The sequence below is a fragment of the Streptosporangium sp. G11 genome (genome assembly GCF_051192615.1).
Classification (GTDB): domain Bacteria; phylum Actinomycetota; class Actinomycetes; order Streptosporangiales; family Streptosporangiaceae; genus Streptosporangium.
The window spans coordinates 337065-393306 of sequence record NZ_JBPJUQ010000001.1; the positions used below are offsets into that span (position 1 = coordinate 337065).

General features: G+C 70.8%; 55 protein-coding genes and 1 tRNA gene (2 of these 56 only partly in view). 25 read left to right on the plus strand and 31 right to left on the minus strand.

Annotation, left to right across the window (positions count from 1 at the left end):
- The 7 genes from ACSDR0_RS01610 to ACSDR0_RS01640 all read left to right on the plus strand — a co-directional run.
- Positions 1-173, plus strand: partial view of a CHRD domain-containing protein gene (locus tag ACSDR0_RS01610; RefSeq protein ID WP_435286881.1) — the 3' portion only. It extends 679 nt beyond the left edge of the window; the window shows 173 of its 852 coding nt (coding positions 680-852); its start codon lies off the left edge, out of view; it ends in the stop codon at positions 171-173.
- Positions 163-516: a hypothetical protein gene (locus ACSDR0_RS01615; protein ID WP_435286882.1), complete on the plus strand. Its 354-nt coding sequence runs from the start codon at positions 163-165 to the stop codon at positions 514-516. The genes ACSDR0_RS01610 and ACSDR0_RS01615 overlap by 11 nt, the downstream gene beginning before the upstream one ends.
- A gap of 116 nt (positions 517-632) precedes the next feature.
- Complete coding sequence (locus ACSDR0_RS01620) at positions 633-1130, plus strand: hypothetical protein (protein WP_435286883.1); 498 nt, start codon at positions 633-635, stop codon at positions 1128-1130.
- 56 nt (positions 1131-1186) lie between these two features.
- Positions 1187-1588: a hypothetical protein gene (locus tag ACSDR0_RS01625; RefSeq protein WP_435286884.1), complete on the plus strand. Its 402-nt coding sequence runs from the start codon at positions 1187-1189 to the stop codon at positions 1586-1588.
- Positions 1589-2159: 571 nt separating this feature from the next.
- Complete coding sequence (locus ACSDR0_RS01630) at positions 2160-2777, plus strand: TetR/AcrR family transcriptional regulator (protein ID WP_435286885.1); 618 nt, start codon at positions 2160-2162, stop codon at positions 2775-2777.
- 288 nt (positions 2778-3065) lie between these two features.
- Positions 3066-3437 carry a RidA family protein gene (locus ACSDR0_RS01635; RefSeq protein ID WP_435286886.1) on the plus strand — a complete coding sequence of 124 codons (372 nt, stop codon included), beginning with the start codon at positions 3066-3068 and terminating at the stop codon, positions 3435-3437.
- A 95-nt stretch (positions 3438-3532) separates the two neighbouring features.
- On the plus strand, positions 3533-3955 hold the full coding sequence (locus ACSDR0_RS01640; protein ID WP_435286977.1) for a hypothetical protein: 423 nt from the start codon (positions 3533-3535) through the stop codon (positions 3953-3955).
- Here ACSDR0_RS01640 and ACSDR0_RS01645 read toward each other — a convergent pair.
- Positions 3839-4255, minus strand: coding sequence for an ATP-binding protein (locus tag ACSDR0_RS01645; protein WP_435286887.1), 417 nt, complete (start codon positions 4253-4255; stop codon positions 3839-3841). The genes ACSDR0_RS01640 and ACSDR0_RS01645 overlap by 117 nt on opposite strands.
- A 189-nt stretch (positions 4256-4444) precedes the next feature.
- Between ACSDR0_RS01645 and ACSDR0_RS01650 the strand changes: the two genes are divergently transcribed.
- Positions 4445-5365 (plus strand): SGNH/GDSL hydrolase family protein, encoded by a 921-nt coding sequence (locus tag ACSDR0_RS01650; RefSeq protein WP_435286888.1) that lies wholly within the window; start codon positions 4445-4447, stop codon positions 5363-5365.
- Positions 5366-5566: 201 nt separating this feature from the next.
- Here ACSDR0_RS01650 and ACSDR0_RS01655 read toward each other — a convergent pair whose 3' ends face one another.
- Positions 5567-6010 carry an integrase core domain-containing protein gene (locus ACSDR0_RS01655; protein ID WP_435286889.1) on the minus strand — a complete coding sequence of 148 codons (444 nt, stop codon included), beginning with the start codon at positions 6008-6010 and terminating at the stop codon, positions 5567-5569.
- An 827-nt stretch (positions 6011-6837) separates the two neighbouring features.
- Positions 6838-6911 (minus strand) — tRNA-Lys (locus ACSDR0_RS01660).
- A gap of 136 nt (positions 6912-7047) precedes the next feature.
- Here ACSDR0_RS01660 and ACSDR0_RS01665 point away from each other — a divergent pair.
- Genes ACSDR0_RS01665 through ACSDR0_RS01675 form a run of 3 tightly spaced genes read left to right on the plus strand, consistent with a single transcriptional unit; the run spans position 7048 to position 9448 of the window.
- Positions 7048-7899 (plus strand): AAA family ATPase, encoded by an 852-nt coding sequence (locus ACSDR0_RS01665; protein WP_435286890.1) that lies wholly within the window; start codon positions 7048-7050, stop codon positions 7897-7899.
- A complete protein-coding gene (locus tag ACSDR0_RS01670; protein WP_435286891.1) occupies positions 7896-8081 on the plus strand; it encodes a hypothetical protein in 186 nt (61 codons plus the stop codon). Before ACSDR0_RS01665 ends, ACSDR0_RS01670 begins: the two co-directional genes overlap by 4 nt.
- Positions 8078-9448, plus strand: a complete 1371-nt coding sequence (locus ACSDR0_RS01675) for a vWA domain-containing protein (protein WP_435286892.1) — start codon at positions 8078-8080, stop codon at positions 9446-9448. The genes ACSDR0_RS01670 and ACSDR0_RS01675 overlap by 4 nt, the downstream gene beginning before the upstream one ends.
- A 162-nt stretch (positions 9449-9610) precedes the next feature.
- Here ACSDR0_RS01675 and ACSDR0_RS01680 read toward each other — a convergent pair whose 3' ends face one another.
- Positions 9611-10348: a nuclease-related domain-containing protein gene (locus ACSDR0_RS01680; protein ID WP_435286893.1), complete on the minus strand. Its 738-nt coding sequence runs from the start codon at positions 10346-10348 to the stop codon at positions 9611-9613.
- A gap of 220 nt (positions 10349-10568) precedes the next feature.
- On the opposite strand from ACSDR0_RS01680, the gene ACSDR0_RS01685 reads away from it, so the two are divergent.
- Positions 10569-11171: a TetR/AcrR family transcriptional regulator gene (locus ACSDR0_RS01685; RefSeq protein WP_435286894.1), complete on the plus strand. Its 603-nt coding sequence runs from the start codon at positions 10569-10571 to the stop codon at positions 11169-11171.
- On the opposite strand, the gene ACSDR0_RS01690 is transcribed toward ACSDR0_RS01685, so the two are convergent.
- Positions 11131-11928, minus strand: coding sequence for an SDR family NAD(P)-dependent oxidoreductase (locus ACSDR0_RS01690; RefSeq protein WP_435286895.1), 798 nt, complete (start codon positions 11926-11928; stop codon positions 11131-11133). The genes ACSDR0_RS01685 and ACSDR0_RS01690 overlap by 41 nt on opposite strands.
- 114 nt (positions 11929-12042) lie before the next feature.
- Between ACSDR0_RS01690 and ACSDR0_RS01695 the strand changes: the two genes are divergently transcribed.
- Positions 12043-12624 (plus strand): TetR/AcrR family transcriptional regulator, encoded by a 582-nt coding sequence (locus ACSDR0_RS01695; protein ID WP_435286896.1) that lies wholly within the window; start codon positions 12043-12045, stop codon positions 12622-12624.
- A 40-nt stretch (positions 12625-12664) separates the two neighbouring features.
- On the opposite strand, the gene ACSDR0_RS01700 is transcribed toward ACSDR0_RS01695, so the two are convergent.
- From ACSDR0_RS01700 to ACSDR0_RS01710, 3 genes are all read right to left on the minus strand, one after another.
- The gene (locus ACSDR0_RS01700; protein ID WP_435286897.1) at positions 12665-13765 is read right to left on the minus strand and encodes an acyl-CoA dehydrogenase family protein; all 1101 of its coding nucleotides are present in this window, start codon (positions 13763-13765) and stop codon (positions 12665-12667) included.
- Positions 13766-13849: 84 nt separating this feature from the next.
- On the minus strand, positions 13850-15025 hold the full coding sequence (locus ACSDR0_RS01705; protein ID WP_435286898.1) for an acyl-CoA dehydrogenase family protein: 1176 nt from the start codon (positions 15023-15025) through the stop codon (positions 13850-13852).
- A 140-nt stretch (positions 15026-15165) separates the two neighbouring features.
- Positions 15166-16368, minus strand: a complete 1203-nt coding sequence (locus tag ACSDR0_RS01710; protein ID WP_435286899.1) for an acyl-CoA dehydrogenase family protein — start codon at positions 16366-16368, stop codon at positions 15166-15168.
- A 75-nt stretch (positions 16369-16443) separates the two neighbouring features.
- Between ACSDR0_RS01710 and ACSDR0_RS01715 the strand changes: the two genes are divergently transcribed.
- Positions 16444-17040 carry a YdeI/OmpD-associated family protein gene (locus ACSDR0_RS01715; protein ID WP_435286900.1) on the plus strand — a complete coding sequence of 199 codons (597 nt, stop codon included), beginning with the start codon at positions 16444-16446 and terminating at the stop codon, positions 17038-17040.
- Between the two features lie 43 nt (positions 17041-17083).
- On the plus strand, positions 17084-17671 hold the full coding sequence (locus tag ACSDR0_RS01720) for a GNAT family N-acetyltransferase (protein ID WP_435286901.1): 588 nt from the start codon (positions 17084-17086) through the stop codon (positions 17669-17671).
- Positions 17672-17831: 160 nt separating this feature from the next.
- Here the strand turns inward: ACSDR0_RS01720 and ACSDR0_RS01725 are convergent, their stop codons facing one another.
- A complete protein-coding gene (locus ACSDR0_RS01725; RefSeq protein ID WP_435286902.1) occupies positions 17832-18410 on the minus strand; it encodes a TetR/AcrR family transcriptional regulator in 579 nt (192 codons plus the stop codon).
- Positions 18411-18483: 73 nt separating this feature from the next.
- Between ACSDR0_RS01725 and ACSDR0_RS01730 the strand changes: the two genes are divergently transcribed.
- Positions 18484-19659: an FAD-dependent oxidoreductase gene (locus ACSDR0_RS01730; protein ID WP_435286903.1), complete on the plus strand. Its 1176-nt coding sequence runs from the start codon at positions 18484-18486 to the stop codon at positions 19657-19659.
- Positions 19660-19758: 99 nt separating this feature from the next.
- On the opposite strand, the gene ACSDR0_RS01735 is transcribed toward ACSDR0_RS01730, so the two are convergent.
- The 3 genes from ACSDR0_RS01735 to ACSDR0_RS01745 form a co-directional block, all read right to left on the minus strand.
- Positions 19759-20616: a DMT family transporter gene (locus ACSDR0_RS01735; protein WP_435286904.1), complete on the minus strand. Its 858-nt coding sequence runs from the start codon at positions 20614-20616 to the stop codon at positions 19759-19761.
- A gap of 174 nt (positions 20617-20790) precedes the next feature.
- Positions 20791-22335 carry a pentapeptide repeat-containing protein gene (locus ACSDR0_RS01740; protein WP_435286905.1) on the minus strand — a complete coding sequence of 515 codons (1545 nt, stop codon included), beginning with the start codon at positions 22333-22335 and terminating at the stop codon, positions 20791-20793.
- Positions 22336-22661: 326 nt separating this feature from the next.
- Positions 22662-23027, minus strand: coding sequence for a VOC family protein (locus ACSDR0_RS01745; protein ID WP_435286906.1), 366 nt, complete (start codon positions 23025-23027; stop codon positions 22662-22664).
- Positions 23028-23373: 346 nt separating this feature from the next.
- On the opposite strand from ACSDR0_RS01745, the gene ACSDR0_RS01750 reads away from it, so the two are divergent.
- A complete protein-coding gene (locus ACSDR0_RS01750; protein WP_435286907.1) occupies positions 23374-24489 on the plus strand; it encodes a DMT family transporter in 1116 nt (371 codons plus the stop codon).
- Positions 24490-24650: 161 nt separating this feature from the next.
- Here ACSDR0_RS01750 and ACSDR0_RS01755 read toward each other — a convergent pair whose 3' ends face one another.
- Positions 24651-25442, minus strand: coding sequence for a class II aldolase/adducin family protein (locus tag ACSDR0_RS01755; protein ID WP_435286908.1), 792 nt, complete (start codon positions 25440-25442; stop codon positions 24651-24653).
- The gene (locus ACSDR0_RS01760) at positions 25439-26590 is read right to left on the minus strand and encodes a lactate 2-monooxygenase (protein ID WP_435286909.1); all 1152 of its coding nucleotides are present in this window, start codon (positions 26588-26590) and stop codon (positions 25439-25441) included. The genes ACSDR0_RS01755 and ACSDR0_RS01760 overlap by 4 nt, the downstream gene beginning before the upstream one ends.
- A 199-nt stretch (positions 26591-26789) precedes the next feature.
- On the opposite strand from ACSDR0_RS01760, the gene secA2 reads away from it, so the two are divergent.
- Positions 26790-29000, plus strand: coding sequence for an accessory Sec system translocase SecA2 (gene secA2 / locus ACSDR0_RS01765; RefSeq protein ID WP_435286910.1), 2211 nt, complete (start codon positions 26790-26792; stop codon positions 28998-29000).
- A gap of 13 nt (positions 29001-29013) precedes the next feature.
- Here the strand turns inward: secA2 and ACSDR0_RS01770 are convergent, their stop codons facing one another.
- Both ACSDR0_RS01770 and ACSDR0_RS01775 read right to left on the minus strand, forming a co-directional pair.
- A complete protein-coding gene (locus ACSDR0_RS01770; protein ID WP_435286911.1) occupies positions 29014-29289 on the minus strand; it encodes a type II toxin-antitoxin system RelE family toxin in 276 nt (91 codons plus the stop codon).
- On the minus strand, positions 29286-29564 hold the full coding sequence (locus ACSDR0_RS01775; protein ID WP_435286912.1) for a type II toxin-antitoxin system Phd/YefM family antitoxin: 279 nt from the start codon (positions 29562-29564) through the stop codon (positions 29286-29288). The genes ACSDR0_RS01770 and ACSDR0_RS01775 overlap by 4 nt, the downstream gene beginning before the upstream one ends.
- A 147-nt stretch (positions 29565-29711) precedes the next feature.
- On the opposite strand from ACSDR0_RS01775, the gene ACSDR0_RS01780 reads away from it, so the two are divergent.
- Entirely contained in the window at positions 29712-30515 is an 804-nt protein-coding gene (locus ACSDR0_RS01780; RefSeq protein ID WP_435286913.1) for a helix-turn-helix domain-containing protein, read from the plus strand.
- A gap of 124 nt (positions 30516-30639) precedes the next feature.
- Here the strand turns inward: ACSDR0_RS01780 and ACSDR0_RS01785 are convergent, their stop codons facing one another.
- From ACSDR0_RS01785 to ACSDR0_RS01830, 10 genes are all read right to left on the minus strand, one after another.
- On the minus strand, positions 30640-32151 hold the full coding sequence (locus tag ACSDR0_RS01785; protein WP_435286914.1) for a PepSY-associated TM helix domain-containing protein: 1512 nt from the start codon (positions 32149-32151) through the stop codon (positions 30640-30642).
- A gap of 323 nt (positions 32152-32474) precedes the next feature.
- The gene (locus ACSDR0_RS01790; RefSeq protein WP_435286915.1) at positions 32475-33017 is read right to left on the minus strand and encodes a hypothetical protein; all 543 of its coding nucleotides are present in this window, start codon (positions 33015-33017) and stop codon (positions 32475-32477) included.
- A gap of 166 nt (positions 33018-33183) precedes the next feature.
- Positions 33184-34251, minus strand: coding sequence for a CU044_5270 family protein (locus tag ACSDR0_RS01795; RefSeq protein ID WP_435286916.1), 1068 nt, complete (start codon positions 34249-34251; stop codon positions 33184-33186).
- Positions 34244-34984, minus strand: a complete 741-nt coding sequence (locus ACSDR0_RS01800; protein WP_435286917.1) for an RNA polymerase sigma factor — start codon at positions 34982-34984, stop codon at positions 34244-34246. Before ACSDR0_RS01800 ends, ACSDR0_RS01795 begins: the two co-directional genes overlap by 8 nt.
- 184 nt (positions 34985-35168) lie before the next feature.
- Positions 35169-36989, minus strand: coding sequence for a GH39 family glycosyl hydrolase (locus ACSDR0_RS01805; RefSeq protein WP_435286918.1), 1821 nt, complete (start codon positions 36987-36989; stop codon positions 35169-35171).
- Between the two features lie 51 nt (positions 36990-37040).
- Positions 37041-38666, minus strand: coding sequence for a glucoamylase family protein (locus tag ACSDR0_RS01810; RefSeq protein ID WP_435286919.1), 1626 nt, complete (start codon positions 38664-38666; stop codon positions 37041-37043).
- Between the two features lie 20 nt (positions 38667-38686).
- Positions 38687-39496, minus strand: coding sequence for a carbohydrate ABC transporter permease (locus ACSDR0_RS01815; RefSeq protein WP_435286920.1), 810 nt, complete (start codon positions 39494-39496; stop codon positions 38687-38689).
- Between the two features lie 86 nt (positions 39497-39582).
- Positions 39583-40530 carry a carbohydrate ABC transporter permease gene (locus ACSDR0_RS01820; RefSeq protein ID WP_435286921.1) on the minus strand — a complete coding sequence of 316 codons (948 nt, stop codon included), beginning with the start codon at positions 40528-40530 and terminating at the stop codon, positions 39583-39585.
- 2 nt (positions 40531-40532) lie between these two features.
- On the minus strand, positions 40533-41783 hold the full coding sequence (locus ACSDR0_RS01825; protein ID WP_435286922.1) for a sugar ABC transporter substrate-binding protein: 1251 nt from the start codon (positions 41781-41783) through the stop codon (positions 40533-40535).
- On the minus strand, positions 41780-42835 hold the full coding sequence (locus tag ACSDR0_RS01830) for a LacI family DNA-binding transcriptional regulator (protein ID WP_435286923.1): 1056 nt from the start codon (positions 42833-42835) through the stop codon (positions 41780-41782). The genes ACSDR0_RS01825 and ACSDR0_RS01830 overlap by 4 nt, the downstream gene beginning before the upstream one ends.
- 416 nt (positions 42836-43251) lie before the next feature.
- Here ACSDR0_RS01830 and ACSDR0_RS01835 point away from each other — a divergent pair, with 416 nt between their 5' ends.
- Positions 43252-46302: a BTAD domain-containing putative transcriptional regulator gene (locus ACSDR0_RS01835; RefSeq protein WP_435286924.1), complete on the plus strand. Its 3051-nt coding sequence runs from the start codon at positions 43252-43254 to the stop codon at positions 46300-46302.
- Between the two features lie 266 nt (positions 46303-46568).
- On the opposite strand, the gene ACSDR0_RS01840 is transcribed toward ACSDR0_RS01835, so the two are convergent.
- The 3 genes from ACSDR0_RS01840 to ACSDR0_RS01850 form a co-directional block, all read right to left on the minus strand.
- Positions 46569-46712, minus strand: a complete 144-nt coding sequence (locus ACSDR0_RS01840) for a hypothetical protein (RefSeq protein WP_435286925.1) — start codon at positions 46710-46712, stop codon at positions 46569-46571.
- A gap of 715 nt (positions 46713-47427) precedes the next feature.
- Positions 47428-48390: an NADP-dependent oxidoreductase gene (locus ACSDR0_RS01845; RefSeq protein ID WP_435286926.1), complete on the minus strand. Its 963-nt coding sequence runs from the start codon at positions 48388-48390 to the stop codon at positions 47428-47430.
- Between the two features lie 112 nt (positions 48391-48502).
- Positions 48503-49498, minus strand: a complete 996-nt coding sequence (locus ACSDR0_RS01850; RefSeq protein ID WP_435286927.1) for a zinc-binding dehydrogenase — start codon at positions 49496-49498, stop codon at positions 48503-48505.
- A gap of 85 nt (positions 49499-49583) precedes the next feature.
- Here ACSDR0_RS01850 and ACSDR0_RS01855 point away from each other — a divergent pair, with 85 nt between their 5' ends.
- Positions 49584-50801 carry an ADP-ribosylglycohydrolase family protein gene (locus ACSDR0_RS01855; RefSeq protein WP_435286928.1) on the plus strand — a complete coding sequence of 406 codons (1218 nt, stop codon included), beginning with the start codon at positions 49584-49586 and terminating at the stop codon, positions 50799-50801.
- Between the two features lie 301 nt (positions 50802-51102).
- Here ACSDR0_RS01855 and ACSDR0_RS01860 read toward each other — a convergent pair whose 3' ends face one another.
- Positions 51103-52461 (minus strand): sensor histidine kinase, encoded by a 1359-nt coding sequence (locus ACSDR0_RS01860; protein ID WP_435286929.1) that lies wholly within the window; start codon positions 52459-52461, stop codon positions 51103-51105.
- Positions 52458-53369 carry a hypothetical protein gene (locus ACSDR0_RS01865; RefSeq protein WP_435286930.1) on the minus strand — a complete coding sequence of 304 codons (912 nt, stop codon included), beginning with the start codon at positions 53367-53369 and terminating at the stop codon, positions 52458-52460. The genes ACSDR0_RS01860 and ACSDR0_RS01865 overlap by 4 nt, the downstream gene beginning before the upstream one ends.
- A gap of 268 nt (positions 53370-53637) precedes the next feature.
- On the opposite strand from ACSDR0_RS01865, the gene ACSDR0_RS01870 reads away from it, so the two are divergent.
- The 4 genes from ACSDR0_RS01870 to ACSDR0_RS01885 all read left to right on the plus strand — a co-directional run.
- On the plus strand, positions 53638-54483 hold the full coding sequence (locus ACSDR0_RS01870; protein WP_435286931.1) for a helix-turn-helix transcriptional regulator: 846 nt from the start codon (positions 53638-53640) through the stop codon (positions 54481-54483).
- Between the two features lie 8 nt (positions 54484-54491).
- Entirely contained in the window at positions 54492-54962 is a 471-nt protein-coding gene (locus ACSDR0_RS01875) for a hypothetical protein (protein ID WP_435286932.1), read from the plus strand.
- Positions 54963-55559: 597 nt separating this feature from the next.
- On the plus strand, positions 55560-55829 hold the full coding sequence (locus ACSDR0_RS01880; RefSeq protein ID WP_435286933.1) for a hypothetical protein: 270 nt from the start codon (positions 55560-55562) through the stop codon (positions 55827-55829).
- Positions 55822-56242, plus strand: partial view of a DUF6879 family protein gene (locus ACSDR0_RS01885; RefSeq protein WP_435286934.1) — the 5' portion only. It continues 224 nt past the right edge of the window; 421 of the gene's 645 nt are visible here — the first part of the coding sequence; it begins with the start codon at positions 55822-55824; the stop codon falls past the right edge of the window. The genes ACSDR0_RS01880 and ACSDR0_RS01885 overlap by 8 nt, the downstream gene beginning before the upstream one ends.

The window sequence follows — 56242 nt, forward strand, 5'->3', positions numbered from 1 at the left end:
CCGCGCCCGGCGGCCTGCCCAAGGGGATCACCGGCGCGTCGGGCGTCGCGAGCGCCTCGTCCTCGGTCGCCGAGGGCATCAAGAAGAACCCGAAGAACTGGTACACCAACCTGCACACCGCGGACTTTCCCGACGGCGCGGTGCGCGGTCAGCTCAGCAAGGGTGGTTGGTGACGTCAGGCACCCGGCCGTCGCCCGGCCCATCTCGTCCAGGCACTGCGCGGCCCAGGCCGACACGTTCCTCCGGCTCGTGCGGGCGGCGGGGCCGCCGTACTGGGGTGCGGTTCTCATCCCCATCTCTGTGGGCCAGGTCCTCTCGAACCTGACGATGTTCCAGGCCATGGCGGATGTGCCCAACATCGACGTCGTCTACTGGACCTTCTGGGCCGAGACGCGGTTCTACATTCTCATCCTGGCCCTGACCTGGATCGGCGTCATCCGGTCGCGCGTCGTGCCCGCCTGTACGGCCTCGCTGCCCGGTCACCGCAACCGGGCTCCGTCCGCGAGAACACGGTGAGCGTTGCTCCGGGATCCCGGCGAGAAGTGGACACAAAGTGATCTTGTTTCTGAGCAGTCGATCGTTGGAGCATGTGGGCCTCCCATCCGAGCCGACATTCTGGAAACCAACCGAAGATGAGAAAACTACTCGGCCTGTGCGCTGGCCTGGCCGTCACCGCCACGCTGACCCTCAACGCCGCGCCGGCGTCTGCTGAGTCGGGCTGGTACCTGCTGAAGAACACCAAGTCGGGTCTGTGTCTGGAGGCACAGACCACAACCGGCCGTCTGATGATGATGAAGTGCAACAAGAACGTCGCCAACCAGCACTGGGAGAACTACAACGACTTCCAGTACACGTTCCTGAAGAACAGGGCCAGCCTGAGCGGCGGATGCCTCGCGGCCTTGACGCCGAAGGATGTCCGCGTCCAGGCACCGTGCGTAAAAGGCGACCTGCGGTTCATGTGGGAGTGGGGCGGTGTCACCGGCCCTGGCTTCTTCTACCGCTACTGGCGCAGCCACGGATTCCCCGGTAAGGACCTCACCGCCTGGAACGACGGCACGGTCAGCCTGTCGGTGAGCTGCCCGCCCTGCACTGAGGCGTCGAAGATGGACTGGGACAGGCTCTGGGTATGATCGCCGCTCGGCGGCGGCCCTCGACTGATCAATCGTTGCAGCTTATGGAGAAGACTGTGCCAAGAATGCGTACCCTCGCCGTCAGTGCCGTTCTGGCGGGTTCCATGGCCGTCGGCCTGGCCACCGCGCCCGCCCAGGCGTCCTCGACCGTGGTGGCCAAAAGCTTCACGTATGGGTCGCCTAACAAGGAGGGCTATTTCAAGGGCCGCGTCTACAAGCAGGGCGGCCACTACTACTTCAAGGGTTTTCTGTGGGACGGCAAGCCCAAGCCGCAGGATTACACCTATGTGAGGTTCCGGTATTACGACGAGCTCGGCGACAAGCGCCAGGAGACCCACAAGGTCGTCAGCGGTAAGAAGCACTTCGGGCCCTTCCGCATCACGAAGGACTTCGATCTGCGTGTGTGCGATGCCGGCAAGCTCGGCAAGGACTGCGGCAGCGGGCACGACGTCTTGTGAGGAGACGGGCAGCCGCCGGGGCGGATCAAGAGCGCCGGCCCCGGCGGCGCCCGGGCACGGCACTGCCGGGCGATCGTTAAGTGGTCACCCGATGGTCTGTCGGCTGGTCAGCCGATGCCGCGACAGTAGCGGCGAAGCCCGGCTGGGGCAGTGCGATCGCGCCTGTCCGAGGAGACCGGGCATGGTCGAGGGGAGAACGACTGTGATAGCCGTGGTGGTTGGCCGGCTCGCGAGCGCCGTTCAGTACGCAACGACATACGTCGTGCTGAAACTCACTTGCACGACGCCGGCGGGCAAGGCCGGACCGCCCGCCGGCCCCCGGCATTGAGCCGGTGTCCACCGGCCGCCGTCGCGGGACGGGCTCAGCGCCCCGAGGGCAGGAAGCCGAGCAACAGCTCGTTGACCTTCTCCGGCTGGTTGAGCTGCATCCGATGACCCGCGTCCTCCAGGCGCTCCTAACGCCAGGACGCGGTGATTTGGGGGGGCGCTACTGATCATCGCCTCCTCGGTGGGGTAGACGTCGTCGCTGCTCCACGTCGCGTGCTGGAAGTGTTGTCAAGGGGATATGCGCATGGCCAGGAAAGCCGAAGTGGTGCAGGCGAACCTACGCGGTCGTGCGGGCGAGACTCGGGGCCTCGGCTCGCCGGCACGGCAACGCCTGCTACAGACGGCCACTCGCCTGTTTTATGCGGAGGGCATCCACATGGTCGGCGTAGACCGTCTGGCAGCTGAGGCGAAAGTGACGAAAGCGACCTTCTATCGGCACTTCCCAGCCAAAGACGACTTGGTTCGCGCCTACCTTGAGGAGCATGACCAGAGGATCCGCGTCACGGTGGACGCCTTGGCCGGACGCGCGGGCAGCGCCTCAGAGGTGCTCACCGCCCTCGTCACGGGGATCGAACAGCGAATACAGAGCCCTGGTTTTCGCGGATGTGCATTCCTCAACGCCGCGGCCGAATATCCTGACCATGATCATCCGGTCCGGCTTGTTGTTGCGGCGCACCGACGTTGGTTCCGCTTGTTCCTGACGCAGTTGCTGCGGAATAGTCGTCATCCGCGCCCAGAGCCCGCCGCGGCGACGCTCATGTTGCTCCTCGACGGCGCCATGAGTGCCGGTCACGTTGATGACCCGCCTGCGCGTTGGACGGCTTCAAGAGCGGGGTCAACATGGTGCTCGCCGACCTCCTGATCTGATCGCCGCCCGTAGCCGGCCTGCTTGATGAGCGGAGCGATGGGGCGCTCGGCAAAGCGGCGGACGAACCAGGCCGTCATGCACGTGGCCACCGCCAGCGCGAGGCAGCCCTGCCTCGACCAGCGCCGTCAGGGTCAGCCACCCCCCATAGGACGGTGAACACAAGGTCGTCGGCGAACCCCGCCCTCTGACCAGCGTCTCAGCGGCTCACTCTCGTCAGAATTTGGACGTTTCATCTAGACTCTGTACATTCCGTCTAAACGATCTACTGCTGGAGGGCCTCCGATGTCTCCCACCGATGAGCATCCATATTCGACGGCGTTCCGAAGCGGCGACCTCGTGGCGATCTCAGGACGGCTCGGCGTGAGCGAGCCCGGTGTGCTGGTGCCTGGCGGGTTCGATGCCGAGTGCGCGCAGGCGTTCGCCAATCTGGACGAGGCGTTGCGATCTGTCGGGGCCGCGCGTGGTGACGTGATCAAGGTGGTGGCCTACCTGACCGACATCACCGACCGGTCCCGGCTCAACGCCGCCTATGAGAGCTTCTTCGCCCGACCCCGCCCCGCCCGCAGCTGCGTCGGTGCCGCGTCGCTGCCCTATGGGGGCCTCATCGAGATCGAAGCCCTCGCTCGTGTACGGGAGCCCGCCCGTGAAGGGTGAGCAGGACGGCTCGCCCCCGTCGTCGAGGGGATCGTGCGACGCTGGGCTCGTTCTGTGAAGTGGTGGTGCATGACTTCCGCCGCCCGGAGAACTCCGTGGTCGCCATCGCCGGCACCGTCACCGGGCGCAGCGTCGGCGGGTCGATGAGCGAGATCGGCATGAGCCTGCTGGCCCGCGGCGATCATTGGGCGTCCAGCGCGAGCTCGTCTTGCTGTCCCGGACCGCCACCGCGGCGCCCAGCGAGAGGGCCAGCGGGTGACCGCCGGCGAAGGCCAGCAGCGGCTCGCGCAACTCGTCGCTCACGCCGCGTTCGTCCAGCAGCGCCGCCGCCTCTGTCGGCCCGAGGTCGCGCAGCGGCAGTACGCGCAGCGCGCCGGCCCAGGCCGGGTCGGCCTGCCACATCAGGTCCGGCGGCACGCGCCCGGCCACCACGACCACCGCGCCGACCGGCAACCGGGGCAGGAACCGCTCGCGCAGCCAGCCCTCCAGACCCTGGACGCGCTCGAAGGTGTCGATGAGCAGCACCGCGCTCTCATCACCGAGCACCGCCTCGGCCTCGGCCCGAAGGACGCCGGCACCGGATCCAGCGTGTGCCCGTCCACCGTCGTGACCGCTCGCCCGATCGCCGCCGCGTGCTCGGCGAAGCGGCGGAGCAGCGCGGACTTGCCGACGCCGCCGGGGCCGTACACGTACACGACGCTCCAGCCGCCCCCCAGCGCCGCGTCGAAGACGGCGAGCTCCTCCTCCCGCCCCACGAAAGCCCGCTCCCGCGCAGCCTGCAGGCGCCGTCCGAGAACCAGATCATTCCCCCCATGCATGAAGTAACTGAAGCTTTCCCCCTTTGCCCGTCGTGCCGGGTGACCGACGACTGAACAGAAAACGAACTAGTGAATGAGCAGTGGCCACCGCCAAGGTGCGGCGGTGGGTTCCGGCCCGCCGCCGTCCTCCGAGCGCGCGGCGACGGGCCAGGGCCCGCAATCCCGGTCATTTTCGTGATGGAGGCCCTCATGTCCCGAACTTCCCGCCTACGACCCGCCCGTCGTGCGACCGTGACGGCCACCGCCGTGCTCGGTGCCTGCGCCGCGCTCGTCACCGCAGGCCAGGGAACCGCCACGGCCGCCGCGAGCAGCGCGCCCGCCGTGCGCTACGTCGCACTTGGCGACTCCTACGCCTCCGGATACGGCACCCTTCCGGTCGACAGTGAAGCGTGCGGTCGCGGCAAGGTGAACTACCCCGCCGTCCTACAAGCCGTGGCCAAGCCGGCGAGCTACAAGAACGTCGCATGCGCAGGCGCCACCACCCGCAGCATCTGGAACGCGCAGAAGGGCCAGCCCGCGCAGATCAAGGCGCTCAAGGCCGACACCAACCTGATCACGGTGTCCATCGGCGGCAACGACATCGGCTTCAGTAAGATTGTCATGAACTGCGCCCTGCTCGGCTTGCAGAAGGCCACCGGTGACCCGTGCCGCCAGAGCTACAACAAGTCCGGCAAGGATGAGATCCTGGCCGCCATCGACTCCGTCAAGTCCCGCATCGGTGACGTGGTGATCGACGCCAAGCGGCACAGCCCACACGCCTCCATCGCGCTGGTCGGCTACCCGTCGCTGCTGCCCGACAGTGGTAAGAGCTGCCGCTCGGCCCAAGTGCCGTTCGCCGAGGGAGACTTCGCCTACCTGCGCAACATCACGGTACGGCTCAACAAGGCGATCGCCGAGCAGGCCAAGAGGACCGGCGCGATCTACGTCGACACCTACAAGCCCTCGATCGGGCACGACATGTGCGCGAGCAAGGACAGGCGGTGGATCGAGCCGCTGCGCGCCGAGGGGTCGGACGAGATTCTCCCGGCCGCGGCCCACCCGAATGCCCGCGGGATCATCAGCCTGGGCGGCACGATCTCCCGGACGCTGTCCCAGCACGTCGGCGGCTGACGCGAGGTTGTCACTTCGGGCTCTGTCGCAGATTCTGCGACAGAGCCGAGTCGGCCTTGAGCGCGGTACCGGGATTTCTCCCGGTCCGTATCTCCAGACCGCTCGCCAAACCCTGCTCCTGCCGGAATTCCGTCCATGCAGGTCAAGCGGCATGTGAGTATTCGTGAAGAATGCCGCCGAGCCGGTCTCGTCGGCGGATGTTCAGGTCGATGATGCGCCCGGGATCGGTGATCGGGTCCGGGCGGGACGCAGCGGGGCGGCTTGGTCCAGGGCTTGATGGGCCCGGTGCTGGTTGTAGAAGCGTTCGTACTCGCGCAGGACGTGCCGCAGGTGGCGTTCGTTCCATACGAGGCAGCGGTCGAGAAGCTCACGGCGGCAGGACTGCACCCACCGCTCCATGATCGCGATCGTACGCGGCATCCGAATACCGGTGAGCACTGTCTCGATGCCGACCTCGGCGAGAATCTCGTCCATGAACGCCGGGAACTTACCATTCCGATCGCGGAGCAGAAAGCGTGCCCGGCAGCCCGCATCGTCCAGGTCCATCACCAGGTTCCTTATTGCCTGGACGACCCAGCTCGCGCTCGGGTGCGCGGTGGTGCCGAGCACGCGGATGCGCCTAATGGCGTGCCCGATGACGGCCAAGATGTAGACGGTGCGATCTCGATGCCGAGCGTGGTGAGCTCGCCGTGAACCCGCCGGTAGCCCCAGCTGGGGTTCTCCCGGACCAGGCGCAGGATGAGAGCGCGGATGGAGCGGACCGTGGGCCGGGCGTCCTGGCCGCTTCGGCCGGCAGATACGGGCGTGACGCCGTCGCATCAGATCGCGATGCCAACGCAGGACGGTGTCCGGCCGGACGAGGAGCCGTAGCCGGCGCAGGACCTCCGCGCGGCAGTGGCACTTTGGTGTCAGCACCGAGTTGGCGTTCAAGGACGGTGATCTGGTGACGCAGAGCAAGTATCTCCATGTCCTTGTCCCGATCACTCGTGAGCAGCAACCGCAGCGCGGCGAAGGCGCTCGTGACAGTCAGGTAGGCCAAGCGAAGGAGCACAGCGCATCATCCTGCCGTACGCGCCTCCGTCTCCCGGGTGACCGAAGCTCGCGTACGCCATGCGAAGCCCTCACAGAGTCATGACCTGGGCGGACGTAATCATCGGCAGGCGCAGAGCAGGCCAACATCAGGAGCGCGCGTTACGGCCGATTTGATCATGTCTTGAGCTGGGAGCAAAGATAACTCGCCCCAACGCGCAGCCAAAGCCTTGCAGGCTGCCCTTGCCTGGATGTCCGCATGGGCCGGTGTTGACGATCGGGTCCATGCCGGGTGCCAGGACATCCTGTCGCGTGCCGGAACCGTGCCGAAGAGCAACCAGCGAGCAACCAATGGCGCGCCTCGGTCTGTCCAGAGGCGGGTGGAGGCCCTCCAAGAACCGAGAAACCCCAGCTCAGCGCACTGAGCCAGGGTTTCTGTGCGGTGCGCCGCCAGGGACTCGAACCCCGGACCCGCTGATTAAGAGTCAGCTGCTCTAACCAACTGAGCTAGCGGCGCTTGAAGCCCTTGAAGAATAGCGCACATCGGGCGGCGTCTCGAAACCGGCCGACGGCCGCCGGCCGACGGCGACCGCGAGGCGGGGACGATCACCGGCTAAGCTAGAACAACATTTGGTCCTGTACTGGGAGCACATATGTGGTTCGCCTCACCGAGCGACGCCGGCGAGCGGCTCGACGCCGTCGACTACCTCCCCGACGACTCCATCTCGACCTCGGTCTTCCTGGCGGGCGCGCTCGGCAAACCACTGCTCACCGAGGGCCCAGCGGGGGTGGGCAAGACCCAGCTCGCCAAGGCCGTGGCGGCGGCGACCGGGGCGCGGCTGGTCAGGTTGCAGTGCTACGAGGGGCTGGACGAGGCCAGGGCGTTGTACGAGTGGAACTACAAGAAGCAGCTCCTGCGCATCCAGGCCGGGCAGGGCGAGGACTGGGACGCCACCCACGACGACATCTTCACCGAGGAGTTCCTGCTGGAGCGGCCACTGCTCGCCGCGATCCGGTCGGAGACGCCGGTGGTCCTGCTGATCGACGAGATCGACAAGGCCGACGTCGAGGTGGAGGGGCTGCTGCTGGAGATCCTGTCCGACTACCAGGTCACGATCCCCGAGCTCGGCACGATCGCCGCCGTGCGGAAGCCGTACGTGGTGCTGACCTCCAACGCGACCCGCGAGCTCTCCGAGGCGCTGAAGCGGCGCTGCCTCTACCTGCACCTGGAGTATCCGACGCCGGAGCGCGAGCGCGACATCGTGCTGGCCCAGGTGCCCGCGATCGAGGCGAGCCTGGCCGAGCAGCTGGCCCGCACGGTCGCCACCATGCGCACCCTGGAGCTGAAGAAGTCGCCCTCGATCGCCGAGACGATCGACTGGGCCAACACCCTGCTGGCGCTGGGCAGGACCGAGCTGGACGAGGCGGCGATCGGAGCCACCCTCGGCGTCGTCCTCAAGCACGCCTCCGACCAGACGCGGGCCCGCAAGGAACTGGCCCTGTGACCGGCCCCCTGGCCGGCCTCCCGATCGGCCCCGCGAAGAGCACCGCGAACGACACCGGGAGAAGCACCGCGGACGGCACCGCGATGAGCACCGCCCGCACGGCCCTGGGAACCGGGAGGACCACGACCGGCGTTCCGGGCAACCCGGACGGACCGGGGCGCGGGACGGGAGGCCGGAGGTGAGCCTGCTCGACCGGCACGTGGGGTTCGTGCACGCGCTGCGCGAGGCCGGGCTGCCGGTGTCGCTGGCCGAGGGGCTGGACGCGGCCAGGGCGCTGGAAGTGATCGACCTGGCCGAGCGGGAGTCGCTACGGGCCGCGTACGCCGCGACGCTTGTCAAGCGGCCCTCGCACCGGCCCGGCTTCGACACGCTGTTCGACCTGTGGTTCCCCGCCTCGACGACCGGCCTGCAGGCGCCGCGCGCGGCCGGACCCGACCTGCCGGACCTGCCGGACCTGGAGACCGCCGAGGTTCCCGAGCTGCGCGACCGGCTGGCCGAGCTGCTGCTGGGCGCCGAGGGGATGAACGAGTTCGCGCGGGCGATGGTGGAGCGCTTCGGCCGCCAGCCCGCCGGCCCCGGCAGGCAGAACTGGTTCTCCTACCCGGTGATGCGGGCTCTCTCCCCGGAGACGCTCATGGCGCGGCTGCTCGCCGAGGTCCTCGCTGGCCGGGAGCGCGGCGGGCTGGCGGAGAAGGTCGCCCGGCAGCGGATCGACGAGAACACCAGGCGCTTCGAGGACGCCGTCTCCGGCGACGTGCGCCGCCGGATCGCCGAGGACTCCGGGATCGAGCGGATCGCCCGCTCCGCCGTACGCCCGCCGCTCGAACAGCTCGACTTCCTGCGGATCACCAAGGCCGACCTGGCCAGGCTTCGCCGGGAGGTCCACCCGCTCGCCCGCCGCCTCGCCGCCCGGCTGACCGTCAAGCACCGGCTCGGCCACCGTGGCCGCCTCGACTTCCGCAGGACCGTACGGGCCTCGCTGTCCAGCGGCGGGGTGCCGCTGACCACCTTCAACAGACCGCGCCGCCCGCACAAACCCGAGCTGGTCATCCTCTGCGACACCAGCGACTCGGTCGCCTCCTTCGCCCACTTCACCCTGCTGCTGACGTACGCGCTGCGCGAGCAGTTCACCAAGGTCCGCGCGTTCGGGTTCGTGGACACCGTGGACGAGATCACCCGGTTCTTCGTGCCGGGCGCGGACGTGGTGGAGGCGATGACCCGGCTGGCGCGGGAGGCCGACATGGTGCGGTTCGGCCGGACCAACTACGGTCACGCGCTGGAGAGGTTCGCCGAGCGGTACGGCGACGCGATCGGGCCGAAGACGTCCCTGCTGATCCTGGGCGACGCCCGGTCCAACTACCAGCCGCCCGCGCTGGAGACACTGAGGCGCCTGGCCGCCGGCGCCCGGCACGCCTACTGGCTCAACCCGGAGCCGACCGCCCAGTGGGACAGCGGCGACTCGCTGGCGACGGCGTACGGCGGGATCGTGCCGATGCATGAGTGCCGGAACGTCGTGCAGCTGGCGGCCTTCATCGAGGAGCTCGTCTGACGAACCGAGGAACTCGCCCGACGAACCGAGGAACTCGTCTCACGAACCGTCGGACCTCCCGGATCCCGCCGGGTGCGAGTACCCGCCGCCCACGTGGATCGGCCCGCCCGGGGACACCCCGGGCGGTAGGAATCAGGCGAACGGGCCGGGCACCGGGCGCGGTCAGCTCATGCGGCGCAGCACCCGGGCGGCGGTCCTGACGAGGACCTCCACCTGAGCCTCGTCGAAGTCGGCCCGGGGACCCTGCTGGATCCAGCGCGCGACCAGGCGGGGCTTGAGGAGGGTGAGCCCCTCCGCGGTGACCGACCGCCTGATCTCGCCGCCGTGCACGGCGATCAGCGGTTCGATGGTGACGGGGATGCCCGACTCGCGGGAGAGCACCTCGGCCAGCGACTCGGAGACCTCGACGAGCGCCTTGGCCACCTTCGTGCCGTACTTCTCGCCCAGGAACAGCCGGTCGCCGTACCGGGCGATCTCGGTGTCGGGGTCCCACGCCTCGTTGTCGACCACCCAGACGCCACCGGGACCGATGACGAGGTGGTCGACCGAGGCCTTGCCCGGCATGGCCCGGCCTTCGAGGATGTGGTAGCCGGCCCTGCGCAGCTTGCGGCGGAGCAGCTTGCCGGTGATGGTCTCGCCCCGGCGCCTGCCGCGCCAGACGGCGGTGGCGTCGTACTCCCGCCAGGTCAGGAACGCGTCCCCGGCGGCGACGAGCAGGCCGCACAGCAGCCCGAGGATCGGCGGGGACAGGTTGAACCGGTAGGCGAGCGCGACGCCCACGGCCAGGCCGACCGCCGCCTTGACCGCGCGCATCTTCCTGCGCTGGGCGACTTCCTTGATCCAGAACTGCTCGTACATGACCTGCGGCGACAGGCCGTGGACCTGGTCGACTGGCGTCACGTAGATAGATCCGCCCGGCATAGCGAACCCCCATGGCTAGAACGGTCGGCAAGGAAGGGGGGATCTGCCACGCTGAAGATCCTCAGGCTATGAAATACCCAATCGGGGGCTCCAGCTATCCCTGGATCGCGAAGGTGACGCAAGTAACACGTATTCGCCAGCCGCCAGCGGCACAACCGACCAGTCGGTATGCTTTCCCTCACCACAGCATGGGGGACGCATGACTCAGGACCAGGAGCCGGTACGACAACGCCTGCTCAGCGAGGCCACCCGCCTGTTCGCCGAGCGAGGCTTCGAGAGTACGTCAGTGCAGGAGGTGGTCTCGGCAGCCGGTGTCACCAAGGGCGCGATGTACCACTACTTCGACTCCAAGGACGACCTGCTCCACGAGATCTACGGGCGCGTGCTGCGCATGCAGATGGAGCGGCTGACCCACTTCGCCGACGGCCCCGGGACGGTGTCCGAGCGCCTGCACTCCGCCGCGGCGGACGTCGTGACGACCACGGTGGACAACCTGGACGACTCCAAGATCTTCTTCCGCTCGATGCACCTGCTCGCGCCCGACACCCGCAAGGTCGTCCGCGCCGAGCGGCGCAACTATCACGAGCGCTTCCGCGACCTGGTCACCGAGGGACAGCGCGAGGGCACCTTCAGGAGCGACGTCCCCGCGGACATCGTCGTCGACTTCTTCTTCGGCTCCGTCCACCACCTGGGCACCTGGTACAGCGCCGAGGGCGCGCTCTCCGGCGCCGAGCTGGGGGCGCACTTCGCCGACCTGCTGCTCACCTCGCTGCGACCGGATCGGCCAGCACTCCCCGTGTGACCCTTCGCCCGAGCAGGGCGACGAGCCGGCGCGGCAGCTTGGACAAGAACCGGGTCGAGACGGAGTTGCCCAGCCCGGGGATCACGTAACCCCGGTCACGGTCGAGCGCGCGCAGAGCGCTTCCGACAACGGCCTCCGGCGTCAGCTCCTGCGCGCCGATCTTCGCGTTGTCCGTGCCGAGCGCGTCGAAGAACCCCGTCTGGACCGGCCCCGGGCAGAGTGCCAGCACCTTCACCCCCCTGCCCCGGAACTCGCTCCACAGGGCCAGGCTGAAGGTGAGCACGAACGCCTTGGACCCGCCGTAGGTCGCGAAGTAGGGCGTGGGCTGGAAGCCCGCGGTGGATCCCACGTTGACGACCGCGCCCCCGCCGCGCTCGACCATGCCCGGGATGAACGCGTGCGTCAGACCAACCATGGACACGACGTTGACCATCAGCTGGTCCCGATCCCGCTCGGCGGGGATCTCGGCGAACCGGCCGGCCGTGCCGAAGCCGGCGTTGTTGACGAGCAGGTCGACGGTCATCCCCCGGGCGGCCACCTCCTCCACCACCCGCGACGCGGCGTCCGGCGCCGCGAGGTCCTGGCCGACCACTTCGGCCCGCACGCCGTACGAACTTCGCAGCTCGCCGGCGAGCCTCTCCAACCTGTCGACCGAACGGGCGACCAGCACGAGGTCGTCCCCACGGGCGGCGAGCCGCCGGGCGAACTCCGCGCCGAGTCCCGAGGAGGCACCGGTCACCAAGGCTGTCTTACTCATCGTGATCTCCCTTTCGACGTCCCAACACTCCTAGAAAGTAGCAGCTTGCCAGTTATCTGCAACACGAAAGTTCCACTAAATCTTCGAGCGAGACCATTGCTGTAACATCTGACCATGGAAACAAAGGGCCGCCCGCTGCGAGCGGACGCCGAGCGCAGCATCCGGGCGATCATGGAGGCGGCCGAGCAGCTCCTCGGCGAGAATCCGGGCGCGACGATGGAGCAGATCGCGGAGGCGGCCGGGGTGGCCAGGACCACCATCCACCGGCGGTTCGCCAGCCGGGAGGCCCTCGTCGAGATCATGACGACCGCCGCGTGGCGGGAGATCAGCGCGGCCGTCGAGGCGGCCAGGCCGCACACCGCTCCCCCGCTGGTCGCGCTGCACCAGGCCACCACGAACGTGCTCCACATCAAGTCCCGCTGGCGGTTCGCCCTCAGCCACGTCAACCCGCTCGGCGAGGAGGCCGCGGGCATCCAGGCCGAGACCATGGACCGGTGCGACGCGTTGTTCCTGCGCGCACGGGAGACCGGGCTGCTTCCCCCCGGCACCGATCTTCTCTGGACCCGCCAGGTCTACCTGGCCCTGCTCAACGAGATCGCGTGCGGCCCCGCCTGGGACGAGCCCGGCGGGCCCGATCCCGACGCGCTCGCCGCCCGGATCATCGACACCCTGCTCTACGGCGTGACAGCGCGATGACCCCCGGCTCCGAGCCGGGGGTCATCGCGTCGGCGTGCGGTCAGGCCGGTCCGGGCAGGTCCGTGAGGGCCGCCACGGCCTCCCGGTGGGCGCCGGGGGTGCCGAGCGCGATCTCGGTGGCCTTGGCGCGCTTGAGATAGAGGTGCACCGGGTGCTCCCAGGTCATCCCGATCCCTCCGTGGAGCTGGACGCTCTCCTCGGCGACGTGCACCGCCACCTCCGAGCACCACGACGCGGCCACCGCCGCCGCCAGCTCGCGGTCCCGGACCGCCTCCTCGTCATAGGACGCGCCCGAGTCCGTGGCCAGCAGGTCGGCCGCGTTCCTCGCGGCGGCGCGGGCCCGCACCACGTCCAGCCAGAGGTCGGCCATCCGGTGCTTGATCGCCTGGAAGGAGCCGACCGGCCGGGCGAACTGGTGACGCTCCTTGATGTAGGAGAGCGTCGTGCTCAGGCACCACTCGGCGACCCCGAGCTGCTCGGAGGCGAGCAGGCCGGCGCCGAAGTTCAGCACCCTCCGCACGTCGAGCCTGCCGATCGCCTCACCGGCGGGGGTGTCGGAGAAGGTGACGGTGGCGACCGGCCGCGTCAGGTCGAGCGACGGCACCACGTCGATCCGGACGTTTGCGACCTCCACCTGGTGGAGCGCCGTTCCGACAGGAACGAGCAGCACGTCCGCCACGTCCGCGCCCGCCACCGCCCGGATCTCCCCGTTCAGGACCCCGTCCGTGACGGTGACGGTCTCCGGCAGCGGACGGTACGGCGAGGCCGCCAGCGACACCGCGAGCGCCGCCGTCGTCTCCCCCGAGGCGAGTTCCTGGATCAGGTCCTCCTCGCCGACCTGCAGCAGGGCCTTGGTGGCGAGCACCGAGCTGGTGAAGAACGGCAGCGGCGCCACCGCCCGTCCCAGCTCCTCCAGCACCACCGCGACCTCCCGCGCCGACGCCCCCGCCCCGCCGTACGCCTCCGGCACGAGCAGGCCCGCCACCCCGATGTCCCGGGACAGCGTCTTCCACAGGTCCATGTCGTACGGCACCCCGGACTCGACACGCCTCAACACGGCGTCGGCCCCGCAGCGGTCCGAGAGAAGATCCCGCACGGAGGCGCGCAGCTCCTCCTCGACCTCGGTATACAACAGTGTCATCAGTCGCTCACCACTCCTCGCTCGCTACGCGGACCGCTCGTCCCTCGCGACCCACTCCGCTCACTGCGTCGGGTTCGCTCCGTGTCATCGCGGAAGGTCCTTCCAGGGCACGTCCTTGTCGACGCGGGGTTCCGAGGGGAGGCCGAGCACGCGCTCGGCGATGATGTTGCGCAGGATCTCCGAGGTGCCGCCCTCGATGGAGTTGCCCTTGGCTCGGAGGTAGCGATATCCGGGGCCCCGGCCGAAGAAGTCGACGGTGTCGGAGCGGCGGAAGGTCCAGTCGTCGTAGACCAGGCCCTCCTCGCCGCGCAGCTCCACGTCCAGCCCCGACAGGGCCTGGTTGAGGTCGGCGAAGGCGAGCTTCATACCGGAACCCTCGGGTCCCGGCTGCCCGGCGGAGAGCTGCTCGCGCAGGCGGGTCCCGGCCAGGCGGGTCACCTCCGCCTCCACCCACAGGCGCAGCAGCCGCTGGTGCAGGTCGTGGGTGCGCAGCTCGGGCCGGGAGCGCCAGGTGTCGGTAACCAGGCCGACCACGCCGCCGCCCCGCCGGACCGGCGCGCCGCCGATGGCGACCCGCTCGTTCATGAGCGTGGTCTGCGCGACCCGCCAGCCGTCGCCGACCTCCCCCAGCCGCAGGTCGTCACCGAGCCGTACGCCGGTGAGGAAGACCTCGTTGAACTCGGCCTCGCCGGTGATCTGCCGCAGCGGCCTGACCTCGACCCCGGGGGCGTGCATGTCGCAGACGAAGTACGTGAGCCCCCGGTGCTTGGGCACGTCCGCGTCGGTCCTGGCGACCAGGATCGCCCACCGGGAGTGGTGGGCGCCGGAGGTCCACACCTTCTGCCCGTCCACCACCCACTCGTCGCCGTCCCTCACCGCGCGGGTGCCGAGCGTGGCCAGGTCGGAACCGGCACCGGGCTCACTGAAGAGCTGGCACCAGATCTCCTCGCCGGTCCACAGCGGGCGCAGGAACCGCTTCCGCTGCTCGTCGGTGCCGAACGTCAGGATCGTGGGCGCCGCCATCCCCAGCCCGATCGTCTGCACCCCGAGGTTGATCTGCGGCGTCCCCTCCAGCTCGCGCTCCACGACGTTCTGCAGCTCGCGCGCCGCTCCGAGCCCGCCGAGCCCCTCGGGGAAGTGCACCCAGGCCAGCCCGGCGTCGAACCTGGCCCGCAGGAACTCCAGCCGGTCCCCGGCGGGGTCGTGCCCGGCCAGGAACGCGGCAGCCCGCTCCCTGACCGCCTTCTCGTCCAGCGCCACGAACGCTCCCTTCGTCGATCTCCATCGACACTCGTCGGCCTTCGCCGATCCTCATCGGTTCGTGCGCCCCGCGCCTGCGGGACGACCCCGGCGTCGCTCTCGCCGTCCCGGGTGTGCGGGACGGCGACAGCGGCGCCGGATCACATGTGTTTCTTGAGCTCCCGGTAGGCCAGGGAGCGCTTGTGGACCTCGTCGGGCCCGTCGGCCAGCCTCAGCGAGCGGGCTCCCGCCCACAGACCGGCCAGCGGGAAGTCCTGGCTGACGCCTCCGGCGCCGTGGGACTGGATGGCCTTGTCGAGGATCCACTCCACATCGCGCGGTGTGGCGATCTTGATGGCCTGGATCTCGGCGTGGGCGCCCCGGTTGCCGACGGTGTCCATCAGCCAGGCGGTCTTCAGCACGAGCAGGCGGAGCTGCTCGATCCTCACCCGCGACTCGGCGATCCAGTCCTGGACGACACCCTGCTGGGCGATCGGCTTGCCGAACGCGTTCCGCGACAGGGTGCGGACGCACATCATCTCGACGGCCCGCTCGGCCATCCCGATCAGCCGCATGCAGTGGTGGATGCGGCCGGGCCCGAGGCGGGCCTGGGCGATCGCGAAGCCGCCGCCCTCCTCGCCGATCAGGTTGTCGACCGGCACCCTGGCGTCCTCGAACACGATCTCGGCGTGCCCGCCGTGGTCGGAGTCGGAGTAGCCGAAGACGTGCATGCCCCGCTTGACGTGCATGCCGGGCGTGTCGCGCGGTATCAGGATCATCGACTGCTGCCGGTGCGAGGACGCCTCGGGGTCGGTCTTGCCCATCACGATGAAAATCCTGCAGTTGGGGTTCATCGCGCCCGAGGCGAACCACTTGCGGCCGTTGACGACGTACTCGGATCCGTCCCTGACGATCGACAGCGCGATGTTCGTGGCGTCGGAGGACGCGGTGTCCGGCTCGGTCATCGCGAACGCCGACCGGATCTCACCGCGCAGCAGCGGCTCCAGCCACTCCTTGCGCTGCCACTCGCTGCCGAACATGGAGAGGACCTCCATGTTGCCGGTGTCGGGGGCGGCGCAGTTGGTGGCGGTCGGGGCGATCCTCGGCGAGCGGCCCATGATCTCGGCCAGCGGCGCGTACCTCAGGTTGGTCAGGCCCGCGCCGTGCTCGCCCGGCAGGAACAGGTTCCACAGGCCGCGCCTGCGCGCCTCCTCCTTGAGATCCTCCATCAGTGGCGGAGTGGCCCACCCGCTCTCGGCGGCCTGCGCCTCGAAAGCCTCCTCCGCCGGGTACACACACTCGTCCATGAAGCCGAGCAGCCGTCCCCGCAGCTCCTCGGTCTCGGCGTCGAACGCGAAATCCATGGCCCTCCTCACGGTCTTCCGTGAGGGTACCGACCGGACGGTATGACTGTCGACACGCCTCCTATGCTGAACCCCATGGACCCCGTCTTCTTCGCCACCCCCGAGGAGTTCCGCGCCTGGCTGGAGGCGCATCACGAGACCGAGACGGAGTTGCTGGTGGGCTTCTTCAAGAAGGGAACCGGCCGCCCCAGCATCACCTGGCCCCAGTCCGTCGAGCAGGCCCTGTGCTTCGGCTGGATCGACGGCGTCCGCAAAACCATCGACGCCGAGAGCTACAGCAACCGCTTCACGCCGCGCAAGGCGCGCAGCACGTGGAGCGCGGTCAACATCGCCAAGGTCGCCGAACTGACCGAGCGCGGCCTCATGCGCCCCGCCGGCCTGCGGGCCTTCGAGCAGCGAACCGAGGACAACTCGGCCATCTACTCCCACGAGCGGGACGGTGACCCCGCGCTGGACGAGGAGCAGGAGCGCCGCTTCCGGACGGAGACGGCGGCGTGGGAGTGGTTCCAGAGCCAGCCGCCCGGCTACCGCAAGACGGCGCTGCACTGGGTGACCACCGCGAAGCGGCCCGAAACGAGGGAGAAGCGGCTCACGCGGCTGATCGAGGATTCGGCGGCGGGACGCAGGCTCGGGCAGTTCGAGCGCCGAGTGGTCCCCGGGAACCCCCCGTGAGTGGACCTTCGAACAGGTCCACCTCGGGCCCTAGGGTCGCCCCATGACCGCGAAAATGCCCGCTCCCGCCATTCTCGAAGGCGAGACCGTACGGCTGGAGCCGCTGACCGACGGCCACGTCCCGGACCTGTTCCTGGCCGGTGGCGACGACGACGAGGTGTGGCGCTGGATGCCCGCCCCGACCCCGCGCACCGAGACGGAACTCGCGAAGATCGCGGCAGGACTGATCGAGGCCCCGGACCACGTGCCGTTCGCGGTGATCCTGAAGGAGACCGGCCGCGCGGTCGGCTGGACCACCTACATCGACACCCCGGGGTACGCCGACAGCATCGAGATCGGCTGGACCTGGTACGGCAGGTCCGTGTGGCGCTCCGCGGTGAACACCGAGTGCAAGGTCCTGCTGATCGACCACGCCTTCGACAAGCTGGGGGTGAACCGGGTCCAGCTCAAGACCGACAACCTGAACGTCCGCTCGCAGAACGCGATCAGGCGCGTCGGCGGCGTTCCCGAGGGCACCCTGCGCCGCCAGCGCCGCCGCGCCGACGGCACCTGGCGCGACACGGCCTATTTCAGCATCCTCGACGACGAGTGGCCCGCCCACCGCGCCCGCCTCACCGGCCTGTCCCGCTGAACCGTCACGCCGGCGCCCGGCCGGACCGTCACGCCCGCCTGCCCGGCCTGCCCCGCCGAACCCGCCCACCCCGGAACTCGCGAACGCCCGCGAACCCCCACGGCACACGGCTCGTGACCCACGACCCGTGACCCGCGACCCATGAACCTCGGCCCTTGACCTACGGGGTTTCGCGGCCGAGCATGCCCCGCAGGATTTCCCTGATCCCCAGGCGGAGGTCGTCCAGGGTCGGTTCCACTCCGGCGCCGATGACGGCGTCGAACATCACCCCCTCGCCGAAGGCGACGAACTGGCGCCCGTGCCGTACCGGGTCGGACGACCCCGCGGCGGAGAGGATCGCGACCGCGAGGCCACGGAAGCGCTCACCGGCCCTGTCGTAGATCGTGCGCAGCTCTGGGCGGCGGGTGGCCTCGAAGGCCAGCTCGTAGCGGGCGATCGTCCGTCGGCGGCCGACGGTCAGCTGCACCCAGAACGCCTGGGCCGTCATCTCGGCGAGGGCTTCGACCACGTCCGGCCCCGGCGGGCCGAGGATCGGCGCGAACGCGGCGGACTCCAGCTGGGTGAGCCGCGCGAGGGTCAGCTCCAGGAGCGCGGACCGGGTGCGGGCCAGGTTGGAGGTCGACCCCGGCGGCAGTCCCGCCGCCTCGTCCACGGCTCGATGGGTCAGGCCGCGCATTCCCCGATCCGCCAGCAGGTCGATGGCGGCGTCGGCGACGAGCTCGGCGCGCTGGGACTTCACCCTTCGATACTACATTTGTAGTTCCACTACAGGAGTAGTAATATCCACTACATCTGTAGTAAAGGAGAAGGTCATGACACGTGCGGTGGTCATCGGAGCGGGCATCGGCGGGCTCGCGGCGGCGGTGGCGCTACAGCGGCGAGGCTGGGACGTGACGGTCTTCGAGCGGGCGGCGTCCCTGGAGCCGGTCGGCTCCGGGCTGGCCGTCGCCGCCAACGCGATCAAAGCACTCGACACGCTCGGGGCCGGTGACGAGATCCGCGAGCTGTCGGCGGTCCAGGGCACGAGCGGCATCCGGCGCTCCGACGGCAGATGGCTGGTGAGGACCAGCGTCGAGGCCGCCTCGGCGCGCGGCGGCGGCGACTCCGTGGTGCTGGTGCGCCGCGCGGACCTGGTCGACATGCTCTCCTCCCGCCTCGCACCCGGTACGGTCCGGCTGAACGCCAAGGTCTCGGAGGTCGACGCGGAGAACGGCCTGGTGACCCTCGCCGACGGGCGGACGAAGGCGGACCTGGTGGTGGCGGCCGACGGCATCCACTCCTCCGTCAGGTCGGCGCTGTTCCCCGGCCACCCCGGCCCCCGCTACGCGGGCGTCACCAGCTGGCAGATGCTCATCCCCGCCGAGGGCGTCCCGGGCCAGGCGTACGAGAGCTGGGGGCGCGGCAGGGTCTTCGGCGTCATGCCGCTGGCCGGGGGCACGTCCTACTGCTACGCCACCGACACCGTCCCGGCGGGCGCCGGTGGCGGGGACCAGCTGGCCGAGCTGCGCCGGCTGTTCGGGGACTGGCACTCCCCGATCCCGGAGCTGCTCGCCGCGGCCTCACCGGAGAAGGTCCTGAGGAACGACATCCGCTACCTCGCCACCCCGCTGCCCGCCATGCACCGGGGCAGGGTCGCCATGCTGGGCGACGCCGCGCACGCCATGACCCCCAACATGGGCCAGGGCGCCTGCCAGGCGATCGAGGACGCGGTGGTGCTGGCCCACGTGGTCGGCGACGGCCGCGGGTTCACCGGCGGCACCGGAGCGGACGGCGGAGGCGACGGGCTGGCCGGCTACACCGCCGCACGGCTGGAGCGTACGTCCAAAATCGTGGCCCGGTCCGCCATGATCTGCCGCGTCACCCGGATGCGCGACCCGCTGGCCGTGCGGCTGCGCGACGCGATGACGGCACTCGGCTGGCGGCTCGCCCCCTCGCGCGTGAACGGCTCGATGGACGAGGTGTTCGGCTGGACACCGCCCTCCGCGTGACGGCCTCCCACGGGGAGTCTGCGGCGGGGTATCAGGGCCCGGCGACCCCGGGGCGTGGAGAAGGAAAGCGGCCCGGCGGGACCCGTGCGGGCACGCCCGCTAGGAGACGCCCGCCTTCTCCCGCGCCGGGGCGTTGATCCCCTGGTCGGGGGAGAGACGTCCCAGGGTGATCGTCCCCCAGACGAGCAGCGCGGCGGCGAGGAGGGCGGGGATCACGTTCAGCCAGCCGCTGGGCACCGCCTCGTCGAGCAGGAGCGCGCCCGCGAGGATCGAGGTGATCGGGTCGACGATCTGGACGGCGGCGTAGGAGATGCCGAAGTAACCCACCTCGTAGGTCTTCTGCAGCAGCACGACCGCGCAGATGAGCAGCACGGGGATGGCGAACGTGAACCAGTTGAGCAGCGCGCCCAGGTCGCCGTCGAAGTTGCCGCCCACCACCCGGACGAAGGTGGAGACGCTGGCCGTCACCGCACCCGCGGCGACCGACAGCACCAGCGCGTGGGCCGAGCCGGTCATCTTCCGCGCCAGCAGGTGGCTCACCAGCACGACCAGCCCGACGCAGCCGAGGAAGCCCAGGGCCTCCTGGTTCGTCATGTGGGGTCTCACGGGGTGCGCGGGGACCAACAGCAGCAGGCCGAGCAGCCCGACGGCCACCGCGGCCGAACCGATGATCTCCGCCTTGTGCGGGCGCCTGCCGTGCAGCATCGCCGCCAGCGGTACCGCGAACACCAGCGTCGCCACACTGATCGGCTGCACCGCGATCAGCGGCGCGAAGCTGAGGGCGACGGCGTGCAGGGACGCCCCGGTGAACCCGATGACGCCGCCGAGCCACCAGCGGGGCCGCTTCATCAGCTTCAGCGAGGCGCCCTCGGAGACCGCCTCGAACTGCTGGAGCGCGGCTCCCAGGGCGTAGCCCAGCGCGCCGACCAGGGCGATGGATATCCCGACCCAGGTCATCGCCACCCCACATAGCGGACGGGGCATCCGGAAAGAAGCGATTCACGGGTCATCCCGCAAGCTTAGGGCGCACGACGAACGGGTAGGGACCTTCCCCGGCCGTACGACATGCGCCGAGGCACCGCCCAGCCGGTGCCGGCGAGGGTGCCACGCCCCACCGGGCGGAAAACACTCTCACGAACCGGCACTCCGGGCATGCCCGGCGTCCTGGTCATCGGCCTGGGCCTGATCGGCACCCGAACCGCCGTCGCCGGTCCGGGTGCCGTCGGGTTCGTCGGCCGGGGAGTCCTTCGGGACGAGACGCGCGGCGCCGTCATCGCGGCCGGGAGGCGCGGTGCCGGAGCCGTCGTCACGGACGAGACGCACGACGCCGGAGCCGTCGTCACGACCGGCCTCCCGCCAGCCGGTGGACCAGGACCGCCGGACACCGGGAGCCTCCCCCACCGTCGCCTCCCAGAAGGCGGGCGCGGTGGCGAACACGGCCCCGGTGAAGGACGCCCCTCCCCCGAAGGTGACCTGGCGGAAGACGGCCTCGTTCTCGAACGCCGCGTCGCCGAAGAGCGCGTCCCCCGCGAAGGTGGCCCCGCGGAAAAGGGCCCGGTCTTTGAAGACGGCCCGGTTGAAGAGCCCCGCCCGCTCGAACGTGGCCTCCCTGAAATCCGCCCGGAGCGCGAACACGGTCTCCCGGAACATGACGTCACCCCTGAACACGGCCCCCTCGAAGCCCGCCTTGTAGTTGGCCTCCCCCCAGGCGGCCCTGCCGGTGAAGACGGCTCCCCCGAACACCGCCACGTCCTCGAAGGTGGCCCTGTCGAAGCGGGCGAACCCCTCGAACCTGGCCCCGCCGAACCGGGCCCGCCGCATCCGGCAGTCGACGAACCCCAGCTTCACGAGCCGCGCGCCCGTGAGGTCGAGGTCGATGTCCGGCCAGAACGTGACGGGCCGTACCGGCTCGGATCTGCTCCAGCGCAGGTGGTTCCTGAGGATTCCCTGGGCCGTGGCGCGCACCTGGAGTTCCTGCGGGTCGATCGACTCCTCCTGGCCCGCGGACTCCCCCTCCCCCGGCTCGGCCGGGACGGGAGGCATGCGGAGATAGGCGCAGATCACGTCGACGATCGTCTGGCGGTGCTCGGGATTGTCCTGCGCGACGCGTTCCAGGGCGTGCAGGCCGGCCAGGCGCACGGCGGCCTTGTCGTGCCCGAGCTGGTCGGTCGCCTTGGTGTAGAGCTCGGTCACGCGCCGCTCTCCGGCGTCGTACTCCTGGTAGGCCTGCGTGCGCTCCCCGAGCCACTGGCGGCGCACGCCCAGAAGGAGTGCCACCAGTCCCACGGCCCCGGCGCCCACGGTCAGGCCGGTCTTCACCGCGTCCAGGCGCATCTCGACGCGCTTGGACGCGTCCGGCGCCGTGTCCGCGAGGAACAGCAGGACGGCCGTGGCGCTCCACATGGACACGACGATGAGCACGACGCCGGTGAGGACCCACCACCAGGACAGAACGCGCAGTGCCTCGCGGTCGTCCCGCCGGGGACGCGCCAGGGTCAGCCCGGCGCCCACCCCCGCGAGCACCGCGGCCACCAGAGCGAGCAGGCCGGGCAGGGGCACGTAGGCCGCCAGGTCCGGCGCCCCGGCGCGGCTCGCCACCAGCGCGGCCGCCGCCACCGCCCCCGCCGCGACGAGTGAGATCACGCCGATCGTCCGGCGCCCGGGGTGCCGCCTCATCAGTCCTCCTCGGGGGTGGGGACCTCCGCCTTCGGGCACGCCTCGGGCGAGGGAGAACGGGCCCTCCCCTCCCTCCGGGAGGAGGAGAACCCGGAAGGCAACTCCAGCGCATCCCTCCCGGATCGTCCAATCGTCCGGAGCGACGCCCCGCCCCCGAGCCACGGGACCTCGGACGGTCACCCGGTCCCGGGGTCCGGCCGGCCGGTGATCACCCCCGGAAGGTCTCCGGGTCCAGGAGGTTCGCGCGGTCGGCGATCAACCGGCGATCGACCTCGGAGCGGGTCACGAACGGTCACCCGGCCCGAAGGTGTCCGTACGGCCGGCGGTCACTGGCCGCTGGGCGGGCAGACGCAGAACAGGTGCCCCTCGGGGTCGGCGAGCACGACCCACTTCCCCTCGCCGGGCTGGAAGTCGGGCCGGGTGGCTCCGAGCTCCAGGTAGTCCCGGACGGCCCCCTCCAGGTCGGGGACGCGGACGTCCAGGTGGAACTGCTTGTCGGGCCCCGGCCACGTGGACGGCTTGCGGTCGAGGTTCTGCTGGAAGTAGATGCTCATCGTGCCGTCGCCGATACCGGCGTAGGTGTCCTCCGCGTATTGGACCTCGTAGCCGAGGACGGCCGCGTAGAACTCGGCCAGCCGCCTGGGCTCGGCACAGTCGATGTTCACGGCGAGAAGTTGCGCTTTCGTGGTCATAGAACGATCGTCTCGCCCATACCTGTCAGCTGCTGTCAGGCTTGCCGAAACACTTCCCGGAGCGGGTGCCGGTACGGATGTCGGAGCGGGTGTCGGCACGGCTCCCGTGCCGGGCACCGGGGCATGGGCCGGGGTAAAGCGGGCACCGGGGCACGGGCCGGGATAAGTGGTGGCCGCCGCTATGGGCGTCTGGCTAGGGTGATTCCGTGTTCCTGATCGTTTCCCCGCCGACCGCCCACTAGCGGGCGGCCCTCTCTCCTGACGACCGGACCCGAGCGGTCCGGTGGGTGCTTGCCGTCCGCATACGTGCGACCTGACGACGACCACCTCATCTGGAGAGATCTCCATGACGCATGTCTCCGTGCGGCGGGGCCTGCTGTACGTGTCCATCGCGGCGACCGCCTGGGGTACCGGCGGCGCGGCCGCCGCGCTGCTCCACCAGACGGGCGGGCTCGGCCCCGTCGCCGTCTCCTTCTGGCGGTTCGCCGCCGGAGCGGCCGTGCTCCTGCTGGCCAGGCTCCTGTTCGGCCTCGGAAAGCCCCGGCCCGCCGAACCGATCACCACCGACCGGCAGGCCCGTCCCGCCGAACGCGGCCCGGCCCTCGAAAAGACCCGTCCTACCGAATACGGCCCGGCCCCCGAAAAGCTTCGGCACACCGAACGCGGCCCGGCTCACGAAAAGCTTCGGCACACCGAATGCGGCCCCACCCTCGAAAAGCCCCGGCCCGCCGCGCAGCTCGCCGCCCTCCGGCGGGCCCGTCTCGTCCGGCGGGGCCCGGTGTTCGGGCGGGTCCTGGTCACCGGCGTGGCGATGGCCGTCTACCAGACGGCCTACTTCGCGGCGATCGCGGAATCGGGCCTGGCCATGGCGACCGTGGTCACGATGGGCGCCACCCCCGTGCTCGTGGCCGCCGGCGGGCGGCTGCTGGGCGAGCGCCTGAGCTCGGCCGGGCTGGGCGCGGTCGCGATCGCCCTGACCGGCCTGGCCATGCTGACGCTCGACGACGGGTCGGCGACCTTCTCGGTGACCGGCATCGGGTGGGCGCTGCTGTCGGCGGCCGGGTACGCGGGCGTGACCCTGCTCAACCGGGCCTCGGGCGATGAGCCGTACGCCACCGCGATGGGCGGCTTCGTCGTCGGCGGTCTCTGCCTGCTCCCCGTCGCGCCGGCCGAGGGCCTGCTGCCCTCCGGTGATCCGCTCGTCTCCTGGGCGGTCGTCGCCTATCTGGGCACGGTCCCGACGGCCCTGGCCTACGGGCTCTTCTTCACCGGTCTCGCCGCGATACGGGCCACGACGGCCGCCGTGATCTCCCTCGTGGAGCCGGTCGGCGCGGCGATCCTGGGAATCCTGCTGTTCGGCGAACGGCTCACCCCGGCGGCGGTGTGCGGGAGCGTCCTGCTGCTCGGCGCGGTCGCCCTGCTCGCCCTGAAGGAGAGGGGACAGGCGACCGCCCCGGTGTAGCCGCGCGAGGGGCCCCCGGGACGGAACGCGAGCCGCACGCCCCCGCGAAGGGCGTGCGGCTCGCGGTGCCGTGACCGTGGCCGTGCCCCGGAGCCGCCGGCCGGGCGGAAACCGTACGGCTCGCGGGTCATCGGCCGGACGTCCGTGCGCCCCGCGGGACGTCAGTCGAACATGTCCGGTTCGGTGGCGGTGATCTGGTCGTGCAGGGGCTGGAAGTTGATCCAGCCGACCGTGTCGTTGCCGATCTGGCCGTGGGTGAGCTTGGCGTTCTCGTGGGTGATCCGGACGGTGGGCCCCGCGGCCTTGGCCAGGAGCTGGGCCTGGCACGAACGCTCCATCGTGATGAACCACCACGCGGCGGCGTCCACGCTGTCGCCCACCGTCAGAAGCCCGTGGTTGCGCAGGATGACGGCCTTGTGGGAGCCCAGGGCCTGGGCGATGCGGCGGCCCTCCTCGGTCTCCACGACGACGCCGGTGTAGTCGTCGAACAGGGCGTGGTCCTCGTAGAAGGCGCAGGCGTCCTGGGTGAGCGGTTCCAGGAGCGTGCCGAGCGACGACAGCGCCTTGCCGTGCACCGAGTGGCTGTGGGCGGCGGCGACCACGTCCGGTCTGGCCTGGTGAACCATCGAGTGGATCGCGAACGCGGCCTGGTTGACGTGGTAGCGGCCGTCGACCACCTGGCCCTCGTGGTTGACGAGGATCAGGTCGCTGACCTTGATGTGCTTGAACGACATGCCGAACGGGTTCACCCAGAAGTGGTCGGTGTGCTCGGGGTCGCGGACGGTGATGTGGCCTGCCACCCCCTCCTCGAAGCCGAACCTGCCGAACAGCCGCAGTGCCGCGACCAGGCGTTCCCGGCGGTGGCGGCGCTCCTCCTCCACGGTCTCGAACTTCCGCGGCAGCCGGAAGACGAGCTGGTCGGCGGGAACGGGCCGCAGGTCGGACAGGCTCATGGCGCCTCCAGGGCGGAAGGGTCGAGGTCGGCGGGACCGCTGTAGCCCGCCAGGCCGAGGGTGAGGTCGAGCTCGGCGAGCAGGCCGCGCACCACGTGGCGCACGCCATCCTCGCCTCCCGCCGCCAGGCCCCAGACGTACGGCCTGCCGAGGAGCACGGCCCGCGCGCCGAGGGCGAGGGCCTTGAAGATGTCGGAACCGGTGCGGATGCCCGAGTCGAACAGCACGGTCAGCCGGTCGCCCACGGCCGCCGCGATCGCGGGGAGCGCGTCGAGCGAGGCCGTGGCGCCGTCGATCTGGCGGCCCCCGTGGTTGGAGACGACCACACCGTCCATGCCCGCGTCCGCGGCGCGCAGGGCGTCGTCCACGTGCTGGATCCCCTTGAGGACGATCGGCCCGTCCCAGTTGTCGCGGAGCAGGGACAGCTGGTCCCACGTGTGGGAGCGGCCGTTGAACATCGGCGCCCACTGCATGATCGCCGCGTTGAGGTCCTCCTCGACCGGGCGGGCCAGCTTGGAGCGGAACACCGGGTCCGACAGCGGGATCGCCAGGCCGGTCCCGCGCAGGAACGGCAGGTAGGCGTGGTCGAGGTCGTGCGGGCGCCAGGCCAGGGTCCAGGTGTCGAGGGTGACGACCAGGGTGTCGTAGCCGTTCTTGGCGGCCCGGTCGAGCAGGCTGAGCGTGACGTCGTCGTCGTGCGGCCAGTAGAGCTGGTACCACCGGGGGCCGTCGGCCTCGGCGACCTCCTCCAGCGTGTGGGACGCGGCGGTGCTGAGGATCATGGGAATGCCGAGCGAGGCGGCGGCCCTGGCGGTGGCCAGCTCGCCGTCCGGGTGCACGATCGACTGCACCCCGATCGGGGCGAGTGCCAGCGGCGCGGGATAGGCCCTGCCGAACAGCTCGACGCCGAGATCCCGCACCGAGACGTCGCGGAGCATCCTGGGCACGATCCTTCGGCGGTCGAACGCCTCGCGGTTGGCGCGCTCGGTCGCGCCGGTCCCCGCGGAACCGGCCACGTACCAGTACGGCTCCGGGTCGAGCCGCTCGCGCGCCACCCGCTCCAGCTCGGCGACGGACGTCGAGTACGGGGGCGGGCTCCCGGCCAGGCCGTTGAGGTAGATCTCGTACTGGTAATCGGAGAAGGCCATGTCCCAACCTTTGTTCCGATCATTGTGGATGTCCACGACTTGTTGGCTAAAATCGCGTCCGACTTATCGCGCTATGGCATGGCAAGTCACCGGTGCCCCAAAAACCTGATGGACGCACCCCGATCCTGAACGGCCGATCTTTGCACCACAATGTGCGGAGAGACGGAACGCGAGCCCGGGAACGGGCGTTGGAGGGAACGTGGCCTCGATTACCCAGCTCTTCAGGCGGTTCCTCGAACGCCCCGGCACCATCGACCTCTCGAAGTTCGAGCGGGTCGTCGCGGAGGCCGGGGCCCGCGAGGAGCGGATCCGCGCGCTCGACGAGCTGCCCGCGCCGTCGGCCGACGACCTCCCGGAGTTCTGCGCGATCATGCGGGAGGCCGCGCGCCGCACGCTCGACCTGCGGCCGTACGACGTACAGCTGGTCGGCATGCTGGCGATGCTGTCGGGAAACGTCGCGGAGATGGCCACCGGCGAGGGCAAGACCCTGTCCGGAGCGATGGCCGCCGCCGGATACGCCCTGCAGGGCAAGCGTGTCCACGTCATCTCGGTCAACGACTACCTGGCCCAGCGTGACGCCGAGTGGATGGGCCCCCTCTACGAGGCGCTCGGCGTCTCCAGCGGCTGGATCGGGCAGAATTCCACGCCCGACGAGCGCCGGGCGGCCTACGCGGCGGACGTGACGTACGGCTCGGTCAGCGAGATCGGCTTCGACGTGCTGCGCGACCGGCTGAGCACCCGCGTGGACGACCTGATCGTGCCCGCACCGGCCGTGGCGCTGGTCGACGAGGCCGACTCCGTGCTGGTCGACGAGGCCCGGGTGCCCCTGGTGCTGGCCGGTGCCGCCGACCCCGGCGACTCGGTGCCGGAGATGGCGGCGCTGGTCAGGCAGCTGGTCAAGGGCTACCACTACGAGCTCGACGACCAGGCGCGCAACGTCCACCTGACGGGCAAGGGCATCGACACCGTCGAGCAGGCGCTCGGTCTCGACCTCTACGACACCCCGGCCACCCTGACGGACGTCAACCTCGCGCTGCACGCGCACGCCCTGCTGACCAAGGACGTCGACTACATCGTCCGCGACGGCAAGGTGCACCTGATCAACCCGTCGCGGGGCCGGGTGGCGCTGCTGCAGCGCTGGCCCGACGGGCTGCAGGCGGCGGTGGAGGCCAAGGAGGCGCTCTCACCGTCGGAGACCGGCGAGATCCTCGACTCGATCACCGTCCAGGCGCTGATCACCCGCTATCCGGAGAAGTGCGGCATGACCGGCACCGCGGTGGCGGTCGGCGACCAGCTGCGGGAGTTCTACGACCTCAAGGTGGCCGTGGTCCAGCCCAACCGTCCGTGCGTGCGGATCGACGAGCCCGACCGCCTTTTCGAGTACCGCATGGAGAAGGATCTCGCGCTGGTCGAGGAGATCGTCGAGGTGCACGCCACCGGCCGGCCGATCCTGATCGGCACCCTGGACGTGGCCGAGTCCGAGCGCCTGGCGCTGACCCTGAGCGGGCGCGGGCTGGAGTGCGTGGTCCTCAACGCCAAGAACGACGCCGAGGAGGCGGCCATCATCTCCCGGGCCGGGGAGCGCGGCGCGCTCACGGTCTCCACCCAGATGGCCGGGCGCGGCACCGACATCCGCCTCGGCGAGGGCGTCGACGAGCTCGGCGGCCTGTACGTCATCGGCTCCGGCCGGCACACCAGCAGCCGCCTGGACGACCAGCTCCGCGGGCGCGCGGGCCGCCAGGGCGACCCGGGAGGCTCGATCTTCCTCGTCAGCGGCGAGGACGAGCTGATCACCCACTACGTCGCCGACGAGTACGCCAAGGGCGTGCCGGAGCACTCCCTCGTGGGTCACGCCCAGCGGGTGGCCGAGGGCGTCAACATGGAGATCCACCGCAACACCTGGCGCTACACCCGCCTGCTGGAGCGCCAGCGTGGCCAACTGCTGGAGCGCCGCGACCGGGTCCTGCGCGACAACGTGGCCGGTGACGCCCTGGCCGCCGCGGCCCCCGAGCGGTGGGCGGAGCTTCAGGAGAGCGTCGGCGAGGACGTGCTCCACGAGGCGGCCCGCCAGATCGTCCTGTTCCACCTCGACCGCGGCTGGGCCGACCACCTGGCGTACCTGGCGGAGCTGCGGGAGGGCATCCACCTGCGGGTCCTCGGCCGCCTCAACCCGATCGACGAGTTCCACAAGGACGCCGTCCCGGCCTACCAGCGCCTGCTGGCCGAGATCGAGGCACGCTCGGTCGAGACCTTCGAGAGCGCCTCCGTCACCGACGAGGGCCTCGACCTCGAAGGCGCGGGCCTCAAGCGCCCCACCGCCACCTGGACCTACCTCGTCCAGGACAACCCCTTCGGCACCGAGTGGGACCGCATCCTCAACCGCCTCGCCACCAAGGTCCGCCGCCGCTGACCGGGATCACCTCTCACCGCGATCGGTAGGCGTCCGACCGATGCTGGATGGTGATCACTTGGACCACGATCGTGTCGTCGTCGATCAGATAGAGCACCCGGTAGTCGCCCCGGCGCGCCGACCACTGCGGGGCGAGGGGCTCGTCGAGAGGCTTGCCCACCCGGTGAGGGTTGTCCAGAAGCGGGCCGGTGATGAACTCCCAGACCGCCGGCACGATCTTCGCCGGTAGTCGCTCGGCGAGATCCTGCCTGGCGCGGCGGGTGAGGCTGAGTTCATACCGCCTGCTCACAGGCGACCGGTCCGGCGGAGCTCGGCCTCCACCTCCTCCAGGGAGGAGACGCGCCCCGACTCCAGGTCGGCGAGCCCTTCGCGAATGGCCGCCACCGTTTCCGTCGAAGCGAGAATCTCGATCATCTCGCGCATCGTCTCGTAGTCGTCGGCGGCCAGCAGAACAGCGGCGGGCAGGCCGTTACGAGTGATCTCAAATCGCTCATGGGTGCTGACGGCGGACTCGACGATGCCGGAGAGCCGGTTTCGCGCGTCCGCGAGAGGAAGGACAGTCATGTACATAATTCTAGCCAACATGGATCGCGGTGGCCAGCGATTCAGATTCTCGGCGAAACGTGAGACACCGGCTCGCGTACGACATCATGACGTGCGTTACGTGCGTGGTAATGGTTTCGCCGAGGAGCCCCGATTATCGTGGCGTACGTGACCACCACCAGCGCGTCCCGGCCGGTAGGCGAGCTTCTGCGCCAGTGGCGGGAACGACGGCGGATGAGCCAGATGGACCTCGCGATCCAGGCCGACATCTCCACCCGGCACCTGAGCTTCGTGGAGACGGGCCGGTCCAAACCGAGCAGGGACATGATCCTGCACCTCGCCGAGGAGCTGGAGCTTCCGCTGCGCGAGCGCAACCACCTGCTGCTGTCCGGCGGGTTCGCGCCCCTCTACGCGGAGACGCCGCTCAACTCACCGCACATGGCGTCGGTACGGGAGGCGCTGGGGCAGGTGCTCAGCGGGCACGAACCGTACCCGGCGATCGTCGTCGACCAGCGCTGGAACCTCATCGACCGCAACGCCGCGACCGGGGTGCTGCTGCGCGGGGTCGCGCCGGAGCTGCTCGTCCCCCCGGTCAACGTGCTGCGGCTGAGCCTGCACCCCAAGGGCATGGCCCAGCGGATCATCAACCTGGGCGAGTGGCGGGCCCACCTGCTGCACCGGCTCCGCCGCCAGATGAGCCTCACAGCCGACCCCGACCTGGCGGCGCTCTGGCAGGAGCTCGACGACTACCCCTGCGACCAGCCGGAGCCGGAGATAGACCGGCCGGGCCCGGGTGACATCGTGATCCCCCTCCGGCTCCGCCGCGGCTACCGGGAGCTGGCCTTCTTCAGCACCATGGCCACCTTCGGCACCCCGCTGGACATCACCGTCGCCGAGCTGGCCATCGAGGCGTACTTCCCGGCGAACCCCGAGACCGCCGCCTACCTGCAGCACCAGCACCACCCCGACTGAGCGGGGGGCGGGGATGCGGCGTGCGCCCCACGCCGCACCCCCGCCGTCTCGGCCGGACCGGCCGATGTCACTCGTCATCGGCCGGTCCTGATCCTGGAAGGTCTTCAGTCGCCGTCGGCGGGTCTCAGCCGGAGACCCCGGCCTCGGACTCGCTGGTCTTGCCGGACCTGGCGGACTCACCGGGCTCGTCCGACCCGCCGGGCTCGCCGGTCTCCGGCTTCCTCGCGCGCGACGCCGCGACCCTGGCGAGGACGACGTCGACCACGAGGAAGGCGAGCAGCGAGACGCCCAGCAGCGGGAGGAACACGCCCACCGCGATCGCCACTGCCGCCAGGGGCAGGACCACGGCCAGGGGCAGCCGCCGCAGGCCGCCGCGCTCGTAGGGGACGCCGAACCCGCGGGTCGGGCGGCGCAGCCACCACATGCGGTAGCCCCACACGATGACCGAGATCAGCGCCACGGCCAGCACGGCCAGCAGGATCTGGTTGACCAGGCCGAACAGCACGCCCATGTGCCCGTCGATGCCCCACCGGGTCAGCTTGGCGCCGATGGGGAAGTCGTCGAAGCGCAGCTCGGCGACCGCCTGGCCGGTGGCGGCGTCGACCGCCACCTGGTCGTTGCGCTGCGGCCAGAGGCGGTCCGTCTCCTTGACGACGTACGGGTCGCCGGCCTCGGCCGGCCAGACGATCTCCATGGGTCCTGACAGGCCCTTGCCCGCCGCCGCCCGGACGACCTGGTCGGGGTCGGCGGCCGGGGCCGCGCCCGCGTCCCCTCCGGCGTGGCCACCGTGGTCACCGTGACCGCCGGAGACGGGCATCGACGGGGTGCCCCAGCCGATCGCCCTCTGGATCACGTCGACGTTGGCTCCCGCGTACTTCGACCAGGTCAGGCCGGTGGCCGACAGGGCGAGCAGGCCGACCAGCGCCCACAGGCCGACCGAGCCGTGCCAGGAGAGGGTCTTGCGCAGGCCGCGGGCACCGCGCTCGGGGGCGACGACGCCGCGCAGCCGCTGACCGGCACGGCGGCGGCGGGTCAGCCACAGCACCAGGCCGCCGAGCCCGACCAGCCACAACCAGCTGGCGGCCATCTCGCTGTAGATGCGTCCCGGCTCGCCCAGGTGCAGGTGCCGGTGAAGCTGGGAGATCCAGGTCCGTACGGGCAGGGCGCCCGAGCCGCCGTAACTCTCCAGCGTCCCGCGGACCTGGGCGGTGTACGGGTCGACGAAGACCGCCATGCGGACGCTCTCCGCGAGGGCGGGATCGTTGAACAGTACCCGGGTCGTCGCGCCAGGCTCGTCGTAGGCCCATACGGCTCCGACCGTTCCCCCGGGATGCGCGGCGGTGGCGGCGGCGACCTGCCGCGCCAGGGGCAGCTTCTGCTGCCCGGCCGGTACGGGGACGGTCAGCTCGTGGGAGTGGACCACCTTCTCCAGCTGGAAGGAGGCGGCGTACAGCAGGCCGGTCGTCGCGGCCACCAGCAGGAAGGGCGCGACGAGGATCCCGGCGTAGAAGTGCAGGCGAAGCAGGAGCGAGCGCAGCGTCGCCCAGGTGGAGGGCACCGGGGACACGGAGGACACGGGGGCCGGGGAGGAACCGGACGGCCCGGTCTCGGGCTGGATCTCGACGTCAGACGTCATGGGGGGAGTTCTCCGTTCACAGGGAACGCGCGCACCGTCAGGTACGCGCCACCGCGGTGTGAGGTTCAGTTCGGCGTCGCGGAAGGGCAGGCGGGATTCCGGCTCCCACCGGCCGGAGGCGTGGTGGGAGCCGGGCTCGCGGCCCGTTGACGTTTGGCGTTGGCAGGTGCTGCCGGTACTACCGGGAGCCGGTGAGAGCCGACATCGGGCTCACCAGCCGGGGGAGGACGCGACGGCGCGACGACCCGCGGCCTGGGAGGGTACGGCGCTCGGATGCGCGGGCCCGCGAGGGCACGGCGGCGTCCGGGCGCGACGGCCCGATGTCAGACGGCGTGCGAGAGCGCGGGCGGCCCGCGGCGCGAGACGGCGGCGGCGAGCAGCCGGGTCGTCGGTGGCACCCGGTCGTCGGGCGCGGCGGGGGGCGCGACGCGGCAGGCGACGGGCGCGCGCCACCGCAGCAGAGTGAGGACCGTGGCGAAGAGCAGGAACAGGAGCGCGGCCAGGCCGCACTCCCCCCGCTCCAGCCAGTGGGCCGACAGCAACGCCGTCACGGCGTGCACCAGCAGCATGAACAGGCCGGTGGACAGGTCACCGGCGCCGTGCTCGTGCCCGGTCGACGGTGGTACCGCGCCGGAGGTGAACCAGAGGTGCATGCCGTACTGCGCGGCGAAACCCGCGCCCAGCAGCATGCCGAAACCACGCTGCCGCCGGGCGAGCACGAACGCGCCCGCCGCGGTCGGCAGCACCGCCCAGACCAGCGCACCCGGTCCCACCGGGCTGCCTCCGGCCAGCACATGCATGGCCAGCGACACCGTCACGCACACGACCGCGAACACCGCGGCGCGAACAAAACGGAAGGCATGCATGGGGCAATGGTGACAGAGAATGGTGGATTCGCCAGCCCTTGAACTGTTGATAAGAGTGTGGATTAATACCACTCGACCCGTGCGTCGCAATTGCACGGTCCGTGCTAGTCGTGTGCTTCCCGTGCGCTGCCGGACGCGGGACCGTTCGCCTCGGGCGCGCCGTCGGTCACTCGGACGCGGGACCGGTCACCTCTGGCGCGCTGTCGGCCACCTCGACCTTCAGTTGCGCCGTCGAGGTCAGCAGGGTGCCCTCGGGCGCTCCCGCCGTGGCCGCGTCCGTCACGACGACGCGCTCGCCCAGGTACAGGTAGGTGACGGGGTCGAAGATGTACTCGTGCCGCACCCCGCCGAGCCTGTTGGCCATGGCCACCGCGACCCCGCCGCGCCCGGCGGCGTCCTCGGCCCCGTCGACGGTCTCGACGCCGGGGATCGTACCGGCCGCCCGGAACAGCGCGGCTCGCTGGGCGGACGGCAGGTACGCCTGCGTGATCATCGAGCCGACATTCCCCCACGCCTTGTAGTCGGCCAGGGGGTCCTGGGCCAGACCCCGGTAGAGGTGCTCGCGCATCTTCGCGGGATCGGCGGGCAACCGGCTCAGGTAGGCGTAGTCGGTGCGCCGGTGCTCGGCACGGATGTCGTAGCCGGTGAGCTTCGACGGTGCCCCGACGCCTCCCGCCCGCCGTTCCGCCTCGGCGGGCAGCGGCTCCCCGGGGAACGGCCTCGGCTCCAGATGCTCGCTCGACATGACCCCTCCGTCCAGGGGGGAACCCTCGACCGGCAGCCACACCTTGAACAGGCTGCGGTCAAGGTAGCGGACCTCCTTCCCGCCCTCCTTCAGCTTGACCGGGAACATGACCTGCAGCTCGTACGCGAGGAACTGGCCGGGCCTCGGACGCAACTCGTCCCGCTCGCTCGCGGTGTCGGCGGCCCGCTGGAGGACCGCCGACATCGCCACGGGCGTCACCCTGACGGCCGGCCCCGGCCGGGAGATCGGGTCGGTGCCGGTGAACCCGAGTCCCACGACCAGCGCGGCCCCGGCCCCCACCGCCAGGCTCGTCCCGAGGCTCAGCCGGAGGTTCCTCCGCGGGTTCACCGGGCGGCGGGCCCTACGGCCGGGCGCCGCGCCGAGGGCGGCGATCTCCGACAGCAACCGCCGCTCCTCCGCGCGCAGTTCCGCCCGGTCGGGCCTGGGCACCTCCGAGCGCAGCAGGTCCAGCTGGGTCATCTCATTCATGGAAGGGCTCCTCGCTGATGGACGTGGGGTCGACCCCGCCGAGTTCCTTGCGCACCTTGCTCCTGGCCCGGTTGACGCGCGAGCGGACCGTGCCCACCGGGACGCCCGTCGCCTGGGCGGCCTCCGGGTAGGTGAGGCCGCCCCACGTCACCAGCAGCAGCACGTCCCGGTGGCCCGCCGGCAGCCTCGCCAGGGCGGCCGCCAGTCTCCGCCGCGCGGCATCGGCGCTCAGCCGCTCGTCGCTGCGCTCGGTGAACGGGACGGTCACCGGGTCGACGCCGGTCCGTTCGAGAACGCGCAGCTGCCGCACCTCGACGCGCTTGTGCCGCCTGATCAGGTTGGTCGCGATGCCGTACAACCACGGACGCGCGCTGGGCTGCGCCGGGTCGTAGCCATCCCTCCCGCGGAACGCCGCGAGGAAGGTTTCCGCCACGACGTCCTCGGCCGCGTCGGTTCCCAGTCGCCGGGTGACGTAGCGCTTGATGTCCGGCGCGTGCCGGTGGAAGACCGCGGCGAACGCCTCCGGCTCCCGGCGTGACAGCACGATGAGGGAGGCGTCGTCGGCCTCCGTCTCGTCGACGAGGGAACCGGCGGGAGAGCGGTCGCGCGCCCCACCGGCGGGAAGGGCGTCGTGACGCCCCGCCCCGCCGGTGGGGAGGGCGTCACGGTCCCCCGTCTCGTCGACGGGGAGGGTGCCGCCCGCCCTCGTCCGGGTCCGGCTCGTTTCGCTCATATCCGGCCTCTCGGCTCTCGGTCAGGACATCCGTTGTTGCCCTCCCGCGTGCCCGCGGTTCCCGAAAGCGACGCGACGATCCCGCCGGAAGCGCGATCGGCCGAGCCCCGCCCCGGCCCGCGCCCCCCGGCACGTGAAAAGGCGGAGCACACGACCCCTCACCGGCGGCTCGTGGACGCGCCCGTCAGGCCGGGGTGAACTCCAGGTAGGAGACGGCGGGCATGGGCAGGGTGAACTCCAGCCGCAGGGTCCCGGCCTCCGCGCGGACGGTACGGGCCGGTTCCAGCTCGTCCAGCCCGTTCGCGGCGTGGAGCCGTTCCCACTGCTCGCCCTCGGGCCAGTCGGCGCCCCCGCCGATCTCCGCCCAGACCGCCCGTATGTTGGAGTGCCGCTCGTCGATCCGGTGGTGGCCGACCGTGTACTCCCCCGCCAGACCCTCGACGGTGAGGGTGACCTCGCGCGACAGGATCTCCTCGCCGTCGGCCCTGTCCTGGTCGAGGGTGCCGTTCCACACCAGCACCCCGACGGCGCCGGTGGCCGAGCGCGCCGCCCACGCCTCGACTCCCGCGACGTCGCCGGTGGCCGAGCAGGCGAGCTCGTCCGCGCCGAGCCTGTCGGCCAGGGTGAGCGCGAGATAACGGGGCTTGCGCAGGTTTCCGACCGTGAGCAGGCCGAACCCGCCGTGGAAGAGCGCCGGTGGGCGGCCCAGCTCCTCGAAGTGGTCCGAGGCCACCCAGTGGGCCAGCGCGTCCACCCGTCCGGCCGCCGACCTCATCCCGTGCAGCAGGAACGCCGCCCCGAACGGTCCGTCGCCGATGCCGTGGAAGTGGGTGGGGGTCGGCCCCCACTCCGTCCACCAGATCGGCGTGCCCGCGCGGCCGTGCCGTTCCAGGGTGGGCCGCCAGTCGAGCGGGGCGTTGCCGTAGGTGTGGGTGGAGACGAAGTCGAGCGCCGCGCCCGAGGCGTCCACGTGGTCGATCAGTTCCTGGACCCAGCCGTTGGCCGCCGACGACGGGCCGCCGACGCGGAGGTCCGGGTGGACGTCCTTGACCGCCGCCGCCGACACGTCGTACAGGCGGAAGAACTCCTGCGGCGTACCGCTCCAGAAGACCTCCAGGTTGGCCTCGTTCCACACCTCGAAGGCCCAGTTGTCGATCACCTCGCGCAGGCCGTACCGGTCGACGAGGTGCTGCGTGAGGTCGCGGACCAGGTCGCCCCACCGGTCGTAGTCCCTGGGCGGTGAGATGATCGCCCCGTAGCCGAAGACCGTCTTCGACGGGTCGGAGGCCAGGTCGCGCGGCATGAACGACAGCTCCACGATCGGCCGCATGCCGAACGCGGTGATCGTGTCGTAGACCTCGTCCACCCGGCTGAAGTCGTGCACGGGCTTGCCGCCCTCCTCCCGGTAGACGCCGAGGTCGTCGCAGAGGATCGCGTGGGCGCGCACGGTCTCGACGCCGAGTTCCTCCCGCATCGTCCGCAGCGCCTCGGTCAGCTCCGGACCGATCGGGCGCCCGCCCACGGTGTCGGCGGACAGCATGTACGACAGGTGCTCGGAGCCGATCATGTACTTCCACGGCCTGGGCAGCGGCCGCGTGGTCGCGGAGGCGTCGACCCGCAGAACCGTCGCGCCCGGCTCGGCGAGCGGAGCGGCGAACACCGGCCCCGTGAAGGGGCCGGTCCGCTCCATGGTGGTGACGGCGGCGACCCGGTACCAGGCCGGCTCCCCGCGCGTGTCGACGTAGCGCGGATCCGGCACGGCCGGTACGTCGACGTCACGCTGCTTGGTCGAGGTGTAGGGCCCCTCCTCGGCGGGCGCGCGGTGGACGGTGTAGCCGATGGCCCCGGCCACCGGTTCCCAGGTCAGCGTGACGTGCCCGCCTCCGCTGTCGGCGCGCAGGCCGCGGGGGGCGGCGACCTCGACCTGTCCGGCCGCGGTCACCTCCCCCGACGTCCGGTAGATGCGGGCCTGCCAGTCTCGGCGTGCGTCGTCGGCCGTGCTCATGGATACGTCTCCCCGATGGTCGGTTGCTGGGTGTGCGCGTTGGGGTGCGGCCTACTTGGCGGGCACGACGGCCCATTCCTCCTGGCGCAGGACGGGGGCGAGTTTGGCCGTGACGTCGCGGGTCGCGAAGTGGCGGCGCATGCCGTCGTCCGTGAGCGCGTTGCCGAGCGCGATCATGATCATTCCCTGGTCGAGGGCGAGATACTGCTTGGCGACCTTGCCGCTGCGCACGGCGACCGCGTCGTAGAAACCGCCGGGCCCGTAGGCGTCGAAGTTCGCCCTGATCCTGGCGAGGTTGCCGAGGGCCGCGTCCGGCGCGTGGCGCAGCGCGAGGAACGACGCGTGCGGGGTGACCACGCCGTCCCCGTAGGACTGCGGCTCGGGCTGCCCCTCGCGACATCCCTCGAACCCGTAGTCGACGGAGGTGCGCTCCTGGTCGGAGGTGTAGCCGGGGGTGTCCATCCCGATCGCGTCCACGCCGTACTCGCGGTAGCCCCCGGCGGGGTCGTTGGACGGGGAGAAGCCCCAGTATCCGTACTTCGCGTCGTTCATGCCGTGCTCGATCTGGGCGGCCACGTAGACCGGCTGGTTGCGGCCCCAGCTCTTGGCGCCCCAGACGTCCTCCGGCACGAGCTGGGTCACCATCAGCTCCTCGAACATGCTGCCGCCCCAGGTGGGCACCAGGCGCATGCCGCGGTAGCCGTAGGTGCCCTCGAAGACGTTGACGCCCATGTACGTGCGCCAGGTGCCGACCGGCTTCTGCTCGGCCCACGACCAGTCGCAGGTGTCGGGGAAGGTCCGCCACATGCCGTAGTAGTGCTCGGGCGGGAGCTGGCCGAGGGCGATGCCGACGTAGCTGGCGATCCTGGCCTCGGTGAGCGCGCCGTAGTGGTGGCAGGTGGAGTGGACCGTCGTCCCCGAGCCGTTGTAGTCGCTCTCGACCGAGCAGCCCGTGGGCTTCTCCGGCCAGAACCCGCCGCGCAGCAGGCCGGTGCCCGCGTCGGGCCGCGCCTGCCGGTCGTAGTAGGACTCGAAGTCCATGCCTTTCAGCAGCGCCCCGGCCTGCCGGGACACCTCGGGCACGGCGCCGCGGACCATCATGAGGGCCGCCGCGAGCCAGCCGTTGTCGACGCTGGACAGGAACGGCTGGACGGTGGAACCGTTCTCCGGCCAGATGCGCACGACCTGCAGCGTGCGCGGGTCGTACCAGTTGTAGAACTGGCCGGTCGGGGCGTGGCGCTCCAGCTTCGCCGTCGAGCCGAGCGTTCTGACCACGCGGCGCAGGGCCTCACCTCGGGAGATGAGGTGGGTGTCGCGGGCGGCCACCGTGCTCCACAGGTAGGTGGCGATGTTGGTCGGCGAGGTCACCTTGGCGCGGGTCGCGGGATCGAGCGAGCCCTCGATCTTGTCGGAGGGCAGCCCGGTCGCCGGGTCGACCATCGCGTCCATGGACTTCCAGGTGTCCGCGGCGTAGCGGCGCAGCAGTTCCCGCCGCCCCGCTGCCGAAGCCGTCGAAGCCGTCAAGGGGACAGCGGGGGAGACGAGGGGAGACGCGGAGAGGGAGGGGGCTGGGGAGGGGGCGGCCGAGGCGGGAGAGGGGGCGGCCGAGGCGGGAGAGGGGGCGGCCGTGATCAGGGCGAGACAGGCCGCCAGGGCGGCCACGTGACGACGACGCACGGGGGGCTCCTTACGTGGGTTCACTTGAGTCCGGTGGAGGCGATGCCCTGGGTGAAGAAGCGCTGCAGGAAGACGAAGAGGACCAGGACCGGCAGCACGACGACCACCGCCCCGGCGATGAGCAGGCCGTACTGGGTCCCCTGGTAGCCGTTGAAGATCGCCAGGGCGACGGGCAGCGTGTACTTGTCCTCGCTCTGGGCCACCACCGCGGGCCAGAGAAAGTTGTTCCACGAGCCGAGGAACGTGATCAGGCCGAGCGTGGCCAGGGCGGGCCTGCACAGCGGCATGACGATCCGAAAGAAGATCCGGAACTCCTTGGCGCCGTCGACCCGCGCGGCGTGGATCAGCTCGTCGGGGATGTCCGCGATGAACTGGCGCATCAGGAAGATGCCCAGCGGGGTGACCAGGCCGGGCAGGATGATCCCGAGGAAGGTGTTGACCAGGCCGAGCTTCGCGATGAGCACGAACTGCGGGATCATCACCACGATGGCCGGCAGCGCCATCTGCGTCAGGACCAGCGCGAAGAGCACGTTCTTGCCGCGGAAGGCCATCTTGGCGAAGGCGTATCCGACCATCGAGCAGAACAGCAGGTTGCCCGCGACGGTGGCGAGGGCCACCACCGCGCTGTTGACGAACACCTGCGTGATGTTCATCTTCTCCAGCAGCTCGCCGTAGTTGCCGAGCGTCCACTGCGTCGGCAGGAAATCCGGCGGAGACCGCCTGATCTCGGTCTCCGGCTTGAACGAGGTGAGCAGCGTCCAGACGAACGGGAGCACGACGAGCACGAGTCCCGCGCTGAGCAGCGCGTACGTGGAGAGGCGGCGTTTCACGAGGGCCCTTTGGCCCGGCATCGGCCCCACACGGGCCGCCCGGCCCGAAGCCGGTTTCGCGGGAGTCTCCCGGCCCTGAACCGGTCTCATCTGGACCTCCCGACCCGGAACTGCAGGACCGCCAAGGCCACGATCACGGTGAACAGGACGCTCGCCGCCGCGGCGGCGTAGCCGTAGTTGCCGGAGCCGAACTGGTTGTAGATGGCGAGCGACGCCGAGGTGGTCGCTCCCGCCGGGCCTCCCCTGGTCATCACCAGCGGCTCCTCCATGAACTGGGCGAACCCGATGGAGCTGTAGACGGTGCAGAACAGCAGCGCCGGGCGGAGCATCGGCAGCGTGACGGAGCGGAAACGCTCCCAGCGTCCGGCGCCGTCGACCTCCGCCGCCTCGTACAGCTCCCTGGGAATGCCCTGCAGGGCGGCCAGCAGGACGACCATGTCGAAGCCGAAGCTCCGCCAGGCGGTCATGACGATGATCACGGGAAGCGCCAGGTTCTCGTCGGCGAGCCAGCGGGGGCCCTCCACGCCCACCGCCGCGAGCATCTGGTTGACCAGCCCCGCGTCGGGTTCGAGCAGGAACCTCCAGGCCACCGCGACGCCGATGATGCTGGTGACGTACGGCAGGTAGTAGCCGAGCCGGAAGAACGCGGCGGGCAGCCGGGCGATCCCCGAGTTCAGCGCCACGGCCGCGCCCAGGCCGAGGGCGATGGTGAGCGGGAGCGCGGTCACCACGAAGATCAGCGTGTTGACCGCCGCCTTGCGCATGAGCTCGTCGTCGAACAGTCGCAGATAGTTGTCGACCCCGACGAGGTTCACCCCGAGGGGGTCGCGCACGTCGGTGCTGCGCATGTCGGTGAAGCTCATGCCGAGTTCGACGAGGAGCGGCCCCGCCCAGAACACCGCGAACATCACGACGAAGGGCGTCACGAAGATCCAGGCCAGGCCGGTACGGCGGAATCCGCCCCGGGATCGCCGCTCCCTGGCGGGGGCCGGTGCGGTGGGCTCGCGCGAGCCCACCCGCTCGCTGACCACCACGGTCAGACCCCGGTCCCGATGGTCTCGGCCTGTCCCTGGATGCTCTTGGCCGTCTCCTCGGCCGTCTGCTTGCCCAGGGCCATCTTCTCGATCTCGGCCTCCATCACCTTGGCCACCTGCTCCCAGGTCGGGACGGCGGGGACGGCCTTGGCGTCCTTGAGCTGCTCGCCGAAGACGGTGACGCGCTCGTCGGCGGTCAGCGCCGGGTCCTGCCAGGCGGCCTCGACGCTGGGCAGCGCGTTGACCTTGGTGTACCAGGTGGCCTGGACCTTGGGGTCGACGAGCCAGCGCAGGAACTTCCAGGCGGCCTCGCGGTTCTTCGCGTCCTTGAAGACCACCATGTCGCTGCCGCCGACCAGGCTGGGGCCTCCCGCGCTCCCCTTCGGGTAGGGCGCGACGGCGAACTTGTCCCCGAAGCCGTCGCCGCCCTCCTTCTCCAGGCCCGCGATCATCCACGGCCCCGAGTAGAAGGCGCCGACCTTCCCCTTGACGAACGTCTGCGGGAAGGCGCCGGTCGGCTGGTCGGTGCTGGAGAGCCCGCTCTCGAAGAACGAGCCGTACTGCTTGAGCGCCTGAACCATCTGGGGCGTGTCCAGCGTCCACTTCCCGCCCGAGATGATCTCACCCCCCGCCTGCCACACCAGCGGCAGCAGCTCCTGCCAGGAGCCCTGCCGGAAGTTCTGCTCGACGCCGAGCGAGGCGCCGCCCTTCTCCTTGAGCGCCTTCACGAAGGCGGTGGTCTCCTCCCAGGTGACGGGCGGCTTCACCGACGCCTTCTCGGCGATGTCCTTGCGGTAGTACAGGGCGCGGGTCTCCACGTACCAGGGCACGCCGTACGCGGTCCCCTCCACCTCGACCGTGCCCCACGCGCCGGGGAAGAACGCCGACTTGTCGATCAGGTTGGCCGGGGTGGGGTCGAGGGCGCCGGTCTTGGCCATCTCGCCCATCCAGGTGCTGCCCAGCATGGTGACGTCGGGGGTGGCGTTCCCCGCGATGGCCGCCGTGATCTTGTCGTGGGCCACGTCCCAGCCGAGCGCGGTCACCTTGACCGTGATGCCGGGGTTGGCCGTCTCGAAGTCCTTGGCGAAGGCACCCAGAGCCTCCCCCTCGGCCCCGATCGCCCAGATCGTGATCTCTCCGGTGGCCTTGCCGGTGTCGACGTCCCTCGCCTGCTCCGCGGCCCCTCCGGTGCTCCGGCCGCACCCGGCGAGCACCAGTCCCAGCGCGAGAATCCCGACGGCGTACTTCTTCACTTTTCCTCCAGGGGGTGAGGACCGCAGCTGGATCGGACGATCAGCTGGGTGGGGAGAATCTCGGAGTTCGGGACGGTACGAGTGCCCCTGATGAGCTCGTCCAGCGCGCGGGCGGCGCGGGCGCCGAGCAGGCGCATGGGCTGGCGCACCGTGGTGAGGGCGGGCCTGGCGTGGCGGGCGGCCATGATGTCGTCCCAGCCGGTGATCGCCACGTCGCCCGGCACGTCGAGGCCGAGTTCCTCGGCCGCCAGGATGACGCCGAGGGCCACCTGGTCGTCGGCGCAGATCACCGCCTCGGGGCGCTGTGCCCCGCCGGATCTCCCGCCTGGTTTCCCGCCTGGTTTTCCGCCGAGCAGCGTCCGCCCCGCCGCGTACCCCCCCTCCACGGTGAGCTCGCAGGGCAACGGCTCCGGGGGCCGGATCCCGCGGCCGGACAGGACCCGCCTGACCCCCGTCCAGCGCTGGGTGACGTCACCCCGGTCGTCGTCCCCGGCCAGGGCGAAGGTGGAGTAGCCGTGGCCGAGCAGGTGGGTGGCGAGCGCCTCGGCCGACGCGGTGTTCTCGCTGGAGACCGCGTCGGCCCGCTCGACGGGATCGCGCGCCAGCAGGACCAGCGGGGTCCTGCTCCTGACGATCTCGTCCACCACCGCGTCCTCGACGGTCCTGCCGAAGATCACCATGCCGTCCACCCGGCCGACGAGGTCCCTGACCAGGTCCTGCACGGGGGCCCGCCCGCGTGTGGACAGGATGAGCACGGAGCGGCCGAGCTCGGAGGCCACCTCCTCGTACCCGAGGAGGACCTCGGCGAAGTAGGGGCCCGACAGGTCGGGGAAGACGATCCCGTTGGCCGCGTGGCGGCCCTGGGCCAGGGAGACGCCGAGGCGGCTCGGGGTGAAGCTGAGCTCCTCGACCGCCCTCAGCACCTTCTCGCGCGTCCCGGCCGCGACGGGGCCGGTGTTGCGCAGGGCCCGGGAGACGGTGGCGATGGAGACGCCCGCCCGCTGCGCGACCTCGTAGATGGTCGCACCCTGACCTTCGTCACTGTTTGACACCTGTCGTCCGACCTCCCCGCGAGTGGAAGCGCTTACACTCAACCGCGACAGGGAGTGGAAGCGCTTACAGTGGATGACCGGAGTCAATCACCGGACGGAATCATCGGTAAAGGCTTGTTACGTCACCGTTACCAAATGAGCACGGCGTCGCCCCGGGCTTCGTGAGGCGCGGCCGGGAGATTCGCCGGGGAATTCGTGAGGCGCGGCCGAGGGGATTCGCGAGGCGCGGCCGTGGGGATCCGTGAGGCGCGGACGGGAAGAAAGGCCCCTTTCCCCTCCCGCCGGGAACGAATACCGGCGAGCTACCGTTAAAAGATCATCCGAGCTATTCTCGCCGGAATCGGGCAGTCCATAACCTCCGGGCGCGGCGCCGTTCACCTCGCCCCCTGAGATCCGTGAGCCGTTCGGGGAGCTTGATGAGATTCCAGGTACTCGGCGATGTGACGATCATCAACGACGGGCGTCCCGTACCGCTGTCCTCACGCAGGCAGGAACAGTTGCTGGCGCTCCTCGTCTGCGCGCGGGGGCGCATCGTGGCGGCGGAAACCCTGATCGACGCGCTGTGGGGGGAGCATCTCGGACCGCGCGCCGGAAAGAACCTGCAGGTGCTCGTGCACCGGCTGCGTAAGACACTCGACGCCCCCGAGCGGATCCGGCACGACCGCTCGGGCTACATGCTGTCCGCGCGGCCGGAGGAGGTCGACGCCTGGCACTTCGCCGACCTGGCCGAGCGCGCCAGGTGGACGCTGGAGCAGGGAGAGCTGGAGGCGGCGTCCCTCCTGCAGAGGGAGGCGCTCGCGCTGTGGAACGGCCGGGCCTTCTCGGGGCTGGACCGCGTGGCCCAGCTGGCGGAGGCGGCCGAACGCCTGGAGCAGGACCGCAGGCGGGTGCTGACCGAGCGCATCGACACCGACCTGGCGCTGGGCAGGCACGCGGAGGTCATCCCCGAGCTGCTCTCGATGGTCGCCGAGGATCCGCTGGTGGAGTCCACGACCGCGCGGCTGATGGTGGCGATGCACCGGGCCGGGCTGCGTACGGAGGCGCTGGACGCCTACCGGCGCGTCCGCATCGTCCTGGCCGAGGAGCTGGGCCTGGAACCCGGACCGCAGCTGCGCTCGCTGGAACAGGCCATCCTGCGCGGGGACACCCAGGTCGGCCTGGACCCCCGGCCGGAGGCGGCACCGGCGAAGAACCCGGACTCCACCGCCCCTCCCGATCCGGCCCCGTTCCTGCTCCCCGCCGGGGTGAGCGACCTCACCGGGCGCGACACCGAGCTGCGCTGGCTCGTCTCGGTCCTGCGCGACCGCCTCGCCACCGGACCGGTGATCTGCGCCGTCTCCGGCATGCCGGGGGTGGGCAAGAGCGCGCTGGCCCTGCAGGCCGCCCACGACCTGCGAGACGACTTCCCCGACGGGCAGCTGTACGTGAACCTGCGGGGCGCCGGGGCCGAACCGGTCGAGCCGTCGCACGCGCTCAGCCGGTTCCTGCGCGCCCTCGGCACGCCGGGGACGGCCGTCCCCGACAGCCTGGACGAGCGCGCCGAGGTGTTCCGCGCCCGCCTGTCCGACCGGCGCGTGCTGGTGCTCCTGGACGACGCCGCGGACGAGGCGCAGATCGAGCCGCTCATCCCCGCGGGAAACGGCTGCGCGGTGGTGGTGACGAGCCGCGGCGCGCTGACCGCCCTGCCCGGCGCGCAGCGGCTCGCCCTGGGGGTCCTCGGCAACGCCGCCGCCGTCCGGCTGCTGGGCACGATCACCGGCCGGGTCGAGCTGGCCGCCGACACCGCCACCGCCGGGCGGCTGGCCGAGCTGTGCGGGCACCTCCCCCTGGCGCTCAGGATCGCCGGGGCGCGGCTGGCCGCCCGGCCGCACTGGAGCGTCGACCGGCTGATCTCCCGGCTCGCCGCCGAACACGACCGGCTCGACGAGCTCACCCACGGCACCCTGTCGGTACGGGCCAGCCTCGCCCTCGGGTACTCCGGCCTCGGCGAGCCCGGCCGTACCCTGTTCCGCCGCCTCGGCCTGGTCGAGACGCCCGACTTCGCCGGCTGGGTCGCCGCGGCCCTGCTCGGCGCCGACTCGATCGAAGCCGGAACGCATGAAGCCGGACCGTACGGCACCGGGCCGCGTGAAGCCGAACGGCGTGAAGCCGGACCGCTCGACGCCCGATCGCGTGAAGCCGAGGAGATACTCGAGGGGCTGATGGAGGCGCAGCTCGTCGAGTACGCGGGCCAGGACGGCGCCGGCGAGCCCCGCTACCGCGTCCACGACCTGGTGCGGCTGCACGCCAGGGAGCGCGGCGCGACCGACGACCCTCCCTGCGCCACCGACGCCGCGCTGACCCGGCTGGCAGGAGGCTACCTCGCGCTCGCCGAACAGGCGCACCGGCGGCAGTACGGCGGCGACTACACCGTGCTGCACGGCCGCGGGACGCGCTGGGACTGCGGGGAGGCCACCTCCGACCGCCTGCTCGCCGATCCGTCCGGCTGGCTGCGCGGCGAGCGGCTCGGCCTGGTGGCGGCGGTGGAACAGGCCGCCCGGCTCGGCCTGAGCGAGATGTGCTGGGACCTGGCGATGACGGCGATCACCCTGTTCGAGGCGCAGGGCCACTTCGACGACTGGCGGCACACCTCGGAGACCGCGCTGGCCGTCGCCCTGCGCGCGGGCGACCGGCGCGGCGAGGCGGCGATGCGCTACTCACTGGGCACGCTCGCCCTGTTCCGGCAGCGCTACACCGACGCGCGACCGTACCTGGAGGCCGCGCTGCCGCTCTTCGAGGCGGTGGGCGACCGGCACGGCCAGGCCCTCACCCTGCGCAACGCGGCGCTGATCGATCGGGTGGAGGGACGGGCGGAGACCGCGCTCGACAGCTACCGGCGGGCGCTGCGGATGCTCCGCGAGGTCGGTGACCGGCACGCCGAGGCCCACGTGCTCGGCAGCATGGCCCAGATCCACATCGAGCACGACCGCCCCTACGCGGCGGCCCCGCTCCTGGAGACGGCGCTGGCCGTCTACCGCGACCTGGGCAACGCGCGGGGGGTCGCGCAGATCCTCAACAGGCTGGGGCTGCTGCACCTGCGCCAGAACGACCCGGCACGGGCGAAGGACGCCTTCGGGCAGGTGCTGGTGGCCACCAGGTCGACCGGAGACCGCATCGGCGAGGCGTACGGCCTGCTCGGGATGGGCGAGGCCGAGCTGCTGGCGGGCGAACTCGACCACGCGGCCAACCGGCTCGACGCGGCGCTGCTGCTGGCCGAGGGGCTCGGGGAGCCCTTCGTCGCGGCCCGCGCCCGCCTGGCGTGCGGGCGGCTCGCCACCGAGCGCGGTGAGCACGAGCTGGCCGCGACCATGCTGGACCGGGCGGTGCGGGAGTTCGCCGACATCGGCCTGCCGGTCTGGCACGAGCGGGCCCTCGAGGCCCGGCGCGCCCTCGACGACATGATCTCCTCACCGCCCACCCCCTGCTGACCGATCACGGCGGCCCCTCACCCGCCCGATCCCGACGCCGCCTCCCCTGCCCGGTCACCCGCTCACTCTCAACGCCATCCACCTCGCGCCGACCGATCACGGCGACGCCGCACACCCCGCGCCAACCGCTCCCGACGCCACCCCACGCCGGCCGACCACGGTGACCCCTTACTCCACGTTCCCCCACCCCACCCCGTGGCGGCCGGGCGGGAGCGCCGCGGCCCCTCGCCCGGCCGCCTCAGGCGGTGCCGGTTCCCGCCGGTGTGCTACTCGCCCGGGTCCATCCAGTGACTGTCGTAGTCGGGCTTGGTGACCTGGTCATGCAGAACGATCGCCGAGGCGGGCGTGGCGCTCGCGCCCAGCAACCCGGCCACCATCAGCGCCAGCAACCCCGTTTTGATCTTCTTCATCTCTCTCCTTGATCGTCAACAGATCGGTGCCATACCCCCGCGGGCGTTGGTGATCGATAGCAAACCACGACCATCAGGTGCCGCGTATGGGATCTCGCTGTTGAACTTCCTCCCCTTCGATCCGTTATCGCCCTGCTCCCGCCGAGTGCCGGCGGCCGCGTAACGGGCCGGTTCGGTCCACCTGGTCACCGGCCCCCGTGCCGACCTGCCACTCAGCGCCGAGCGGCCGGTACCCGCCGTTGGACGATGAGTACTCGGCGCCTGGCCGTTGGTGCCGGACGTCCGGCGAGAGCGGGCCCGCGGAGAAGTGACCGACACCCCTCGGCGGAGCCGCGGTGACCGCGTACGACCCGGTTTCCGGCGTCACCGCCGTGACAGCCCCCGTGACCGCCGCGGCGATGACTCCGGCGGTCGACGCTGACCGCCTGACGTCGTTCTCGGCCGGTGTACCACCCGAGCCCGGACCGAGCGAGAGGCGAGGCGATGGACATGGGTACGGTCGGCCGGCCGGCCGCACCCATGTCGCCCCGGTGTCGTGTCGTTGAGCCCCGAATAACGAACGACCACCTTCACCTCAAGCACAGCACCGACGCCGCCTGCGGACGGCGTCGGCGCTGGTCAAGGTCAAAATAGACGGAGCCGGTTTCACGCCGGTTTCACCTCGTTCCCCGCGCCGGGCCCGGACGGCGCGGGTCCGGGAACCATGGGGCCGGCGTCACGGAACGGTGATCACGATCTTGCCGAGGAGGTGTCCCTCCTCGCTGAGGCGGTGGGCGTCGGCGGTCCTTTCCAGCGGGAAGGTCCTCTCGATCGGCACGCGCAGCGCACCGCGCTCCAGCAGGGGGAGCACCTCGGCGAAGACATCCGCCAGGGGGACCCCGTCGGCACCGGTGGAGAAGCTCACACCGTATTCGGCGGCCCGCCCGTCGGCGATGGTGACCACCCTGTCCGGGCCGCCGGCCAGTTCGACCGACACGGCGAGCACGTCGCGGCCGGAGGCGTCCAGGACCGCGTCGACACCTTCGGGTGCCGCGGCGCGTACCCGCTCGGCCAGACCGTCGCCGTACTCGACCGGCCGCACGCCCAGCTCGCGCAGGAAGTCATGACGGGCCGGGCTCGCCGTGCCGACCACCCGTACGCCCCTGTCCCGGGCGAGCTGCGCGGCGACCAGCCCGACGCCACCGGCGACCGCGTGGACCAGCAACGTGTGCCCCTCCTTCAGGTCGAGCCGCCGCAGGGTACGCCAGGCGGTCTCGACGGCCACCGGCAGCGCGGCGGCCTGCTCGAAGGACAGCCAGGCGGGCATGGCCAGCAGGTCTTCGGTGTCGGCAGGCACGTGGGTGGCCGCGGCGCCGGAGAGAACCCTGCCGAAGACGGCCTGCCCCACACTCCAGCCCCCGTTCCCACCTCCATCCCCGGCAGCGGCATCCGCGGTGACACCGGCACCGGCACCGATGGCGTCGATCGTTCCGGCGAACTCGACACCGACGCCCGCGGGCCCGGCCGGCGGTCCGCCACGGCCCATGAACCCTCGGCGGAGTTTCCAGTCGATGCCGTTCACCCCGGCGGCCCGTACCGCGACCCGCACCTGCCCGGGACCGGGCTCGGGAATGGGAACGTCGTCGAGGGTGAGCACCTCGGGACCGCCGTGGCGGACGTAGCGGATGGCCTGGGACATGGTCTTCTCCCTCTGGGCGTGTACGTGATCGGTTGATGAGCCGGAGTGCCGGGCGCGCCACGACGAAGGCGTGGGGAGCGCCCGGATCGGCCGGCGAAGGGCCGACGGACCCTCAGATCAGCAGCAAGGTCTTCCCCACCGTGTCGCGGGCCTCGATCGCGGCGTGCGCGTCGGCGGCCCGTTCGAGCGGGAAGGTCTGTCCGATGACCGGCCTGATCCGGCCCGCCGCCGCCTCGGCCAGCGCCAGCCCGGCCAGCCGCCTGCCCTCCTCGGGGGCGAACTGCACCTGCTCCATCCCGCGCACGGTCACCCCCCGCCGTCCGGCCTCCCCGGGGTCGATCTGCGCGAAGCTCCCGCCGGGCACGCCGTACGTGAAGAACCTGCCGCCGCGCGCCGTGATCCCGAACGCGTCCTGACCGATCCGCCCGCCGGCGCCGTCGAAGACCACGTCCACCCCGTCACCGCCGGTCGCCCCGAGCGGTCCCCCGTCACCGGCGGCCTCCCGCACCCGCTCGGGCCAGCCCGGCTCGGAGTAGTCGACCACGGCGTCGGCTCCCAGCTCCCGGGCCAGGTCAAGCTTGCGCCCACCCCTGGCCGCCGCGACCACGTGGGCGCCGACCGCGTGGGCGAGCTGCACGAGCAGGCTGCCGAGCCCTCCGGCCGCCGCGGTGACCAGCACCCGCTCTCCCGGCTTGATCCCGGCCGCGCCCGCCAGGCTCAGCGCGGCCGGGCCGATCTGGAGAAGCGCCGTCGCCTCCCGTAGGCCCAGCCCGTCCGGTACGGGAACCAGGGCGTCCACCGGGACCACGGCCCCCTCGGCGTAACCTCCGTCGCCGGTCATGGCGATGACGTCGCGGCCGATCCAGCCGGGATCGACACCCTCACCCACCGAGACCACCCGCCCGCCCACCCCGCCCCCGGGCACGTACGGCGGGTTCTGGCCGAAGAATTCGGCACCCCAGCCGGTGCGGAGCTGTGTCTCAAGGGACAGGACGTCCACGGCGGACACCCCGACCACGACCTGCCCGGCCCCGGCGACCGGCTCCGGCGCCCGGTCCATCACCAGCACCTCTGGTCCCCCGAACGCGGTTACCTGGACAATGCGCATATCGATCACTCTCCCTCGACGCTTCGCGCACAGTCTCGGACCTCAAGTTATGTTGATGTCAAGCGACGACGAAAGGACCATGCCCATGCGCCCTCCCGTCCATGACCTGCCGGACCACCGCGACCGCGTGAGAGGCTGCCTGCTGGGCGGCGCCCTCGGCGACGCGCTGGGGGCTCCCGTCGAGTTCGAGTCGATCGGGAGAATCCGCAGGCAGCACGGCCCCGAGGGCCTGACCGGGCTGGTTCCCGACTGGCGCGGCGCGGTCGGCCTGATCACCGACGACACGCAGATGACGCTGTTCACCGTGGAGGGGCTGATCCGCGGCGGTGACGTCGCCGCGGTCCGGCGCGCCTACCTGCGCTGGCTGGACACCCAGCAGCACCGCTCCCCGCCCCCGCCCTCCCCCGCGAACGACCGCCCCACCGCCCGCCCGCCGCGCGTCTCCTCCCCGGCCGCGAACGACCGTCCTGCCCACGATCCCGTTCCGCCCCCGCCCGGGAACGACCTGATCCGCACCGGCCTGCTCCGCGAGCAGGAGTGGCTCTACTCCCAGCGCGCCCCCGGGAACGCCTGCCTGTCGGGCCTGCGCGGCTCCCGGGCCGTCGCCCCCGCGCCGTTCGGCGAGCCGGGACCGGTCAACCCCGATTCCAAGGGCTGCGGGACGGTCATGCGCTCGGCCCCCTTCGGCCTGGGCGCGCGGAGCCCCCGCCACGCCTTCGAGCTGGCCGCCGAGTGTGCCCAGATCACCCACGGCCACCCCACCGGCTACCTGGCCGCCGGCGCCTTCGCCGCCGTCGTCCACTTCCTGACGGAGGACGAGCCCATCGAGGCGGACGGGTCCCCGAAGCCGGACGAGACGCTCACGCGGGCCGTACGGAAGGCGATGGACCTGCTGGCGACGTACCCCTCACACGAGGAGACCGGCCTGGCGCTGCGCGGCGCCGTGTCCCTCGCGGCGGAGGGCGGCCCGAGCCCCGCGAAGGTCGAGTCACTGGGCGGCGCGTGGGTCGCCGAGGAGGCGCTCGCCATCGCGGTCTACTGCGCCCTGACGTATCCCGCGCCCGGCGACGTCGCGCGGGCGCTGCTGCTCGCGGTCAACCACTCCGGCGACAGCGACTCCACCGGCGCCGTCTGCGGCAACCTCCTGGGAACCCTCCACGGTGAGGCGGCGCTCCCCGCCGAGTGGCTCGCCCGCCTTGAGGGCCGTGACGCCATCACCGGACTGGCCGACGACTTCGCGGCCCGGCTCGCCGGGAACCACGAGATCACCGACGCCTGGCTCAGGAGGTACCCCGGCCCCTGACCTCTGGGCTTCCCCCGGTGGTGAACCCGCGTCCAGCCGATGACGAGGACGCCTACCGCGTCGCGGTGGACCTGGCCCGAGTGGCTGCGGTGCTGCGCCGCTCTCATAGCCGCGGCCAGGCGCAAACGAGTGTGTGGTTTCCCGCACGTGCCGGCGCCACTGATCGTTCCATTACTCTCCGAGGGCCAACTGGCCGGACCCGGCATCGACACCGGCGTGGACCTGGGCGAGCCGGTCGAGACGAGCGCCTGGCTCGTCGCGCGTCCGAACCGTCCGATCCCTTCGCGTACGGTCCAGGCCCTCACGCCGTCCGCGTGCTGAGCGGGAGACGGAGGACGAAGCGTGCTCCGCCCGAGGACGCGTCCTCGACGTGGAGGGTGCCGTGGTGGGCGCGGGCGATGTCACGGGCGACGGCCAGGCCGAGCCCGGTGCCGCCGCGGTCGCGGCTGCGGGCGGTATCCAGCCGGGCGAAGCGCTGGAAGATGTGCTCGCGCTCCGCTGGAGGCACACCCGTGCCGTCGTCGGTGACGCTGAGCTCGGCTATGCCTCCGGCGCGGCGCACTGTGACCACCACGTCGCGCGCGGCGTGCCGTTGCGCGTTGTCCAGCAGGTTGTCCAGCACCCGGCGGATCTGTTCCGGGACGGCGTCGGCCGTCATGCCGGCGGTGAGGTCGAGCCGTGCCGGGTGCGGATCGCCGGTGCGGCGCGCGGTTCCGGCCTCGGCCAGTACGGCCAGGTCGACGGGCTCCAGGGCGGCGGACGGTGCCGCTCCGATCCGGGCCAGCATGAGGAGGTCGCTGATGATGGCCTGCAGCCGGTCCACATCGCCCAGGGAGTGTTTCACCAGGTCGGCGAGGTCGGTCTCGTCGGGGTGAAGTTGCGCCTCCTCCAACTTGACCCGTAGCCCGGCCAGCGGAGTGCGCAGTTCGTGCGAGGCATCGGTGGTGAAGCACCGCTGGCGGTCGAGCGCCTGCTGCAACGACGCGGTGACGCGCTCCAGCTCTGCGGATATCGCGAGCTCGCGGGTGTAGTGGCGGGCGTTGTCGACGCACACCGCGGCGCGGCCGACCAGTTCCTCGGCCAGGGCGAGGTCGTCCTCCTCGAACGCGTCCTTGCCCGTGGCGCGATAGAAGCTCACCACCCCGAGCGTGACGCCCCGGGCCCGCACCGGCACCGTGATGAGCGAGTGGATGCCCTGCTCACAGATTCTCCGGCCGCGCTCGGGATCCTGTGCCAGCCACCCGAAGGTGGCGGACAACACCGGGCTGAGCACCGGCTGCTCGGTGGCGAGGCTGCGCCCCTGAGGCGTGGACGGGAGCGGGTGGATGAGCGCGCCAAGCTGGTACAGAGCGGTCCCCTCCCCGATGCCCGCGAAGGCGATCCGGCGCAACCCCGCGTCCATGCTGCCGGGCTCGTCACCCCGCAGGACGCAGTCGGTCAGGTCGACGGCGACGTAGTCGGCGAACCGGGGGACGGCGACCTGGGCCAGTTCCTCGGCGGTCCGGGTGACTTTCAGGGTGGTGCCGATGCGGGAGCCCGCGTCGCACAGCAGGCTGAGTCGCTCGCGCGCCCGCAGGGCGAGCCGGCCGATGCCCGGCTCGCTCATGGCGAGCAGCCACTCGTCGGTTCCGGTCACCTTCCACTCGTCGGTTCCGGTCACCTTCCTCCCCCGTTCGGCCGGGCCTCCTGGCCGTCGGTGAGCCTCGCCTTCACCGCGATGGCGGTGGAACCGATGATCGGCTGGGCGACAAGCGTGGCGGTGCGGCCGTCCGAGAGGACCATCTTCACCATCGCCGCCAGGCCCTGCGCGACCAGCCTCACGGCGGCGTCCTCCAGGGCGAGCCGATCACGGCGGCACAGGTCCAGGGGCGTGGAAGCCGTCGCGACGCCTCCATCGGGCGCCCGGAGGAACTCCTCCATCAGGGCTCGCTCGCGTTCGACCACCATTTCGAACAGTCGCCGCTCGACGGCGGCGGCCAATCGCCGGGCCAGGACCATCATCTCCGCGTTGGCCGTGTCGTTCAGGCAGACGACGCTGATGGCCCCGTCCACCCGCCCGCTGAGCGGGTGGCGTATCGGGGCGCCCACGCCGGTGAGCCCGCGCAGTTCCTCCGCGAAGTGCTCATTGCCGGTGACCTGGCAGATTCGCCGTTCCACCAGCGCCGAGCCGAAGGCGCTGGTGCCCATGTCCGCCTCGGCGAAGTGGAACCCGGGCGCGGCGCCGACCGCGTCCATAGTCCGGCGCAGGGCCGGTTCGCCCTCGTTGCGCAGGAACAAGACCCCACTCGCATCGCCCAGGAACATGGTCACGGGGGTGCCCCTGATGACGGTACGCAGCCGCTCGAACACGGGCAGGGCCGCGCGCACCACTCCGCAGTCGAAATCAAGATCATCGGACATGCGCGGCCGCACGGTGCCGGGCGTGAGTCCCGCCTCCTGGCACCGCCGCCACGAATGCAGGGTCGCGGCGCGTACCTCATCCCCCGTGAGCTTCCCATCCAGGAACCACTCCACGACCTTCTCGTCGGGCCCTCCCCCGTCGTCCCAGCCATCTACCATCCGGCTCACTCCAAAAACGTCCAAACGGTGAGCTTTGTGCACCTTTCATCCAGAATACGGAGGAAGCACCTCCCTAATCCCATACAGTGGCAAAGAAATGTCAGGTCCTGGCCTTCCCTGGCGGAGGTCGCCAGGGCGGGGAACGCCCGTCTCGCCCTCCTCCGGGCGGGGGCGGTCACAGAGAGGGCGTCCTCCCCTGTCAGCCAGGGTGATGCCGGGCCGTGGATGGGACGGGCGATACCAGGCTGTACCTCGGGAAACATCGCATACTGGGTAAATGACCGAAAGCGGAGAACTGGGCCCCGCGCTGCGGCACTGGCGTGACCGGATCAATCCGGCCGAGGTCGGGCTGCCCGGCGGCGGGCCGCGCCGCGCGGCGGGCCTGCGGCGCGAGGAGCTGGCGATGCTCGCGGGGGTGTCGGCCGACTACATCACCCGTCTCGAACAGAGCCGGGCGACCTCCCCCTCCGCCCAGATCCTCACCGCGCTGGCGCGGGCGCTGAGACTGTCCGATCAGGAACGCGAGCACCTGTTCCTCCTCGCGAGGCAGCCGCCACCCACCGCCGGGCACATGTCCACGCACCTCACCCCGAGTTTGCAGCGGCTGCTCGACCAGCTCGACGGCACACCCCTCAGCGTCAACGACGCCGCCTGGAACCTGATCAGATGGAACCGGCCGTGGGCCGCGCTCTTCGGGGACCCCACCCTGCTGGTCGGGCGCGACCGCAACGTGATCTGGCGCCACTTCACGGGCCGCCTGGAGCGCGTCAGCCATACCCCGGAGCAGGAGATCCGCTTCGAGACGACCGCGGTCGCCGATCTCCGGTCGGCGACCGCCCGCTACCCCTCCGACACCGGTCTGCGCTCGCTCGTCACCGACCTCCGGAGCGTCAGCCCCCGCTTCGCGGAACTGTGGGACACCCACGTCGTCGGCGCCCACGAGTCGGCCCGCAAGACCGTCCACCACCCCGAGGTCGGCCCGCTCACGCTCGACTGCGACGTGCTCACCGTGCCCGGCAGCGACCTCCGCATCATCGTCTACAGCGCCGCCCCCGGCACCGAGGCCGCCGACAAGCTGAAACTCCTCTCCGTCATCGGCACCCAGACCATGCGGCCGTCCTGACGCCCTCGGTGAAGACCTGGTCGATCGTCTCGTACGGCGAAGCCGGCGGACGCCCGCTCGCAAGGAACGGAGCATCACCGGGTCGCCTGCGTGACAGGCTTCGCGGCGGCGGGCTACCGCCGTTCTGGAACATGGCCGACACTGAACACATGTCGAGACGCGCACTGACCTGGTCGGGTGTAGCCGTGGCACTGGTGGCACTGGCCACGCTGGGGTGGTATTTCATTACGGTCGGCCTTGATCGCGCCGATAAGCTCGCCAGCATTCTCGGAGCGTTTGTCGGACTGCTGGGGCTGGGGCTGGCGGTTTATGGCGCTTTTTCCTCGCGCCCCGAAGAGGCCGCACCCGAACCCGAGGCCGGTGGTGTTCACAACGAGATCAGCGGCACCGTGCATGGTAATGCCGTGCAGGCCAGGGATATCGAGGGTGGGATCACCTTCGGCGCTCCGAAGCCGCACGGAGCACCGGACACGGACTGACCATCCTTCACGGAGCCGGCGTTCAGGTCCCACCGGCAGCCCCGATCCGCTGTTCTTGTCCGGACCGGCACTCCGGCAGCAGGGCGTGAGTCGTGCGTGTGTGAACCTGCCGTAATCGACCACCAGACGCCCCAGATGGGGTTGTGACCTGCCACGACACCAGCACTTCCGCTCCCTTTTCCGTTAATGTGCGAGCCCTTGAGCCAGGAAAGCCATGCGTGCACTGTTCGTACCATGGTGCTCTTGAAGTCTCCAGAGTCCACTGATCACTAGAATCGATCATCGATGAACTGGATGTCGGGATATGCGGCCATAGTGCGAATCCGGAAAAGTCTGTCACGGTCCATCTGATCGCCATCCCTCCACTCAAGGTCGACTCGGCGTAAGGCCACCGTAACCCTGCGCATCGACAATCAGCGAAGCGGTGCGATGCTACGAACACTTTTCACTCAGACCGCTTTACTCCTGATTTCGGACCGGCCGTTTGTTTTTCGGCTATTTTTGCGTGACAACTCACTCATTCCGTTGTCCCAGAGAACCGTCCAACATATGCTCCGCACAGGTGAAAACGTACAGCCAAGCCGAGTGGAGGCGGGCATGGCTCGTTCCTGGGAGGCGGACCCTTCCGCGTCGTTCGAGCGACGATTAGGAAAGTCCGCCAAAGAGTTAGACAGATCGGACGGCCGTGACGAATGCCCAGATATCTGGCAACTCAGCAACGGTGACATCGCGGTGATCGGCAGGGACCTCACGGCCGCCTACAGCCCTCACCTGCCAGAAGGTGTGTCTCTCGCCCCAGACGAGCGACTGGTCGTCATCCCGGGCATCATGCTCAGCACGGCCAAGGCGGACATCGCCGATGTTTGATCCCCACGCCCCTTTCGTCGTTCCCGCACAAGGCGTTCCACCACAGGGCGAAAAACTCGTCAGGGAGGCCTACAGACGCGACTTCCGGCAACGGGACGCGCAGATTCGCGACCATGACTCCTGGAAGTTCGAGCGACGACAGCATTTCGAGGAGCAGGGCAGTCCCAGCCGTGACGCGTTTCGCCGAGGCGACTGGGACGAGGCGCTACGGCTTCTCGACGAGAGACGAGACGACCTGCTCGCGCTCGCTCGGGAGGACGAACGCCGCGGCTCCTTCTTTCACCGGGTACGCGTGGTCGAGACGCCGCTCACACCGTATATGCGATGGGAGCTGCACTCGCTGCGGCTCCGCGCCGAATGCGGTGAGAGGATCCGTGTGATCGGTGTGGAAAAGGTGGCCGCCTCGGAGAGGA

Bases quoted from the DNA above. Each gene is read 5' to 3' on its own strand.
- ACSDR0_RS01620 (WP_435286883.1), top strand. From the start codon at position 633: ATGAGAAAACTACTCGGCCTGTGCGCTGGCCTGGCCGTCACCGCCACG.
- ACSDR0_RS01630 (WP_435286885.1), top strand. From the start codon at position 2,160: ATGGCCAGGAAAGCCGAAGTGGTGCAGGCGAACCTACGCGGTCGTGCG.
- ACSDR0_RS01635 (WP_435286886.1), top strand. From the start codon at position 3,066: ATGTCTCCCACCGATGAGCATCCATATTCGACGGCGTTCCGAAGCGGC.
- ACSDR0_RS01645 (WP_435286887.1), bottom strand. From the start codon at position 4,255: ATGCATGGGGGGAATGATCTGGTTCTCGGACGGCGCCTGCAGGCTGCG.
- ACSDR0_RS01650 (WP_435286888.1), top strand. From the start codon at position 4,445: ATGTCCCGAACTTCCCGCCTACGACCCGCCCGTCGTGCGACCGTGACG.
- ACSDR0_RS01665 (WP_435286890.1), top strand. From the start codon at position 7,048: ATGTGGTTCGCCTCACCGAGCGACGCCGGCGAGCGGCTCGACGCCGTC.
- ACSDR0_RS01685 (WP_435286894.1), top strand. From the start codon at position 10,569: ATGACTCAGGACCAGGAGCCGGTACGACAACGCCTGCTCAGCGAGGCC.
- ACSDR0_RS01690 (WP_435286895.1), bottom strand. From the start codon at position 11,928: ATGAGTAAGACAGCCTTGGTGACCGGTGCCTCCTCGGGACTCGGCGCG.
- ACSDR0_RS01695 (WP_435286896.1), top strand. From the start codon at position 12,043: ATGGAAACAAAGGGCCGCCCGCTGCGAGCGGACGCCGAGCGCAGCATC.
- ACSDR0_RS01700 (WP_435286897.1), bottom strand. From the start codon at position 13,765: ATGACACTGTTGTATACCGAGGTCGAGGAGGAGCTGCGCGCCTCCGTG.
- ACSDR0_RS01710 (WP_435286899.1), bottom strand. From the start codon at position 16,368: ATGGATTTCGCGTTCGACGCCGAGACCGAGGAGCTGCGGGGACGGCTG.
- ACSDR0_RS01715 (WP_435286900.1), top strand. From the start codon at position 16,444: ATGGACCCCGTCTTCTTCGCCACCCCCGAGGAGTTCCGCGCCTGGCTG.
- ACSDR0_RS01720 (WP_435286901.1), top strand. From the start codon at position 17,084: ATGACCGCGAAAATGCCCGCTCCCGCCATTCTCGAAGGCGAGACCGTA.
- ACSDR0_RS01730 (WP_435286903.1), top strand. From the start codon at position 18,484: ATGACACGTGCGGTGGTCATCGGAGCGGGCATCGGCGGGCTCGCGGCG.
- ACSDR0_RS01735 (WP_435286904.1), bottom strand. From the start codon at position 20,616: ATGACCTGGGTCGGGATATCCATCGCCCTGGTCGGCGCGCTGGGCTAC.
- ACSDR0_RS01740 (WP_435286905.1), bottom strand. From the start codon at position 22,335: ATGAGGCGGCACCCCGGGCGCCGGACGATCGGCGTGATCTCACTCGTC.
- ACSDR0_RS01745 (WP_435286906.1), bottom strand. From the start codon at position 23,027: ATGACCACGAAAGCGCAACTTCTCGCCGTGAACATCGACTGTGCCGAG.
- ACSDR0_RS01750 (WP_435286907.1), top strand. From the start codon at position 23,374: ATGACGCATGTCTCCGTGCGGCGGGGCCTGCTGTACGTGTCCATCGCG.
- ACSDR0_RS01755 (WP_435286908.1), bottom strand. From the start codon at position 25,442: ATGAGCCTGTCCGACCTGCGGCCCGTTCCCGCCGACCAGCTCGTCTTC.
- ACSDR0_RS01760 (WP_435286909.1), bottom strand. From the start codon at position 26,590: ATGGCCTTCTCCGATTACCAGTACGAGATCTACCTCAACGGCCTGGCC.
- ACSDR0_RS01775 (WP_435286912.1), bottom strand. From the start codon at position 29,564: ATGACTGTCCTTCCTCTCGCGGACGCGCGAAACCGGCTCTCCGGCATC.
- ACSDR0_RS01785 (WP_435286914.1), bottom strand. From the start codon at position 32,151: ATGACGTCTGACGTCGAGATCCAGCCCGAGACCGGGCCGTCCGGTTCC.
- ACSDR0_RS01790 (WP_435286915.1), bottom strand. From the start codon at position 33,017: ATGCATGCCTTCCGTTTTGTTCGCGCCGCGGTGTTCGCGGTCGTGTGC.
- ACSDR0_RS01795 (WP_435286916.1), bottom strand. From the start codon at position 34,251: ATGAATGAGATGACCCAGCTGGACCTGCTGCGCTCGGAGGTGCCCAGG.
- ACSDR0_RS01800 (WP_435286917.1), bottom strand. From the start codon at position 34,984: ATGAGCGAAACGAGCCGGACCCGGACGAGGGCGGGCGGCACCCTCCCC.
- ACSDR0_RS01805 (WP_435286918.1), bottom strand. From the start codon at position 36,989: ATGAGCACGGCCGACGACGCACGCCGAGACTGGCAGGCCCGCATCTAC.
- ACSDR0_RS01835 (WP_435286924.1), top strand. From the start codon at position 43,252: ATGAGATTCCAGGTACTCGGCGATGTGACGATCATCAACGACGGGCGT.
- ACSDR0_RS01840 (WP_435286925.1), bottom strand. From the start codon at position 46,712: ATGAAGAAGATCAAAACGGGGTTGCTGGCGCTGATGGTGGCCGGGTTG.
- ACSDR0_RS01845 (WP_435286926.1), bottom strand. From the start codon at position 48,390: ATGTCCCAGGCCATCCGCTACGTCCGCCACGGCGGTCCCGAGGTGCTC.
- ACSDR0_RS01850 (WP_435286927.1), bottom strand. From the start codon at position 49,498: ATGCGCATTGTCCAGGTAACCGCGTTCGGGGGACCAGAGGTGCTGGTG.
- ACSDR0_RS01855 (WP_435286928.1), top strand. From the start codon at position 49,584: ATGCGCCCTCCCGTCCATGACCTGCCGGACCACCGCGACCGCGTGAGA.
- ACSDR0_RS01870 (WP_435286931.1), top strand. From the start codon at position 53,638: ATGACCGAAAGCGGAGAACTGGGCCCCGCGCTGCGGCACTGGCGTGAC.
- ACSDR0_RS01880 (WP_435286933.1), top strand. From the start codon at position 55,560: ATGGCTCGTTCCTGGGAGGCGGACCCTTCCGCGTCGTTCGAGCGACGA.